Annotated in this window: 48 protein-coding genes and 1 tRNA gene (1 of these 49 running past the window's edge); 19 read left to right on the forward strand and 30 right to left on the reverse strand. The window is 47.4% G+C overall.

The features are described 5' to 3' along the window. Positions 1-463 precede the first annotated feature (463 nt). From NDI33_RS10030 to NDI33_RS10040, 3 genes are all read right to left on the reverse strand, one after another. Complete coding sequence (locus NDI33_RS10030) at positions 464-622, reverse strand: hypothetical protein (RefSeq protein ID WP_190431998.1); 159 nt, start codon at positions 620-622, stop codon at positions 464-466. Further along, complete coding sequence (locus NDI33_RS10035; RefSeq protein WP_190431996.1) at positions 567-1,409, reverse strand: SDR family oxidoreductase; 843 nt, start codon at positions 1,407-1,409, stop codon at positions 567-569. The genes NDI33_RS10030 and NDI33_RS10035 overlap by 56 nt, the downstream gene beginning before the upstream one ends. Before the next feature lie 203 nt (positions 1,410-1,612). Next, on the reverse strand, positions 1,613-5,062 hold the full coding sequence (locus NDI33_RS10040) for a lipoxygenase family protein (RefSeq protein ID WP_242032985.1): 3,450 nt from the start codon (positions 5,060-5,062) through the stop codon (positions 1,613-1,615). Between the two features lie 793 nt (positions 5,063-5,855). Here NDI33_RS10040 and NDI33_RS10045 point away from each other — a divergent pair. Beyond that, entirely contained in the window at positions 5,856-7,271 is a 1,416-nt protein-coding gene (locus NDI33_RS10045) for an NB-ARC domain-containing protein (protein WP_190526728.1), read from the forward strand. Positions 7,272-7,280: 9 nt separating this feature from the next. Here the strand turns inward: NDI33_RS10045 and NDI33_RS10050 are convergent, their stop codons facing one another. From NDI33_RS10050 to pstC, 6 genes are all read right to left on the reverse strand, one after another. Continuing rightward, positions 7,281-8,813, reverse strand: coding sequence for a family 10 glycosylhydrolase (locus tag NDI33_RS10050; protein ID WP_190672116.1), 1,533 nt, complete (start codon positions 8,811-8,813; stop codon positions 7,281-7,283). A gap of 270 nt (positions 8,814-9,083) precedes the next feature. Beyond that, positions 9,084-9,218, reverse strand: coding sequence for a hypothetical protein (locus NDI33_RS10055; RefSeq protein ID WP_348233068.1), 135 nt, complete (start codon positions 9,216-9,218; stop codon positions 9,084-9,086). Between the two features lie 135 nt (positions 9,219-9,353). Next, entirely contained in the window at positions 9,354-9,755 is a 402-nt protein-coding gene (gene psb27 / locus NDI33_RS10060) for a photosystem II protein Psb27 (protein WP_190414987.1), read from the reverse strand. A gap of 384 nt (positions 9,756-10,139) precedes the next feature. Further along, positions 10,140-10,946: a phosphate ABC transporter ATP-binding protein PstB gene (pstB, locus tag NDI33_RS10065; RefSeq protein WP_190414986.1), complete on the reverse strand. Its 807-nt coding sequence runs from the start codon at positions 10,944-10,946 to the stop codon at positions 10,140-10,142. 230 nt (positions 10,947-11,176) lie between these two features. Further along, complete coding sequence (pstA, locus tag NDI33_RS10070; RefSeq protein ID WP_190432156.1) at positions 11,177-12,079, reverse strand: phosphate ABC transporter permease PstA; 903 nt, start codon at positions 12,077-12,079, stop codon at positions 11,177-11,179. Positions 12,080-12,207: 128 nt separating this feature from the next. Continuing rightward, positions 12,208-13,125: a phosphate ABC transporter permease subunit PstC gene (pstC, locus tag NDI33_RS10075; RefSeq protein ID WP_190415044.1), complete on the reverse strand. Its 918-nt coding sequence runs from the start codon at positions 13,123-13,125 to the stop codon at positions 12,208-12,210. Between the two features lie 299 nt (positions 13,126-13,424). On the opposite strand from pstC, the gene bioB reads away from it, so the two are divergent. From bioB to NDI33_RS10095, 4 genes are all read left to right on the forward strand, one after another. Next, complete coding sequence (gene bioB, locus NDI33_RS10080) at positions 13,425-14,510, forward strand: biotin synthase BioB (RefSeq protein WP_190672120.1); 1,086 nt, start codon at positions 13,425-13,427, stop codon at positions 14,508-14,510. Positions 14,511-14,766: 256 nt separating this feature from the next. Next, positions 14,767-15,351 (forward strand): biotin transporter BioY, encoded by a 585-nt coding sequence (locus NDI33_RS10085; RefSeq protein ID WP_190414984.1) that lies wholly within the window; start codon positions 14,767-14,769, stop codon positions 15,349-15,351. A gap of 133 nt (positions 15,352-15,484) precedes the next feature. Continuing rightward, positions 15,485-15,988, forward strand: a complete 504-nt coding sequence (lspA, locus tag NDI33_RS10090) for a signal peptidase II (protein ID WP_190672124.1) — start codon at positions 15,485-15,487, stop codon at positions 15,986-15,988. 216 nt (positions 15,989-16,204) lie between these two features. Continuing rightward, positions 16,205-18,454: a transglycosylase domain-containing protein gene (locus NDI33_RS10095; RefSeq protein ID WP_190672127.1), complete on the forward strand. Its 2,250-nt coding sequence runs from the start codon at positions 16,205-16,207 to the stop codon at positions 18,452-18,454. 184 nt (positions 18,455-18,638) lie between these two features. On the opposite strand, the gene NDI33_RS10100 is transcribed toward NDI33_RS10095, so the two are convergent. Further along, complete coding sequence (locus tag NDI33_RS10100; protein ID WP_190672130.1) at positions 18,639-21,242, reverse strand: dynamin family protein; 2,604 nt, start codon at positions 21,240-21,242, stop codon at positions 18,639-18,641. Positions 21,243-21,379: 137 nt separating this feature from the next. Here NDI33_RS10100 and NDI33_RS10105 point away from each other — a divergent pair, with 137 nt between their 5' ends. Both NDI33_RS10105 and NDI33_RS10110 read left to right on the forward strand, forming a co-directional pair. Then, positions 21,380-22,666, forward strand: coding sequence for a hypothetical protein (locus tag NDI33_RS10105; protein ID WP_190672134.1), 1,287 nt, complete (start codon positions 21,380-21,382; stop codon positions 22,664-22,666). A 218-nt stretch (positions 22,667-22,884) separates the two neighbouring features. Continuing rightward, positions 22,885-23,358 (forward strand): ATP-binding protein, encoded by a 474-nt coding sequence (locus NDI33_RS10110; RefSeq protein WP_190672137.1) that lies wholly within the window; start codon positions 22,885-22,887, stop codon positions 23,356-23,358. 122 nt (positions 23,359-23,480) lie between these two features. Here the strand turns inward: NDI33_RS10110 and NDI33_RS10115 are convergent, their stop codons facing one another. The 3 genes from NDI33_RS10115 to dapF form a co-directional block, all read right to left on the reverse strand. Beyond that, complete coding sequence (locus NDI33_RS10115; RefSeq protein ID WP_190672140.1) at positions 23,481-24,599, reverse strand: hypothetical protein; 1,119 nt, start codon at positions 24,597-24,599, stop codon at positions 23,481-23,483. A 194-nt stretch (positions 24,600-24,793) separates the two neighbouring features. Beyond that, on the reverse strand, positions 24,794-25,564 hold the full coding sequence (locus NDI33_RS10120) for a glutathione S-transferase family protein (protein WP_190672143.1): 771 nt from the start codon (positions 25,562-25,564) through the stop codon (positions 24,794-24,796). Positions 25,565-25,708: 144 nt separating this feature from the next. Further along, positions 25,709-26,548, reverse strand: a complete 840-nt coding sequence (gene dapF, locus NDI33_RS10125) for a diaminopimelate epimerase (protein WP_190672146.1) — start codon at positions 26,546-26,548, stop codon at positions 25,709-25,711. A 116-nt stretch (positions 26,549-26,664) separates the two neighbouring features. On the opposite strand from dapF, the gene NDI33_RS10130 reads away from it, so the two are divergent. Beyond that, on the forward strand, positions 26,665-26,877 hold the full coding sequence (locus NDI33_RS10130) for an RNA chaperone Hfq (RefSeq protein ID WP_190414975.1): 213 nt from the start codon (positions 26,665-26,667) through the stop codon (positions 26,875-26,877). Between the two features lie 47 nt (positions 26,878-26,924). On the opposite strand, the gene NDI33_RS10135 is transcribed toward NDI33_RS10130, so the two are convergent. Next, the gene (locus NDI33_RS10135; RefSeq protein WP_190672149.1) at positions 26,925-29,267 is read right to left on the reverse strand and encodes a cation:proton antiporter; all 2,343 of its coding nucleotides are present in this window, start codon (positions 29,265-29,267) and stop codon (positions 26,925-26,927) included. 227 nt (positions 29,268-29,494) lie between these two features. On the opposite strand from NDI33_RS10135, the gene NDI33_RS10140 reads away from it, so the two are divergent. Next, positions 29,495-30,433, forward strand: a complete 939-nt coding sequence (locus tag NDI33_RS10140; protein ID WP_190672151.1) for a M23 family metallopeptidase — start codon at positions 29,495-29,497, stop codon at positions 30,431-30,433. Positions 30,434-30,930: 497 nt separating this feature from the next. Further along, the gene (locus NDI33_RS10145; protein ID WP_190414972.1) at positions 30,931-31,488 is read left to right on the forward strand and encodes a late competence development ComFB family protein; all 558 of its coding nucleotides are present in this window, start codon (positions 30,931-30,933) and stop codon (positions 31,486-31,488) included. 74 nt (positions 31,489-31,562) lie between these two features. Here NDI33_RS10145 and NDI33_RS10150 read toward each other — a convergent pair whose 3' ends face one another. After that, positions 31,563-32,117 (reverse strand): L,D-transpeptidase, encoded by a 555-nt coding sequence (locus tag NDI33_RS10150; protein ID WP_347275834.1) that lies wholly within the window; start codon positions 32,115-32,117, stop codon positions 31,563-31,565. A 219-nt stretch (positions 32,118-32,336) separates the two neighbouring features. After that, positions 32,337-34,310 (reverse strand): DUF1565 domain-containing protein, encoded by a 1,974-nt coding sequence (locus NDI33_RS10155; RefSeq protein ID WP_190672154.1) that lies wholly within the window; start codon positions 34,308-34,310, stop codon positions 32,337-32,339. A gap of 566 nt (positions 34,311-34,876) precedes the next feature. Here NDI33_RS10155 and NDI33_RS10160 point away from each other — a divergent pair. The 3 genes from NDI33_RS10160 (at position 34,877) to NDI33_RS10170 (ending at position 37,544) form a co-directional block, all read left to right on the forward strand. Beyond that, a complete protein-coding gene (locus tag NDI33_RS10160) occupies positions 34,877-35,986 on the forward strand; it encodes a thiamine phosphate synthase (RefSeq protein WP_190415043.1) in 1,110 nt (369 codons plus the stop codon). Continuing rightward, a complete protein-coding gene (gene thiS, locus NDI33_RS10165; protein ID WP_190426058.1) occupies positions 35,979-36,200 on the forward strand; it encodes a sulfur carrier protein ThiS in 222 nt (73 codons plus the stop codon). The genes NDI33_RS10160 and thiS overlap by 8 nt, the downstream gene beginning before the upstream one ends. A 339-nt stretch (positions 36,201-36,539) precedes the next feature. Next, positions 36,540-37,544 (forward strand): DUF1517 domain-containing protein, encoded by a 1,005-nt coding sequence (locus tag NDI33_RS10170; protein ID WP_190414968.1) that lies wholly within the window; start codon positions 36,540-36,542, stop codon positions 37,542-37,544. Positions 37,545-37,879: 335 nt separating this feature from the next. Here NDI33_RS10170 and NDI33_RS10175 read toward each other — a convergent pair whose 3' ends face one another. From NDI33_RS10175 to NDI33_RS10195, 5 genes are all read right to left on the reverse strand, one after another. Beyond that, positions 37,880-38,731, reverse strand: coding sequence for an ABC transporter permease (locus tag NDI33_RS10175; RefSeq protein ID WP_190414967.1), 852 nt, complete (start codon positions 38,729-38,731; stop codon positions 37,880-37,882). A gap of 301 nt (positions 38,732-39,032) precedes the next feature. Then, positions 39,033-39,650, reverse strand: coding sequence for a formylglycine-generating enzyme family protein (locus tag NDI33_RS10180; RefSeq protein ID WP_242032986.1), 618 nt, complete (start codon positions 39,648-39,650; stop codon positions 39,033-39,035). Next, positions 39,571-40,800, reverse strand: coding sequence for a serine/threonine-protein kinase (locus tag NDI33_RS10185; protein ID WP_242032987.1), 1,230 nt, complete (start codon positions 40,798-40,800; stop codon positions 39,571-39,573). The genes NDI33_RS10180 and NDI33_RS10185 overlap by 80 nt, the downstream gene beginning before the upstream one ends. Positions 40,801-41,117: 317 nt before the next feature. After that, entirely contained in the window at positions 41,118-41,978 is an 861-nt protein-coding gene (locus NDI33_RS10190) for an ABC transporter permease (RefSeq protein ID WP_190426071.1), read from the reverse strand. Positions 41,979-42,167: 189 nt separating this feature from the next. Then, a complete protein-coding gene (locus NDI33_RS10195; RefSeq protein ID WP_190426070.1) occupies positions 42,168-43,205 on the reverse strand; it encodes a spermidine/putrescine ABC transporter substrate-binding protein in 1,038 nt (345 codons plus the stop codon). A gap of 335 nt (positions 43,206-43,540) precedes the next feature. Between NDI33_RS10195 and NDI33_RS10200 the strand changes: the two genes are divergently transcribed. Continuing rightward, the gene (locus tag NDI33_RS10200) at positions 43,541-43,741 is read left to right on the forward strand and encodes a hypothetical protein (RefSeq protein WP_190672157.1); all 201 of its coding nucleotides are present in this window, start codon (positions 43,541-43,543) and stop codon (positions 43,739-43,741) included. 92 nt (positions 43,742-43,833) lie between these two features. Here the strand turns inward: NDI33_RS10200 and NDI33_RS10205 are convergent, their stop codons facing one another. Then, positions 43,834-44,961 (reverse strand): ABC transporter ATP-binding protein, encoded by a 1,128-nt coding sequence (locus NDI33_RS10205; protein ID WP_190528887.1) that lies wholly within the window; start codon positions 44,959-44,961, stop codon positions 43,834-43,836. Positions 44,962-45,355: 394 nt separating this feature from the next. Between NDI33_RS10205 and mrdA the strand changes: the two genes are divergently transcribed. Beyond that, a complete protein-coding gene (mrdA, locus tag NDI33_RS10210; RefSeq protein ID WP_190414963.1) occupies positions 45,356-47,152 on the forward strand; it encodes a penicillin-binding protein 2 in 1,797 nt (598 codons plus the stop codon). Positions 47,153-47,234: 82 nt separating this feature from the next. Here mrdA and NDI33_RS10215 read toward each other — a convergent pair whose 3' ends face one another. Next, a complete protein-coding gene (locus NDI33_RS10215; RefSeq protein WP_190672160.1) occupies positions 47,235-48,632 on the reverse strand; it encodes a DUF4335 domain-containing protein in 1,398 nt (465 codons plus the stop codon). 204 nt (positions 48,633-48,836) lie between these two features. Next, positions 48,837-49,463 (reverse strand): DUF3038 domain-containing protein, encoded by a 627-nt coding sequence (locus tag NDI33_RS10220; RefSeq protein ID WP_190414961.1) that lies wholly within the window; start codon positions 49,461-49,463, stop codon positions 48,837-48,839. A 399-nt stretch (positions 49,464-49,862) separates the two neighbouring features. On the opposite strand from NDI33_RS10220, the gene NDI33_RS10225 reads away from it, so the two are divergent. The 4 genes from NDI33_RS10225 to NDI33_RS10240 all read left to right on the forward strand — a co-directional run bounded on the left by NDI33_RS10225 (position 49,863) and on the right by NDI33_RS10240 (position 52,472). Beyond that, positions 49,863-50,375 (forward strand): adenine phosphoribosyltransferase, encoded by a 513-nt coding sequence (locus tag NDI33_RS10225; RefSeq protein WP_190426067.1) that lies wholly within the window; start codon positions 49,863-49,865, stop codon positions 50,373-50,375. A 108-nt stretch (positions 50,376-50,483) separates the two neighbouring features. Continuing rightward, a complete protein-coding gene (locus tag NDI33_RS10230; protein ID WP_190537037.1) occupies positions 50,484-51,545 on the forward strand; it encodes an ABC transporter permease in 1,062 nt (353 codons plus the stop codon). Positions 51,546-51,614: 69 nt separating this feature from the next. Continuing rightward, on the forward strand, positions 51,615-51,908 hold the full coding sequence (locus tag NDI33_RS10235; protein WP_190426066.1) for a hypothetical protein: 294 nt from the start codon (positions 51,615-51,617) through the stop codon (positions 51,906-51,908). Between the two features lie 180 nt (positions 51,909-52,088). Next, entirely contained in the window at positions 52,089-52,472 is a 384-nt protein-coding gene (locus NDI33_RS10240; protein ID WP_190672163.1) for a low temperature-induced protein, read from the forward strand. A 188-nt stretch (positions 52,473-52,660) separates the two neighbouring features. Here NDI33_RS10240 and NDI33_RS10245 read toward each other — a convergent pair whose 3' ends face one another. The 6 genes from NDI33_RS10245 to modB all read right to left on the reverse strand — a co-directional run. Further along, positions 52,661-53,398: a methyltransferase domain-containing protein gene (locus NDI33_RS10245; protein WP_190672165.1), complete on the reverse strand. Its 738-nt coding sequence runs from the start codon at positions 53,396-53,398 to the stop codon at positions 52,661-52,663. 125 nt (positions 53,399-53,523) lie between these two features. After that, the gene (locus NDI33_RS10250; protein WP_190672168.1) at positions 53,524-54,450 is read right to left on the reverse strand and encodes a hypothetical protein; all 927 of its coding nucleotides are present in this window, start codon (positions 54,448-54,450) and stop codon (positions 53,524-53,526) included. Positions 54,451-54,452: 2 nt separating this feature from the next. Next, positions 54,453-55,229: an EcsC family protein gene (locus NDI33_RS10255; RefSeq protein WP_190672171.1), complete on the reverse strand. Its 777-nt coding sequence runs from the start codon at positions 55,227-55,229 to the stop codon at positions 54,453-54,455. 539 nt (positions 55,230-55,768) lie between these two features. Then, positions 55,769-55,839, reverse strand: a tRNA-Gly gene (locus NDI33_RS10260). Between the two features lie 80 nt (positions 55,840-55,919). Further along, entirely contained in the window at positions 55,920-57,107 is a 1,188-nt protein-coding gene (locus NDI33_RS10265) for a hypothetical protein (protein ID WP_190672175.1), read from the reverse strand. Positions 57,108-57,150: 43 nt separating this feature from the next. Further along, positions 57,151-57,671, reverse strand: partial view of a molybdate ABC transporter permease subunit gene (modB, locus tag NDI33_RS10270; RefSeq protein ID WP_190672179.1) — the 3' portion only. Its footprint extends 160 nt past the window's final position; 521 of the gene's 681 nt are visible here — the last part of the coding sequence; its start codon lies beyond the right edge, outside the window; its stop codon occupies positions 57,151-57,153.

A 57,671-nucleotide genomic window follows, 5' to 3' on the forward strand; every position in this document is an offset into this window, starting at 1 on the left:
TAGCTCCGTATACGGCATACCAACTCCCCAGTGTCTTGATGCTGATCTACTCCCTTATTGTGCAATCTCGATTATGAACTGGCACACTACTTGACCATTCATGCAGGAGGTCTCTTATTTAAGGATTTTTTTTAAAAGTCAAGTGAAAAAAATAATATCCCACGGCTTTAGATTGCATATGTATTCGGTTATAATTGGTGTTTTTAGAGCCATTAAATTATCAATTTTCAACGTTTTAACTGAGGCCTAAAAAATATTTTAAATTAAGTTTATCTCGGCTTATACCTTGTCTCTTGTTGCTAAAAAGCATTTCCTCTTGAGCGGTAACTAAACATCACTTCTGGATGTTGGTAATCGAGAATAGGTAATGGGTCATTAAGGAAACCAATTACCTATTACTAGCCACTAAAAGAAGGATTGATTTTAACCACATTGCAGACCTGCTCTGGCTATGCCAGTCAGATTAAAGTTCGTTGAAGTTATCGTGTGACGGTGGCGCGATCGCAATTTCTACCAATAAAGGGACGAGGGGAGAATTGCGTCGCAGGTGGTGTTTGAAATCCTCGTCAAGGCAGGCGATCGCCTGAAAACTCGACCACCGAATCGCCCGTGGGATCGACATATTTGCTTGAGACAAGACCACGGATGAGGTCGGACGTCTGGTATCTGAAGTGTGGCACATCGGCGGTGGCAGCTTCGGCAATGACTTTTGCAATATCGTCACCTGTCTGCCCTATTGTGGAAAACACTTGCTCCGTTGCGGCGAGGTATGCATCGAGCATCTTACTATATGCTTCGGGAACGGGCCGCTGCAAATTTGCTCTAGTCTCTAGGACGGATGCGACGAACTCTGTGTTGATCGCGCCCGGTTCGATGAGGGACACAGAGATACCGAGGCGTTTAACAACGGGAGCAAGACTCTCCATAAAACCCTCGACCGCAAATTTAGCGGCGCAATACGCATCGTTGAATGGGTGCCCGATGAGACCGCCGACGCTGGTAACTGTAATGATTCGCCCCGAACCGGCAGAGCGCATCAGCGGTAGGACAGCTTGGGTGACACGCCAGACGCCGAAAAAATTGACATCCATTGTTTGATTTAGATCGTCAATCGATGTTTGCTCAAGGGTTCCTAGGTAGCCAGCGCCTGCGTTATTGACAAGCACATCGATCCGACCGTAATCGCGGACAACAGAGTTTACGCACTCGTCAATGGAGGCTGCGTCCTGAACATCTAGTCTACGCACTTCGAGCGTAACATTTTCCGTCTTTGCTCGCGTTTCAAGAGGATTACGCTTTTCTAGGTTACGCATGGTCGCAACGACGGTGAAGCCTGACTGCGCTAGTAACACCGCCGTACTCAATCCGACGCCCGATGATGTGCCTGTGACGAGTGCGATTCGATTCATTATTTTCCTCCGTAAATCCGTAAGACTGCTGCCCGTTTCGTTTGCCGCCTAACTATTTAATTAAACTGACTAAGTCAAAACTGACTAAGTCAGTCTAACTTCCCCAATGGGGTTCGCCGTAGCTTTATAGCAGAATTTAGTAGTAGGTACAGAAGTATCTACTACTAAGTTGTTGTGGCAGTGTTGTACCAGTTCCCTAAGTCCTAAATATCAGTGCTGTAGGCAATCTGCTTGGGTGACAGGTAGGGATAGGGAATTTTACCTTCCTGTTCCAGCTTTTTGTTCCGTTCCTCAATCTCCACTGCTATCAGATTTAGCTTCGCCATAAAAATAGCGTGGATTGAGGAGAACCGATCGTTTGCTAACGGTAATTGGAACAGTAGATGCAAAGACGGGGTGGTGAGCAGGTAGGAGAAAGAAACTTCAAAGTGAGAAATTGTAATGCTCTGCAAAGCTTCCATCACGTATTCCATTGTGATATCGCCTTCAGTTTCAGGTACTGGCTTATCCAGAACGTTGGGTCGGTTGGGGATATACGCTAGGTATTCCTTTTGGGGGAAGTTGACTGCGGAATGTTGGGCACTGGCTAGAAAAATAATGTTGGTTAGAGTTTTCACCAACAGCTCCCGCGTTTCAATAGCAGCCGGAAAACCAGAAACAGCTCCACGCTCCGGATCGGCAGTTTCCTGCGCCCAAGCTTGGATAACTTTATCTGCTGCCACTGCGGCATCATCCTTATACACAGCCGCTACAATATTGCCGACATAGTCAGTAATTGCATTCCAAATCTTGAACCCATCGTCGCGGAAGTAGTAGTCTTCAACGCCGTCCGAACCCTTCTCATCAAATCCGCGTGATAATAGCTCTTGCGGGAAGCTCATACCAGAAAAATCCCACTTCTTCAATGCCTTCAGCAATAGCTGCATCGCTCCCGCAGTGCCCGTGGCGAAGGTTTGATTAGTAAAGGGAGCAATGTAAGAAACCAAAGTCTGACGAGCAAAGTAGTTGATGCCGATGGTGTCTTCAAAGTGCGGCTTCAGCAGTTGACCAATTGGGTGATCTTTGGGAAAGGCGTTGTGATGGCTGATGGCAAAAGGTTCTATAACCAAGTGCGTGAAGCCCAAGTGGTAGATAAACTGGTGGTACTGGTTGTCAGCACAGACTGCATGAATCTTCGCCAGTAAATACTTGTTTGGATAGGGTGAGTTAGGAGTGTAAACCTCGTTTTTACGGTCTTTATGGCGCGTTAGTTGGATGCCGAGAATGTTAAGTTGGGACTTACCATCTTCCAATAGTTCCCGGTATACCAACACGAATGCGGGATAGAAAACTTTACCGCCAAGTTGAGGGATATCTTCTAGATATCCGTAATCCAGCAAGAACAAGCGTTTTTGGGCGATCAGCTCAGGGATAGTTTTCCCTTGCGCCGTCAGGTGTGCCATGTCTTTGGGGATAACACTTTCGTCTGTGCAGAGTGTAATGCACATCGGGTTAACCCCTTGGATTAGCTGGCGGCAGAATTCCACATCATCCTTCCAAATTTTCGGAAGGTTATATGGCTGGTCGATCCAGCCAGAGAAGAAGGCTGTCCACGGATCGCCGCCCTCCTTCTGGATCTTCTCTAGCCTTTGTAAAAATCCCACCTGTGAGTAGAGGTACTCAGAGGCACGCTGCGAAATTAATCCCAGTTTCTGTGGTGGTAGCACTTCTCCTGGCGGTAGACCTTTCACCATGCGTGGCAAGTCCTCCATTGCCACGTCAGGTGCATCTTTCCGACGAGGATACTTTTGATATTCATACTTTTGGTCTTCACCACCGGCATACTGCTGCACGATTTGCAAAACTTGCTGCTTAACCTCATCCAAAATCCCAGTCAGGAATGCGATCGCGTGTTGCTGCTGCATCTGTTTGGTGTTGGGCAGTTTTTCCCCTGAATCCAGCAACAGCCGCAAGGAAACGACAATCTCTCCACGCTCGGTACGCTTTAGCGGTAGCGTTTTACGTGTTACTTGACCAGATTTCAACTCGTGCAAATCAACTTCGGCAGTACCCATAAACTCATCTTTGCCGAGGTTGGCGTCCCAAACGCTGAAACGCAGCTTGCCCTCAATGCTCACCAACTCAAAGGTGAACTTTTCATTCCACAAGGGGTTGCAAGTTTGCAAACAAGCCTTCGATTCTTGTGGCTTCGCCTCGTCAAGATCGATTACGACAAAAGGATCGGGATTAAACAAGCCAGTTTTGAGCAAATCTTTGCCACTAATCACTTCAATTTCCAGCTTGCCAATACTGGGATTAAAGTGCTTATCCAGAGATTTGATCGCTTCAGTGTAAGTTTTTTCCTGACCGCTAGTAATTTGTCCGGCAAATACGGGGCTGACTTCAGTTTCAGAAAACCAATGAATCACCGTTTCTGTCGGACTCTTGGCTGACATCTCGACAGTTGTGATAGCACTCGTGATGGGAAGACTAGGTTTGACTTCGACAAAGGAATATTTCAAGGTGTGCTTCTGGTCGTCGCGCATCTCCAGACGCTCTTTATATTCGCGCCCTGAGAGAGTCTTGAAGGAGCGTATCGCCCCAACTTCGTCTTTGCCTGGGGCATCCAATTTAACCCACTCATAAATAGGCCACCATTTCATAATCTCCTGACCAAAGGGTCTGAAGACCGCCCACACTTTGTCAATGGGGGCGCGAACGATACCTGTGACATTTGCGCGGCTAGTTTTTTGCTGGGTGTCTTTGCGAGTGTCAAATTGCGATTTGACCCACTCAAATCGCTGGTTGAACATCTTTTCAATGCTGGCTTTGAGTTGCTGGGCATCTTGCCCCTCTTCAGGGATGAAGATGTTCTCATAGTTCACTTTGGTGACTTCGGCATTCACCTCAGAAAGCTTGACTGTAGCCCTGTAGAGATTGATCGGCATCGAAGCACTTTTGGTCATTTCATAGGCTAAGGTTCGCTCTTCGTTCGAGCAAGACACGAGGCTCTCCTCGACAACTCCACCGTTCGGGAAGAGGATCTGCCGCTTATTGTCAGGCTCTATTTTCACCCCAGTGGCGTATTGCACCCACGAGACATCCTGCCAATTGCCAACGACAGCCCACAACTTATCTACGGGACAGTGGACATCAAACTCGAACGAACACTTGATTCCGTCTCTTCGGAGGATGAAATTAGTGACTTCAGGGATGCGCGTTGGCAGGAAGTTTTCCATAATCTTGAGTGCTTTTGCCCGATCTTCTCGGTTCTCGCTCCGCATCACGACTTCCATCGTCAGCGACACTTCTGGACCAGTCTCCGTGTCGTATACCCGCGCGGTAGCTTCGTAGAACGTGAACAGCACATTCGGCTCTGGTATGTCGATCTTCCAGACGTGGGTTTGATCGTCCTTGACGACCAGCCGTTCGCGAGTGATCCCACCCCCGAACTCGAATCGGATGATGGCTCCCACGCCATTTTCCGGTTTTCCATCCCCAGTTTCCAGTTCAGTATTTTCGTGTGCGCCGAGAACTTTCTGCAACGAGAGATAGTCATCGAACCCAGACCAAAACTGGTTTACCGAAATGGGTATCTTTTGGACGTTCGTTCGCGAGACGTGTTTGCCAAACTCCAGATCGTCTGTCGAATTTAAAGTACTTAGTGAGGTCATTGCGAATGTCTCCATAAATGAACGCGATGGACTGTTGATGAAAATAGAATTGCTAAATTAAGCTTTGTTGAGGTAGGTACACGACTTTTACTTAGCTGTGATTTGGTAAATTTTGCAAGTCTTACATACTGATTCCAGCGCTCCTCCCAGGGAGATTTAAGTATTTTTTACGGCTGGTTTTATTGTGGGGTTTAAAAGAGTAGATTTATCCGGTTCTTTTCTAACTCATGATTCTGGCGATTTGCCTAATGTCAACATAATCGTTTGCGAAAAAAGTATCCTACCCATGATTCATCGCGGATACTGGTACGCAAAAGAACTTGAGAGCTTGCCTCGGAAGAAAACCACAATCCCCAGCCAATCAATTCCTGAATATCTTATCCAACAAAGTGTTCCTGCCTGAACGAGCAAAATTCATTGATGTTTTCATAAGTCAAGTTTGCCGCGTCCATCAAATATCAGCCACCGAAGTTTAGGATCTAAACAAAGAACTTAAATATTTCTGCCGATCAAGTTTTTGAAGCCAGACATCGTAAGCTTTTCATCCGGGAAAAAATTAAGAGGCTAACTTTGCGAAGTTACTTAAAATCGGAAAATTTATTAATCTTCGGATCGAACAGCCTATAGCTTTGCCATAATCGGGGTGATTAAATTCCCTGAGGTTCAGGAAATCTATATCCGAAGTTTGTAGCAGTCTATTTAGTGGAGTGGAACCTATTACCCACAGACCATATACACCGGGTTTTGCCTGCCCCACAGGTTACTGTGTTTGTTAAACTCAGATATTTCTCTGATGAATTTACAACAACAAAAACGTAGGCGTGGTGTGATTCTCACGCCCCAAGGATTAAAGAAACTCCAGGCTGCAAAATCTGAAGCGGAAAGTTGCGAAAAATCTAACAATCGGTACACTCTGGAAGCGTTAAGCGATCGCACTGGCTTAGATCCAGATACCCTGATGAAGGTATTTGCTTGTGACGCTGGGGTTGATAAGCGCACCCTGAGTCGTTGCTTCAGAGCTTTTAACCTCTTATTGGAACAAAGTGATTACGATTTACCCGCTTCTAAAATTGAGCCGGTTGCGGAGCCAGGAAGTGCCACGACGAAAGCAGGACAGCAAGATTGGGGTGAGGCTCCTGAGTGTGCGATTTTCTCCGGTCGCACAGAAGAACTGGCAACCTTGACGCACTGGATTTTATCGGAACGCTGCCGACTGGTAACGCTGTTAGGAATCGGCGGAATTGGAAAAACCTGTCTGGCGGTGAAACTAGCCCATCAAATTCAAGATCGATTCGAGTTTACGATCTGGCGAAGTCTACGCAATGCTCCGCCCCTCAAGGAGATGCTAGCAGAGCTAATCCAATTTCTATCAAATGAGCGGGAAACTAATTTACCAGCAACGGTAGAGGGGAGAATTTCGCTATTAATTCGTTATTTAAAGCTTTCTCGCTGTCTGTTAGTGTTCGATAATGCGGAGGCGATTCTGCACGGGGGCGATTTGTCCAAGCCTTCCTTGCACTTTAGCACTGGACACTATCGCCAAGGCTATGAGGATTATGGTGAACTTTTGGAAAGGATAGGAGAAACACCCCATCAAAGTTGCATGGTGCTAACAAGCCGGGAGAAGCCAAAAGGAATTGGATTACTGGAAGGAGAAACTTTACCCGTTCGAGTCCTGAAACTAAAAGGTTTGCAGGTAGCGCCAGTACAGGAAATATTGAGGGCTAAAAGTTCTTTATGGGGTTCGCCGAGCGATTGGAGCCAGCTAATTGAATATTATGCAGGAAATCCATTCGCATTAAAAATCGTCTCGACGACGATTCAAAAGTTATTCCACGGGAATATTTCTGATTTTTTAAGCCAAAAAATTACAGTGTTTGGTGAAATTCGCAATCTTTTAGAGCAACAATTTAAGCGGTTGTCCGAGACGGAAAAGATAATTATTAACTGCCTCGCCCTGAGTAACCAAATCCTTTCATTTTCACAATTGCGGGAGAAGCTACCGCCCTCGATCTCACCGCAAAAACTGCTAGAAGCCTTGGAATCATTGGAAGAGCGATCGCTAATCGAAAAAAAGGCTGCATTTTTCTTTTTGCAGCCTGTGGTTATGGAATTTGTAAGCGACCAATTAATCGAAGAAAAAATTACCCAAGTGCCGCTGCGAATCGTGTCTAGTGACGAGTATCCCAGATTTGCGGCTAGGAGCTAAAAGCGATCGCTAGTCGGCACCACAGAACTTGCGATCGCGGTCTACTTCCGGTTCTTGCCAGGAAAAGGCAAAATGGCTGATTGAATTGACTTGCGGTGCCCCAGCGCGGATCGCTTGCATCTGCTGTTCTAAGGACGGACGAGAATTGAACGACTTGCCCCAAGCCCCCGCTAGTACGGGTGAAACCTGAGTGCCGGGTGGCGCAAGACTCAAAACCCGCTCAACTTGCGGGACAATGCAGCTGGTGTTGCCGCAGGTTGCATAGGACATCGGATGCCATTCCATATAACTGGGAAACCGATCCCACGGTTGCACTCTCGAATCATACCCCCCTTGACCCACGGTTTGATTCCCCTCCGGGAAAAACACTGCCCCCGTGCGGATTCTTTGTCGCTGGGCGGGGAGGCTGGCTAACGCCACAAAGTCCACAACGCCTTGAGCCGCATGGGCAACACTCAGTTGCCACAACTCCCATTGCAGCCGGGCTTGGCGCTGTGAGGCGGTTGCTTTCATTTCATCGGCAACGGGGTTGCGTCCCTGCCAGAGGGGCGATCCCTCATCTGGGTAAAGTTTATCCACCCCTGCAACATCGCCAGCGCTAATGAATCCCTTGGTAATATATCGCTCGATCAGTTCTCGTCCCTTATTGTTGAGGGCGCGGTCATACAAAGCCTGTCGAGAACCATCTCCGTAAATCCATAAATCTTGGACTTTCGTTACCACAGAAGCGCTTCCTGACTGGCGGGGATACCGAATGTAGTCAAACAGCACTCCATCGGGGCGGCGACGAACCACCTCTTGAACCAGCTGGTAATAGTCTCGTTTTGCTTGGGCGTTGTAAGGATCTATGAAGGCTTGAGAACCGTCCTCCGTGACCGACAAACTGGTTTTTCCCATACCATCGCGGGCTAGCGCTTGCTGCCGATCGGGTCGCTGGGAGTAGGAGTAGCCGAAGTTCATGGCGAACATCCACGCATATACTTGCATCCCCCGTTCGCGCCCTTTGTTAATCGCTTGTGCGAGCAAGTCCACTTTCTCAGCGCCTGGAGTTCTGATGACAGAAGGCCAGGGTGTGGAATTTTCTGCCTTAGGCAGTAGCACCTGACCGTCAGAAAAAACTTCGACATAGACCTGGTTATAGCCCCGGTTAACCAAGCGATCCATTAATTCATCTAGTGCCCCAGGACGGATGTCACAGGGATACAGGCGCAGCCAGATTGCCTGTACGCGGGGCCAAGTTTGCTGACGACACTGCTGCAAACTCTCTGCGTGTTTTTTCAAGAGCGTTCTGTAGCGACCTTGGGAATCCGAGTTTCCCTTCACGGCTGAAACACGCAAACTTTCTTTTTGGGCGATCGCATCTGCTGAAAGCTGGCAATATGCCCTTGTTTGAGCTAGAGCAGATTGCGAACCCAAGTAAGGGTTGATAAGACTACTACTGGTCAGAACTGCTGCAACTAAACCGCGATAGACACGCTGCCAAGTTTGCGGCAATCTTAACGATGCCTGACCCACGAACTTCCTCCTAAACACCAATCTCATGGAACTGTTAGATATGTCTACCCCTCAGACGAAAGGATGGAACATAAGGTGTCATCCGAACCGATTTCACTGGTTGAGCATCATATCAGCACTTGTCTGAGTACTTGTCAATTGACTCTATACACAGATTTACCCGCGTTTCCGGCAAATCTCTGCTTTTTAATAGAAATAGGCACCCATAAGATCGACGATACCAACTGCCACGTCTGTTGCCATTTGGGCTTTTCAAACCAAAGCCCAAACAGGATTTCAAGATTTTATCTTCTGAAATTAAAACAAAATGGCGTAATCTGTCATTGCTTTGTCTGCGGCGCTTTGTCTGTAGCGCTTTGTCTGCGGCGCTTTATCTGCGGCGATCGCATCCGCCGTCTGTGCTGCGTGTTGCAGCGGATGCGATCGCTCCACTGGTCACGGTAAATTCACTCCATCTGCCATCATCCCCAACCGGGTCTCAGAGCAGTGGACGCGATCTCCATAAAAGCGATTAGCGATTAGCCAGTGAATGAACAGCTAACAGCTAACAACTCGCCAGCTAGTTCTTCAAGCTTCTCGTCTCAAAGCTGCTTCCACCTGCTGGAACTCTTGCTCTAAGCGAGTCTTCAGTTTTTCCGGCAGCGGACGATTCGGATAAGAGCTGTAATGCCCTGCTATTGAATTCAATGCAGTTCGCATCGTCGTGTAAGAACTCAGCTTAGCGACAGAGCTATCCCGCCGATAGCGAGAGGCAAAATCGTTAATAATCTGACGCGCTTGTGACTGAGCTGCTGCCTTGTCTGCCGAACCCTCTGGCAATTCAATTGCTGTTCTCAAACCTTGCAACAAAGCCAAGGTATCTTGGCGGTAATCTCCACTCAGTCCTAGCGAGCTGCTGGAGGAACAGCCCATCAATCCCATCGTAACTACCAAAACCAGGGCTAGGAGACGTGACCAATAACGCTTCATAAGTATTTTTTTTACCAAACGAGATGGAAATGCAAAATCAGAGTTTATCCTATCTCGAATTGGAACCCTTAGAATTTTAGATTTTTAATTTTAGAGATAAGACGTTTGGTGTAAATAAACGTAGACTCTCGATGGTTCATAGTTTAGGAATTATGGTTTGTAGGAACAATCCATAAACTTTTACCCCTCGTTACATTTATTTGTGCCCCTATATTCCACTATTTTCATCCTTTTAACAGATGCGAAAAAAAATGGAAGTTCCTATTTTTTTGGCTTTGCTAAATCAAATAATCTGATAGGAATACTTCTGACAGGTATCCCACAACGAGTAAGGGCAGAAACCCTGCCCCTACCTTCTTTCAATCAATCGTTTTTCTGGAAAAATTAACCGAAGCGACCGCTTACATATTCCTGTGTTGCTTGCTGCTGAGGGCTTTGGAAGATAACCTCGGTGCGGTCGTACTCGACTAAATAACCAATACGACCTCCTTTTTCGGTTGGTTCGACATTGAAAAAGGCTGTCATATCAGATACTCGCGATGCCTGCTGCATATTGTGCGTCACGATCACGATGGTGTATTGCTCTTTGAGTTGATGGAGCAAATCTTCAACTCGCAGCGTGGAAATGGGGTCGAGAGCGGAGCAGGGTTCATCCATCAGGATCACGTCTGGCTGAACAGCGATTGCTCTGGCAATACACAACCGCTGCTGCTGTCCCCCAGACAAAGATAAACCACTCGCTCGAAGTTTATCTTTCACTTCATCCCACAGAGCCGCTTGCCGCAAACTCCGCTCTACCAATTCATCCAAATCGCCCCGATATCCATTAATCCGGGCACCAAAGGTGATGTTGTCATAAATCGATTTAGGAAATGGGTTTGGTCTTTGGAAGACCATCCCAATCCGTCGCCGCACCTCTACGGGATCGATTTCTGGAGCGTAAAGATCTTGACCGTGGTAAGTGACTTTGCCTTCTGCCCGAAAACTTTTAATTAAATCATTGAGGCGGTTATAGCAGCGCAACAAGGTACTTTTTCCACAACCCGAAGGTCCAATAAAAGCCGTAACCCGGTTTTTGGGAATATCTATCGAAATGTCTCGAAGTGCTAAAAAATTTCCGTAGTATACCTTTAGATTTTCTGTCTGTAAAACAGTCTCAGTTTGATTCTTGGTTTGAGAATTCGACAACATAAATAATCAGATCGGTTTTTGGGTTTAACAGGCTAACAAAAACCCTGTAGGTTTTTGGGCAGATGATTGGGCGAAGGATTGTGTTGCTTGGGAAGTCAAGGGGATTACGGCTTCGTCCTTAAGGTTAAAAACAGCGCCTAGCATACTATTAAACCTCGGTATGTATTCATTGTTGCATTACTTTGTTTAAGTTTCCGTATCATAGCAACACATATTTGAACAATTGTTCATCAATAAACTCGACGAGCCGTTGCTAAACGAGAAATCATGCTGGTTATCAGAACCAGTAAAACTAGGATGAAAGAAGCCGCCCAAGCGAATTCTTGCTGATTTTTAAATGGAGACGTAGCGAAGTTGTAAACTAAAACCGCTAGGGAAGCCGTTGGTTCTTTTAATTGATTGTTCCAATTAGGCCAATATTGGGTGAAAAGGGAAGTAAATAATAGGGGTGCTGTTTCACCAGCAGCACGAGCAACTGCCAGCGTCGTTCCCGTCACAATTGCTGGGAGTGCTGCTGGCAAAATCACGCGAGACACCGTTTGAAAGTTAGTTGCTCCCAGTCCGACCGATGCTTGTCGGATTTCTTGCGGAACCAATCTTAAAGCTTCTTCGGTTGCCCGAATTACAATTGGCAACATCAAGATTGATAAAGCAAATCCTCCCGCCCATGCGGAATAAGTTCCCATTGTGAGAACGACGGCGGCATAAGCGAAGACGCCCACAATGATAGAGGGAACTCCACTCAGGACGTTGGTGGCAAAGCGAATCCAGTAAGAAAACTTACCCGTATTACTAAACTCAGACAAATAAATGGCTGCCATGATGCCAAAGGGAATGCTAATCAGGGCAGCAATTCCGACCATGATGAGGGTTCCCAGAATGGCGTTGCCAAACCCGCCTCCGGGTACTAAGGGAGGGGGCGGCAGTTCCGTGAACGCACTCGCGTTCAGCTGGCTTATACCCTGGATAATTACGTAGGAAAGCACCGCCACCAAAGGCAGGATAGCCAGGACAGCACAAAGAAACGTTAGCGCCGTCATCACGATCCCAAACAGTGTCCGGGGGGAAGTAGGCGATCGCTTCAAACTACGACTGGGAAATCCGGAAACTGGTTGAGCCTGGGGTTTAGACATCATATTTGTGGTCGGTGGTCAGTGGTCGATTATGGAGGGGCGGCTTTCACCAGATATCTGCCAGTAGCTTTCCTATACTGATAAACCCGCCTGTGCAAGTCTGCTGTCATCTCAGAACAAGGAACGGATTAAATTCGCTGGACGCGCTCAATGAGTATCTGAGCCAAGATATTCACTAACAGCGTGAGGACAAATAGAATTAACGCAGCATACATTAGGGCTGCCACTTGCAGACCGCTTGCTTCTGCAAATTGGTTGGCGAGTAGGGAAGCAATCGTGTTGGACGGAGCCAAGATAGAAGGACTGATGTTGTTAGAATTCCCAATCAACATCGTTACAGCCATTGTTTCTCCCAAAGCTCGACCCAGTGCCAGCATCACTGCGCCCACAATTCCAGAGAAAGCGGACGGGAGTAGCACTTTGAGAATGGTCTCCCAACGAGTCGCTCCCAACCCAACTGACGCCTGCCGCAAGTCTGGAGGTAACGAGATGAGGGCGTCACGAGAAAGGGCTGCGATAGTCGGCAATACCATAATGGCGAGGACGAGCGCTGCCGGGAGCAAGCCTGGGCCACGCAGCGGCGTGCTAAAAATGGGCAGCCAACCCAAAGATGCGTTAAGCCAGTTACCTACGACCTTCAAAAGGGGAATCAGAACAAAAATTCCCCACAAACCATAGACCACACTGGGAATCGCTGCTAGCAGTTCTACGAGGAAAACAATTACCACCTGAATTCGTGGCGGCAAATAATCTTCACTCAGAAAAAGGGCGACGCCAATCCCCACTGGTACGGCAATCAACAGGGCGATCGCTGAGCTAGCGATCGTGCCGTATAGTTGAGGCAGCGCTCCGTACTGATTGCGAACTGGGTCCCAATTGGTGGAGGTAATAAAGCCAAACCCAAATTCTGTAATCGCAGGCCAAGCTTTAATTGCAACTTGTACCGTTATCCAAATCAGGATTACAGCAACTGCAAACGCAAAAATTCGAGTTAGCCAAATAAAGCCCCGATCCATCGTCCGATCCCAATCGGAGCGGGGTTTCATAATTTTCTGCGAACCGGAGGTCACGGAACTCACGGGATTATTTTCCTCAGACACTGGTTAGTAAAAGCAATAAACGCTTGTATTCGTTGATGCAAGCTAGACCCGTACCATTTTTTTTACTCAGAATGCAATTTTTTCAATTGCCAGACATTCCAGCTTAGCAGGGGCAGTTTTGCTATTAGCCTACCGTCTAATCGTAAAGGATAGAGTAAAGGTCAGGTTAAGGTATGGCTTTAGTTGTCTGCAAACCAAGTGATAAAATGCCATCGTTTCAATAAATACGATCAAAAGGGCCGAACGTGGTTCAAGCATCGGTGTCAAACGTGGATGTTAACAGCAAGTCTCAGGAGTCACTGCGGCAATGGCTGCAAAACCTGACCTCTCGGATTATTGCTGGCGAGCGGATTGGGAGAGCTGAAGCGATCGCTCTATCCCAAATTGAAGGTGAAGAAAATATTTTGCTGCTATGCGAAGCAGCCGACAAAGTCCGTCAAGCTTGTTGCGGAAACGTAGTCGATTTATGCAGCATTGTCAATGTGAAATCTGGCAATTGCTCGGAAAATTGCGGCTTCTGTTCCCAGTCTGCTCACCACCCCGGTCAAGACTCGCCAATCTATGGCTTGAAATCCACCGAGGAGATTCTTGGCCAAGCCAAAGCAGCTGAAGCAGCCGGGGCAAAGCGGTTTTGTTTAGTTTCTCAAGGACGCGGCATTAAGTACAACAGCCCCAAATCGACGGAATTTGAACAAATTCTGGAAACGGTGAGCCGAATTATTGCCGAAACCCAGATTAAACCTTGCTGTGCGTTGGGAGAAGTGACGCCAGAACAAGCTCAGGCGCTAGCTGAGGCGGGGGTAACGCGGTACAACCATAATTTAGAGGCATCGGAGAACTTCTTCGAGCAAATCGTGACGACTCATACTTGGCGCGATCGCGTCCAAACCATCCAAAATCTCAAAGCTGCGGGAATTCAAGCCTGCACGGGTGGAATTATGGGATTGGGCGAAAGCTGGGAAGACCGAGTGGATCTGGCGTTGGCGCTACGGGAATTGGAAGTCGAATCCGTCCCCCTGAATTTATTAAATCCCAGAGAAGGGACACCCCTAAGCGATCGCCCAAAAATCGATCCTTATGAAGCCCTCAAAGCGATCGCCATTTTCCGCCTCATCCTGCCCGAACAAATTCTGCGCTACGCTGGCGGACGGGAAGCCGTGATGGGAGAACTCCAAGCAATGGGCTTTCAAGCGGGAATGAATGCCATGCTGATTGGACACTACCTCACCACTATCGGGCAACCGCCAGAGCAAGACCATGCTATGCTCGAATCCCTAGGGCTTACGGGTGGCGAAGCACCCATTCCCGGCGAATACACTGCTAAGGTATGAGTGCTATAGGGGCGGGACTCCCCGCTCCTGGTGAGGGCTGAGGGCTGAGGACTGAGGACTGAGGACTGAGGACTGAGGGCTGAGGACTGAGGACTGAGGACTGAGGACTGAGGACTGAGGACTGAGGACTGAGGACTGAGGACTGAGGACTATTTCTCCCTTGCTCTTTGACGCCCCTACTCTTTGACGCTTCTGCTCTTTGACGCTTCTGCTTCTTTACTTCCCTGCTCTTTTACTCCCCTGCTCCTTTACCCTTGTGTTTGCTCCCACTGAACTACTGTGGGCCTTGATTGGCTTACTCCTAACGATTGGTGGTACGTTTCTGGAAGCGTATGTCCCCAGCCTTCCTTGGAATTGGTCTCAGCAAGGGATTCAAACTCACTCGCTGGGCGTGACCTATCAAATCGGTGCCGTGCTGCTAGTTGGCTGTATGGGCGGTAAAAATGCCGGGGCACTCTCTCAAATTGCTTACCTGGCGTTGGGTCTCACTCCCTGGTTTCCAGTCTTTTCTCAAGGCGGAGGTCTCGACTATCTCACAGAACCCAGCTTTGGCTACTTACTAGGCTTTATTCCGGGTGCGTGGATCTGTGGCTTAGTGGCTTTTAAGGCACCGCAGCGATTGGAGTCTTTGTCCTTCAGCTGTATTTGTGGGTTGCTGGTCATCCATATCACTGGTTTGACTTATCTAATCGTGACCCATTTGTTAACATTGGGAGCGGTATTACTGCCGTTATGGGAAGCAGTTTTGAAATACTCCGTCTATCCTTTACCAGCCCAAATGGCAATTGTTTGTGCAGTGACAGTCTTGGCTTATTTCTTACGCCAGCTAATGCTTTATTAAGTCGTTGGTTTGGTCATTAGTCAAGCGCTCGTTGGTCATGGGGTAGTGGGTTGATAGTCTACCGATACTGATTACTAAAGAACGATTGACTAATCACTCATCACGAATAACTAATGACTAATGACTAATTACAATGAATTTTAAAAATCACTATTTTTGGCTTGCCGCTTTCGTTAGTCTGATTCTGGATCGGGTCACTAAATATTGGGTGGTGCAGAATTTTGTCTATAAAGAAACGTGGGCGCTGTGGCCTAATGTATTTCACTTTACCTATGAATTGAACCCTGGGGCAGCTTTTAGCTGGTTTCAAGGCGAAGTTTGGTTGCCCTGGCTTTCTTTGGGAGTGAGTCTATTCTTGATCGGATTCGCTTTAGTAAACCCCCATTTGGATCGTTGGGAACAATTAGGCTGTGGCTTTATCTTAGGTGGAGCGGTGGGCAATGGAATTGACCGATTTTTCAACAGTTGCGTTATCAATGACAAATTTTTCAACGGTTGCGTCGTTGATTTCTTGGATTTTCGGCTGATTCACTTTGCAGTATTTAATCTGGCAGATATGTTTATTAATGTAGGTATGGTGTGTTTGTTGATTGCCTGGTTTTGCAATCAACCTTCCTCATCTGGCAGACCACGCTGAAGAGATGAGGGCAGAGGAAGCGGAGGGAAGTGGGAGAAAGCGGATTTTTCCGTTGATAATTAATTCCCTTCTTTAGTTTTAAAAAGACGATTTGTTAAAACCTATCTTTGTAAGCTCTTTCTCTTTTTCACAACGCCTCCCTAGGCAAGCGATTAGAATATTTAGAATATTCAGTACAAACCTCTTGCTTGTCGCATTGAGCCTTTTGCCTCTGACATGACCTCACCCCAACAACCGCCTAAAACCATCCTGGGTCAACTAACTCAGGCAGTACAGACCATTCAAGCTAAGGTAAATTTTAATGCGCTGGCGCTGAAGCCCAATGCCAAAGTACCGGAATTGTGGGTGCAGGATGCCGGTGCGGCGAAGGCAGAGGTTTATCCACTGTTGGGCGATCGCTATTTACTGGGACGCAGTTCTAAATCTTGCGATATCGTGGTGCGGAACCCAGTTATCAGTCAGATTCATCTTTCATTAAACCGAGAAGGACGTCGCGGGCAGTCCTTTGTCATCAAGGATGAAAACTCTACCAATGGCATCTACCGAGGGAGACGGCGGCTCAATAGCCTCATACTACGCCACGGCGATATCCTCACCCTAGGACCACCGGAATTGGCGGATGCGGTTCGGCTTCAGTACCACAATCCGCCCCCCTGGTACGTCCTGGCGACTCGTTACGCCCTCTATGGGGTGGGTGGGCTGACCAGTTTATTGGCATTGTGGATTCTTTTTGAGTGGCGCAATATTCCGATTCGACCTTTGCCGGCTGGCGTACAAGGGCCAGTAGTAATTAATTCTGATGACGGAACGCCGTTACAGCGTCCCCGAACGATAGCGCACCGGGAATTGGGGCGATTATCAGATTTTTCCAAGTATCTGCCTCAAGCGGTGATTGCATCGGAAGACAGCCGCTATTACTGGCACTTTGGGGTCGATCCTGTTGGCACGCTGCGGGCGGTGGTGACGAATGTCAAGGGAGGCGGAATTCGTCAAGGCGGTAGCACGATTACGCAACAGTTGGCGCGGAGTTTGTTTCGGGAGTATGTGGGGACAGAAGATAGCGCGGGGCGAAAAATCAAGGAAGCGATCGTCGCTCTGAAGCTGGAGACGTTCTACAGTAAGAACGAGATCATGCGGAATTATCTGAACCGCATCTACTTGGGAGTTGGCGCGAACGGGTTTGAGGACGCGGCTCAGTTTTATTTCGACAAATCTGCCAGAGACTTAAATATTTCTGAAGCGGCGACGCTGGTGGCGATTTTGCCAGCACCGAATAGTTTTAATCCGATTCGGGATTATAAAACGGCGATTGGACTGCGCGATCGCATTATTAACCGCATGGCAAATCTGGGGTTTATCAGTGCGGAAGAAGCTCAACGAGCAAGGCGATCGCGTATTGACGTTAGCCCTAAAGCCAGAGAAGCTTTGGCTAGTATCAAGGCACCCTATTTTTACAGCTACGTTTTCACCGAACTCCAATTCTTGTTGGGAGATCAACTGGCAAAAGAAGGCAATTTTTTTGTCGAAACCAATCTGGATCTGGAGACTCAGCAAAAGGCGGAAACTGCCCTCCGCAACGGAGTTAATACCATTGGGGGAAGTTACAGGTTCTCTGAGGGAGCAATTGTCACCCTCGACTCCAGCAACGGGTCAATTCGCGCCTTGGTCGGTGGCACAGATTATCAAAAAAGTCAGTTTAATCGCGCGACTCAAGCCAAGCGGCAACCAGGTTCCACCTTCAAAATTTTTGCCTACGCCTCAGCGCTTGAACAAGGTAACTCGCCGGGAAAGTTTTATTCTTGCGCCCCTTTAGTGTGGCAGAATCAACGCTTTCGGGGGTGCGAAAGAGTAGGGGGTAGCGGGACGGATATGTACACCGCGCTTGCCCAGTCTGAGAATGCGATCGCGCTGCGGGTGGCGCAGGATGTCGGTTTAGATCGGGTGGTGGAGATGGCGAGGCGACTGGGCATCACAACGCCGCTTAATCCGGTTCCCGGTTTGGTGTTGGGGCAAAGCGAAACCACTGTCTTGGAGATGACGGGGGCTTTCGGTGCCTTGGAAAATGGCGGCGTCTGGAATCGCGCCCATGCTATTCAGCGGATTCGGGACAGCAGCGATTGCAAAGATTTCAACAATCCGCAAACCTGCCGGGTGATTTACTCCTTCGAGGAGGAAGCAGGGGCAACGAAGCGGGTGCTGTCTCAGGGAATCGCAGATACCATGACGAATATGCTTCGGGGCGCAGTGCGAGGGGGTACGGCACGGGCGGCGTCGATTGGATTCGGAGAGGTGGGGAAGACGGGCACCACGAATAGCGGCGTTGACTTGTGGTTTATTGGCTACGTTCCCAGTCAGGATCTCGTCACCGGCATTTGGCTGGGAAATGACGACAACACTCCAACGCGAGGAAGTAGCGGACAAGCTGCCCAAGTTTGGGCAAACTATATGCGGCAAGTGGTGCGTTAAGCTATGTTGCTAGATATTTTCACGGGTGCGATCGCTCTTTGAGATTGAGGAGAATGCGATCGCTCTAATTTCTCGCATTTCTGTTTCCCATATTTCTTACTACAGTAGCCCCACTAGCAGTTGCTCAATGCTTTGAGCAGATGTTTTAACAAAGCACTGCTTTTATCTCCACTTTCTTAATTTGTCAGAAAGGAAGGATTGCTTCAATGTCCTTTTGCACCTGCTCAAGTTCCTGACGCTTCTTACAGATAAAAGCTTTTTCAGCTTGACGTTGTTCCAGTGTTTCTTTGTGAACTTTTTCCTGCTGCTCTAGCAAGTTTTCTGAGATAGAGATGGCTTGTGCAATAACTTTGCTGGCTGCTTCAGAGCGCTCGTTAAAAACTAAGCTAATTCTTTCTCCAATATTACCCAATATTTCTTCTACTGACTGGCTAAATTTCTCTAAACCTAAATCACATACTTTCTGTTTTATCTGACCATGTATTCCATCAACATCTAGCAGGCCGAAACCAAATGAGCCACCAGCCGCAGCAGCTAAACCGCCCAGAATTATTGGAACAATACCAAGTCCTGTAAATATCAGCAACGCACCAGCAACTAATCCACCTGCTCCCAACCCACCAAAGAAACCTCCAGCACCACCAATATCTGGGTTAATGGATGAAGCAATACCTAGCCCGCCCGTCCCTATTCCAGGAAGAGTTTCCGCAGCTGCAAAATTGAGTTGATTAACCAAGCTAGTATTGAGTCGCCGATCGAAAACTTGAAAATTTTTCCTAATAGATTCTATCTCTTGCTCAATTTCCTTATCTAAAATTTCAAGATTCTGTTTCAAAATCGTATCTCTAATCTTTTTATTACCCCAGTCATCTAGTTCTTTTGAAAAGTCTCGAACAAACTGATTTGCATAATCTCTAATTAACTCTTTTTGGCTCCAAATATGTAAATGTTCGGAAGACCAGCGTTTACTTTTGTCTGCTATACGATCGCCTATTTCTTCAGCCCACTCATTCCAAAACTCCTCAGCTTGATCGCATGATTGTTCTATCAGTTGATCTGCTATTAATTGGATTCTGACATCGCGGCCACTGGCTTCACCCATTTGTTCAAATATTTTATGTTTATCTTCTTCAGAAACTTTCACCTTACCATCTAAAATTTGCTCGAATTGGTTTAGTTCATTACAAGAAACCTCAATTAACTGCTTAAGTCCTTCGCTAGATTGGTAAAGTTCTATTAATCCTCGCTCAGTAGCGAGGAACTTCTCAATAGACTGTGTAAATTGCTGGAAGGTTTTCAAGTAACTATCCTGATTCCCAGTCAAAATTGCATCCAGTGCCGCTTGAGCCGAAATGAAATGAAGGCGGTTTTCACCTGCAATGATAGGATTTTGACCCTGAACAAACCTTTCAATCCGTTGACGAACCTGGTGCCGACCATTTTCACTACGCAACAGATCCATAAAATTCACAACTACAAACAAATTGTTGGCAGCCTCATCTGTCTTCCCACCGTTCAGTTGAGCCTTCAAGTCTTGGATCAAGTCGCGTTCTCCTTGAGTTAGAGGACGTGAGGCATTGATTAGGAAAATCGCGGCATCAGTATCTTTGAGTAGTTGTTGAGTAATCGCAGTTCGGTCAGGATGTTCATTCAATCCTGGAGAATCCACTATTTCAACACCACTTCGGCATAGCTCTAGATCGGGATGTTCAAAAATAATCTCTTCAATATCAGAACGAGCTAATTCATCACTGACACAATCCAATGCGGCTTCTTCTGAAATTGCTGCCTTTATTTTGTACTGTTCAAATGGAATTTCTTCCTCTCGTTTATCTTTATAACGGCAAATTACCCGTTTTTGCTCTCCATATCTGAGAACTGTTACCGTGCCGCTACAGGGAATCTCTCGCACTGGTTGAATTTCTTCACCTAGTAGAGCATTCAGTAATGTTGATTTTCCTTGGCTAAACTCGCCTACAACTGCCACTCGGAAGCGCTGAGAACTCAACTTTCGAGACGCTTGCTCTACTTGTTCTGCTAGATTGTTAGGCAGTACACCCTGATTCGTGCCGTCTTGGATAATCTCGGCAAGTTGCTTAGAAGCGGTTTTTAACTGTTGCCGATACCCTTGGAACCGCTGTAGCTCCTCATAGGACAAGTTTAGGCGCTGTTGTTGCTTGGCTTGCTGTTTAGGTTTAGCAGGTAGAACCGCCAACAGATCGCTAGCAGCCATGATAAATACGGCATCAAGCGCATGAAAGCGAGCAGGATCGAGTAAAGACTGCACCTCCTCCAAAGCTGTTGGTTCCACAGTGCCTTGATGACTGAATCCCGCTTCTAAAACTGCCAAGTGTTGTGGATTAATCTCTAATCGATCGCCAATTATTTCTAAATACCGCTTTTCACGAGTATCCATTACTCCATCAGCGGCTGATATTTCATAGCCAAAACTAATCAACAAAAGTTTTTGTGATTTTGATAACGGAGCTGCCAACCTAGACAGCTGACTTGGTTTTGTATTATCCAAATTCTCCTTTACTCCCTTGATCATCAAATGCGCTAATCGACGCACACCGCCCTCTGTGGGAATAAATCGATTAAGGGTTGTCAGTAGCCGTTGCTTTTCATCATCCGTAACTGTGCCATCAGCATAAATCACACCCAGTAGCAGCGTTACCAAATTTGCTAAAAATATCACGGGAGGCGTCAAATCCTCTTGGCTGAGCTTTTGCCCAGTAATCCGCGACAACAAATCAACAGCTTCAGAGCTAACCAGTGAAATATCCATAAAGTCTGTGAGCCTATAGCGTATTTGTACTCTAGTATTCCCAGATTCAGCAGAAACTAACTCCGTGGAAATACTGTTATCTTCGCCGAGTAAGACAAGCTAGGCTCGAAAACATTAGCTAATAACAAAGTAGAAATATGTATTTTCAATTTGCTCCTGCAATTCAGGCTGCTATCGAGGCTGGTAAATATGTGCAAGTTTTTACATCAGCAGGAGTCCCAATAGGCATGGCTAGAGACGCATCTACTGGGCAGTTTGTCGCCCATGCCATCGGTGCTGTAGCCCAAAATAGCCCTCTATCGCCGTTGGTAAGCCCTTTACACTTGGTTACAAGTGGAGTGCAGATGTATCAAACGCACATGGGATTTCAAGCTGTTCAAGCTGGACTGCAAACTATCCAGACAAGCTTAGGTGTGCTGCAAGCAACTACAGCCTTTATTGGGGTTGGAACTGTAGCTGTAGGGGCATTGGCAGCAGTGAACCTGCACCAAACAATGAAACTGAGAAAAGAAGTAGGGCAGCTAAGGCTGGAAGTCAAAGAAGGTTTTATTGATTTAAAACAGGCGTTAAAAGACCAAGGTGCAGAAATTAAAGAATTGATTGAGCAGGTTGCTCAGGATGTTGAATTTAGGAACCATCGGACAATTTTAATTCGAGCTTACGGGCTATTTACTCAGGCGCTTCACCGTCTTCGCTCTGCAATGCAAATACAAGATGCGAACCGTAGAAATGCTGAAATTGATGGTGCTAGAGGGATGTTATTTCAGGCTTTAGCTGATTATGGTAGCAGTGAGCTGTTAGAAGCAACCTGTTCGGCTGGCCAGCTTCGCAGGTTGGAATGTGCTTGGGCAATTGAGCAGGCAATTATTACAACTTATCAGGTGCAGAATGAGCCTTCTGCTGTAAGCGATCGCCTGTCGCACCTCCAAGACAAAATCCGTCAAGATTCCCTAAATGTTATTAATAGCTGTGAAACCGAGGATGAGCTTGATTTTCTCTTTCCTGAAATCACCCGCATTCACGATCACGATTTAACTGTACTCGAATCTTGGCAAAATCATGTTGATTGGATGCGAAGTCTCCCACCTTCAGAGCTAAAATTGCTCCAAAGTGCCGATTTTAGCAATTCAGAAGTACCTGTCAGCACAGATACAGAGGCCTTGGCAGTGCCTCCAGAACATTTACTCTATGAAAATTTAAAGCAAAAATCTCATCCTCAATCTTTACGCGATCAGCTTCAATTTATGATGCAGCCTGAATTACGTCGAGAGTCAGAATCTTATATTAGTCAACAAGCTGCGATCGCAGGTTATAAAACTTTAGTTACCTCAAATTTACACAAAGCCTCAAATTTAGCTGTTGCTAACCTGTACTGGTATTTTAAAGTCAGAGATGAAGCTGAAGACGAGGCAGTAACGGCGTAAAAGTTAAATATAGGAAGATGCGATCGCTCAAATTTGACTGAGTGCGATCGCCTTCTCCATTCAAATAACAGTTGATGGTATTCGCTAATTTTTCTATTCGCAATTTTTTTAAGAGTAAATTGCTAAGTGTTAATTTAAAATTGCAATTACCATTACTTGAAAATTTCCTTTATTTTAAACTCTATGCTTAAATAAGGGCTATTGATAGGCTATTGTCTATGCAGTTAGTCATCTTTATCGGCTTGCAGGCTTCTGGGAAAAGTACCTTCTATCACACTCATTTTGCTGAAACGCATAAGCTGGTTAGCAAGGATTTGTTGCGGAACAACAAAAACCGCTCTAGAAGGCAGACGCAGCTTATTAAAGAAACACTTGAAATGGGACAATCGGTTGTTGTGGATAATACTAACCCAACCGTAGAAGAACGTGCGTTTCTCATTGAATTGGGTTGTATGTATGGTGCCGAAATTATCGGTTATTACTTTAAATCGTCAGTGAGTCAATGCCGGGAACGTAACCAGCAGCGCTTAGGTAAAAAACGGGTGCCAGATGTAGCAATTTACGCGACAATCAAGAAGCTACAACGCCCTTCTTATAATGAAGGCTTCCACCAACTGTTCTACGTGCGGATGGCTGGTGACTTCGCTTTTGAGGTCCGTGCGTGGACTAAAGATGAGGTTGCTGATGGATAGCGATAAGTTTGAGAAGCAAATGCGATCGCTGGCGATATCAATAGGCTGATCTAGCAGATGATTACTACCAGCAATCGGTTAAAAGCTACTAACTCATATTACGTGACAGCCTGTATTCATCATTATGATGCTTTAATTTCCTGAATCGCCCAGTCAATCACTTCTAAAAATTGCTTCGCCATCAACTCATCCTTCAGTGCAAACAAGGGAATATACCAGTTATAGGCATTAACAGAAATCGAGTTACCTAGGACTAATTTTAAGCGGTTGAGAAGTTCAGTCTTTTTGTCTTCCAAGTTAAATGGAGGTTCGTAGGCATAAATCTCAATTTTGCCACCACTCCAAATTGTGAAAAACTTTCTGGTTTCTCCTTTGTAACTGATTATTCTGGGGATCAGAGACCCTTCAATTTTTCCTTTCCCCCAACTCACCTGCATTTTTTCACAATTTATCCAGTTGAAAACGCTTCTGGCAGCTTGAGCTACATCACTCCCTTTTTTAGCCTCTAATTCTTGAAAGAACAAGGACTCATTCCATTGCTTACTCTCATAATTTAGTAGAGATTGCGTTGATTTTCCTGCTACTGTTTGACCAATAATTCTAGGAACAAGAGTTTTTAAACCTTGACCAACGTATTGGTTAATTTCAATTGCCAATACTTCCGCTGGATTCATTTGTTTATTTAAAAACTCCACGATACGTTGAAGTTCAGGAGGAATCTTGTCAGCAACAAAGACTAGACGGACTTTGCCAGCTTGCAGATTTGTCTTGACCTTTTCCCAAAACTCAGAGGGGTTAGCATCAGCGCCTAGAAAATTGCTGAGTATCTGTTCAGAATCTTGACTTTTTACCTGACAATTAGCGTTAAATTGGGCAATAATTTTCTCGACAGGCCAATAAACCACTGCATTAGCAGCATAGTCGAGCATCTGTCCAGCTACTTCTCGGCGAATTTGAGTGTTGCAGCTGCGCTTGACTTCCACCAGAGTTGGAATTCCATCTTGGTCGAGAAATAAATGGTCGAGTGCCCATCGGTCGAAACCATTTTCTTCAGATGGCACAGGCATCTCCTGTGAAACTAACAACCAACGTCTCGGTGCCGCACTGTTGATTTGGTCACCAGCTAACAAACTGGGATAGTCGGCTAGCAGTTTTTGCAGCAAAGCTTCCGAGTCATAGGGCTGTTCGATCATTTCAACCAGCTGACCCTTGTCTTGAATTAGGTAAATAGCGCCTGTCATCACAATTCCTTTGGGTTGACCTAATTTAAGGTTCCCGTTTTCAAGGTTCGATGTTACATCGCGATTAGATTTTGCCTGCGAACAGGCTAGTCTGTTTATGAGCAAACGATTTCCAAACATCTGCCAGGTCGTTCAACCGTGAGGATGCGATCGCTTCCCACTTTCACTTTCCCACTCTCTGTTGCAACAAACCCTTATCCGTGGCGTTCTTCACGGAACAGGCGCAAGATATAAGCTCCAGCCGGGGTTTCCCGTAACTCTTTAATTGCTCCTGCTATTTCATCCGGTAACTCATCTAAGTGGGGCAGACTCGCCCCATACTCGGCAGGCAGTACAGCCGGAGCCGCGAGACAGGCAAATGTGAGGTCTGCTGCCGAAAAGCGATCGCCAACTAAGTAGGAACGTTCATCTGCCAACCGCGCGTTGACGTTCTCGAAGATGCGCTTAACCTTGTCATGGGCACTGGCTGACGATTCTGCCGTGATATTGTAGCCTCGCCGTGCCGCCTCGCGAATCAACGGAAAGACAAATGGAAATGACGCCCGCTCCACAGGGGGTACACCATCGCACCACAGCCTCCGCATCAATTGGCGGTCATCTAGCAGATAAAAGTACGCCCAAAGACGGATACTGGGGCCGAGCTGCTTGTTGAACAAATCTTCGAGTTTTTTCACTTCGCGGCGCAGTTTGGGATCGGCTGGGTAAAATTTTTTACTTTCAGCCGTTATGCCATCTAGATACTGCAAGATGTCCGAAGAATCGCTCAAAGTACCCGCTTCCGTTACTAGAACCGGAGTTGTTTGTCCGCCGCCATTTTTGCGGGTGGCTAGCCGATGAAAAAGCGGCATATGGCGTTCTTCAATGTAGGGAACCTCAAGCCGTTCTAATGCCCATCGTGCTTTTTCGCAGTAATGGCTGACGGAGATGGTAATGAGCCGGGGAGCCTTTTCTGGCTGCTTTTGCATTTTTGCTAGATCGCGCGATGTGCAACTTTACAGTGTAATTCCCGACAATTGAGCGAGGGACTAGGGGAATCGAACCAACAGAGCTGTTCGGGTTTTGCTCCCCCAATCCCCATTTATCGGAAGGCTAAGAAAAAGCACATCGGATTATATCTGACCTGCGAATACACGCTCCGCTGGTCCTGTCATGTAAACTCGCTGGTCTATTTCCGACCATTCGATTTCCAAACAGCCGCCGGGTAATTCAACGGTGGCGATGCGATCGCTCTTTCCGGTCAATACTCCAGCAACCACAGTCGCACAAGCACCCGTCCCGCACGCTAAAGTTGTCCCCGCACCGCGTTCCCAGACCCGCATTTTCAGGTAATCCGGGCGCACGACTTGAATAAACTCGGTGTTAGTCCGCTTGGGAAAAACAGGATGATGCTCGAACTGGGGACCAATATTTTCTAAAGGAATCGCGGCAACATCCTCCACAAACGTGATGCAGTGAGGATTCCCCATGCTGACACAAGTTACCAACCAAGTAGCATCCGCGACTTCTAAAGGTTGCGCGATTACTTTCTCGTCAGCAGCACCCAGCGTCGTGGGAATTTCCGCTGCCAGTAGTCCCGGCATTCCCATATCGACGGTGACTTTCCCATCCGGCTTTATGTGCGGTGTCATGACACCCGCCAGGGTATGAATCCGATATTGAATTTCTTGAGTAGATTTTCCTTCTAAATCAGCGATAAATTGGGCTAAACAGCGAATGCCATTGCCGCACATTTCCGGTTCGGAACCATCGGAGTTGAAAATCCGCATGGTGTAGTCGGTGCCATCTTGTCCCGGCATGGCAAAAATCACGCCGTCGGCACCGATACCGAAGTGGCGATCGCAAAACTTGACCGCTTGTTCTGGCGTTACCTTGGGTTCTGATGAGGAACGATTGTCAATCAGAATGAAATCGTTTCCCAGTCCGTGATACTTAGTAAACTCGATTCCCATTTAGCAATCCTTCGATTCGCAATTTTCGATTAGCATAAACTATGGAATGGGTAATGGTTAATGGCAGTCCTTCAATCCTGAAATCTGGCAATTCGCATTAGGAAAAATCTTGCATTATGACAACTGAACTGGAAACAGGCTTACCAAGCACTCGCCTCGTCCAAACATTTGTGAAAGAGGGACAAAGGGTTGAACTGAAACTCCTCACGAACGATGTACTCGTTGGTAAACTGCGTTGGCAAGATCAGAACTGTATTTGTCTACAAGATGAATCGAATCAGCAAACGCTGGTTTGGCGACACGCGATCGCTTATGTGCAGCCCAAGTAATTAGGAATCGGGAATCGGGAATCGGGAATCTCTTCCCCAATGACCGATTACCTTGATTCGCCTGTTCGCTGATTATCAGAGGGAAGATGCTCTTGTATCGCTTCGCTTACTGGCAAGTTGAGCGTAGGGACTGGGAAAACCGGAGGCTCAGATTCGGGTGCCAACAACTGTTGCACTTGATTGAGGGGAAAACTGCCGCCGCATAAGAGCAGCTGATCGCCCGCTTGCAGCTCGGTATCGCCCCCCGGAAAGCGGATGAACTTGCCATCTCGCCGAATTGCTTGCACTTGCACCCCGTACTGGCGGCGAATATGCAGCTCAGAGAGAGGCTTACCGGCAACAGGGCTGGACTCTGGAACCTGCAACCACTGACAGGGAGCGGTTTGGCTTGGGATTGCCACTTCACCGTTTGCCAGTTGATTAAAGGCAGCTTGTTCGTTGGATTCTCCCACCACCAAGAGGCGATCGCCCACTTCCAGAGAAGTTTGCTTGTCTGGATAGTCCACTTCTTCCCCACCAGTTCGCCGAATTGCCATCAAAGTGACACCCGTCAATCGGCGCATATCCGTCTCCTGTAGCGTCATCCCAATCAGGGGAGAGTTGGGCGGGAGGGAATACCACTTGCTATTCATTTCGGCAGTGGCAATTTGTAAGTCATGAGCAATCTCCGAAGGCGATCGCTCTGGACGCAATGCCAGGTAATGGCTATTGCGAATTTGCTGCATTTCCTTCTGGATCTGCCATGTCGGCAAGCCACTACCGGCTAATAGATGCGCCGCCAGTTCCAAACTGGCTTCAAACTCCGGTTGCACCACCTCTCGCGCCCCCAACTGATAAAGCAGTTCGATATCGTTGTTGTGGTTAGCGCGAACGACAATATCCAGATCCGGAGCCAATTCTAAAGCGCGTTTGAGGCAAAGGCGGGTACTCATCGGATCGGGAAGCGCGATCGCCATCCCCTTCGCCTTATCTACCCCCGCAGCTTCCAGTACGTGCAAACTCACCGCATTGCCATAAACATAAGAAACTTCTGCTTCTCTTAACTGCTGAATCCGGCTTTCCGACTGGTCAATCACTACCACTGGATAGTTATGCTCCTGCACCAGTTTGATCAGATTCCGTCCCACCCGTCCATAACCGCAGACCACCACATGATTTTGCAAAGGCGCATCTACCGCCACTTCCATCGGGTCATCCACCGGATCTAGATATGGCTTCAGCCAAGGCAACTCCAACAATTTTGGCACCAGCCGCATCACAAAAGGCGTCAGTACCAGCGTCACCGCAGTCGTGCCCAAAATCAGCAAGTAAACCCGCCGAGAAACCAGCCCCAAAGCTTGTCCTTCACTGGCTAGAACAAACGAAAATTCTCCAATTTGAGCTAACCCCAAACCAGCAATTACCGCAGTTTTCAGCGGATAGCCAAACGCTCTAACAATCGGCGTCACAATCAAAAACTTGCCGACAAAAACCAGTAAAACCAGCCCCAGAATTAACTCTAGGTTGTTCCACAGGAAAATCGGGTCGATGAGCATCCCAATCGCCGCAAAAAACAGTGCCGCAAACACATCCCGCAACGGCTCCACATAAGTCAGGGTTTGGTCGGCGTATTCCACCTCCGAAATCATTAACCCGGCGACAAATGCCCCCATTTCAATCGAAAGACCCAAAGCCTCCGTGAGCAACGCAATCCCCAAACACAGCGCCACCACGCCCAACAGAAACAACTCCCGGCTTTCCGTTCGAGCCAAGAGGCGCAGCAAGGGAGGAATCAGCCAGATGCCTGCTGCCACAGCCACAGCCGCAAATAACCCAATCTGTAACAGCGCTAAAGCCACAGCCTTGCCAATCGCTTCTGGCGGTTGATCCAGCGCTGGCAAGACAGCCAGCATCAACCCCAATGCCAAATCCTGTACCACCAAAATCCCCAGCATCACCTGAGCGTGAGGCGTCCCCGTCTCATTTCGCTCCATCAGACACTTAAAGACAATTGCGGTTGAAGACAAAGACAGAATTGCCCCCAGGAAGACACCCTTCGCTGGTAAGGTACCCCACGCTCCAGTGAGTCCACAGACTGCAACCGTGACTGCAATTGTCAGGGCAATCTGTAGTCCGCCTCCACCCAAGGCGATGCCTTTAACTTTTTTTAATTCCGCAAACGAAAACTCAACGCCCAAGGCGAACAACAAAAAGGCGACACCAAATTGAGCCAGGGTTTCTATCTGAACCAATTCTTTAATCAGTCCCAACCCCGCAGGCCCAACGACGATTCCGCCGACGATATAACCCAGTAAGGCAGGTTGCCGCAGCAGCGCTGATACCACTCCACCAACGGCTGCTGCTGCCAAAACAGATACTAAGTCAACAATCAGTCTAAAGTCTTCTTGCACAAGTTTGTTTTATGAGAACAAGTATAAAGGTATATAAACTTAGAATACAGAGTTTTATGGACTGTGCTAACGCCATTGCCTCAGGTTTCTATTGGGCAACTGGGATCAATTGAGGAAAGGCGGTGGAAACAGTCCAGGCAAGGTGATAGTCTATCCGCTAGTAATAAAGGTCATAGACAAGGTCATAGACGCTTTGTCAATTACTGGCTCGGAGAAAATTGCCTGTGATGTCGCTTAAGACTCTGCTTCAATCTCGCCATGACCGGCGGCTGGTTTCTACACTCTTGTCCAGTCAAAAGTCCAAAGCGAACTGTAAAAACAAAGAATTCTTTCTGTTGCCTTTTGCTTTTTTAGTTTCTACTGCTTTGCCAGTCAAAGCTTTGCAGGTACAGGTGGCACCCAACAATCCCCAGCTTGGGGATACGCTCTCGGTCATGATTCAGACGGACTCCTCTGGTTCGCAGAGTCCCACGGTTTCTTTCAAACAAAAGACTTACCGGGCGTTTTCCCTCGGTCAAAATCGCTTTCGAGTCTTGCTCCCGACAACGCCTTTAGACAAGCCGGGAACGCTACAAATTCGGGTTGCTGGTGATGGGGAAGTCAAAAACCTGTCGTTGCCATTGCGATCGCGCAATTTCCCGGTGCAACGGATTACCCTACCCCCCGGAAAAGCCGGACAATCAGCAACCCAATTTGAACTCAACCGCGTGGCAGCTTTTAAAAATTTGGTGACGCCGCAAAAGTTCTGGAATGGTCCTTTTCTCAAGCCGAACCGAGGTAGCATCACCAGTATTTACGGGGTTCGCCGTTACTACAATGGCAAGTTTGCCAATGACTACTACCATCGCGGGGTTGACTACGCGGGTGGGTATGGTTCGCCGGTAACAGCACCAGCATCGGGAAGAGTGGCGCTGGTGGGACGGGTTGCTCAGGGTTTCCGCGTTCACGGAAATGTAATTGGGGTAGATCACGGTCAAGGCGTCACCAGTATTTTTATGCACTTGAGCCGGATTGATGTCAAGGAAGGGGATTTTGTAAAAGCGGGACAGGTGATTGGGGCAATTGGTTCAACGGGAGCTTCAACGGGTCCTCACTTACATTGGGGATTGTATGTCAATAGTCTTGCCGTAGACCCAGTACCTTGGAGAACTCAAGGAGTTGAATGAGGTTTTTTGAAGTTTTGATGAATTTTTTTAGGTTTTAATGTATTTGGTGTTGTATTGAGGAAAGATTGTGGCAGGGTTGCCTCTCCGAAACGAGATTGCGAAGCATTTTTCAATGTCTTCGACTATCCCACCGGGAGCTAGTGTAGGCTTTTCCGAAGCGAAAGCTTTGCGGACGGGGATTGTAGATAGTCATCTGAGAAGCGTAAATGTTGAATAGCCTTTGGGAAAAATCCCGAAAATTCCCACTGTCAAAGCAATATTGTTAGTTCGCTAACCGACTGATGTTAAGCCTGCGTAGTTTTGCGTATTTTGAGGCGCTGGTTATGCCAGGATAGATGAGTGGGCATGGGCGAAAAGACATCAACGCAGGTTTCGGCTTCGTTGAGGGCGTATCAACACTCGAAAACGGGCACGCACTTTTAGGGAAGCGGTAATCCCTGCCTCGCTTTCCTAGCCAACCAAAACAGTTTGGATGGGGTATCCAGCAGGATTTTTAGATGAGTATTGAAAAAATTGTTGAACAAGCCCTGCAGGATGGTTATCTGACGCCAGCGATGGAAGCAGAGGTGGGGCGCATCTGTGACACGGCTTCTGAGCTTTCGATTGAAGAATACATGGCTCTAGACCGTCTGATGGGCGCACTGTTAACTGGGGAAGTGGTTGCAGTTCCTCGAAAACAGTTCATCAATGTCATGGAAGAGTTGGTGCTGACGGAAGCGATCGCCAGAGTCGCAGAAATTGAGGCAACCAGCGATCGCGTTCTAGATGTCGGCGATATTGCCGCCTACGCGCTCAATCGCTTGCCTCCGCTGTATGCCACGACGGAGGAAGGTGCTAGCTATCAGCGAATGCGGGCAAAGGATGAACTTCAAGAGCTGATTACCCAGCAAGTGAGCGAAGCGATCGCCCGGAATCTGGATCGTCCCGAATTTTTCCCAGAACGGCAAGCGCTCAGCAAAGCGAACGACAGCGACGTGTTCAAGCAGGTGAGTTCCTTACTCCAAACCTACGCACCTAGCTTTGAACCTCAATCCAGTAACCATAGCAACGAATAATGGAAGAGTTATGAATGATGAATTTTGAGTTTTGAGTGATTAATTCAGAACTCAAAACTCAAAACTTTTCCCTCCTACCTGCGAACCAGCACGAGTGTCCCTTTCGCGACCTGCTGATAAAGCATCCGAATATCTTGATTTCGCATTCGCAAGCAGCCGTGGGAGACTGCTTGCCCGATCAGGTGTTCTTCGTTGGTGCCGTGAAACCCAATTTGATGACGCCCATCCGACCAAAAGCCAATCCAGCGATCGCCTAAGGGATTATCATTCGCCCCAGATGGGATAACTTCACCCGTAATCGGTTGACGCCACGCCGGATTTTGGTTCATTTGCAAAACTTGAAACGAACCCGTGGGCGTTTCCCAACCCAACTGCCCTACCGCCACGGGGTAACTGGCTTGCAGCCGATCGTCACGGTAAACATAAACCAGGCGATCGCTCAAATCGACAACGAGATGCGATTGCCAAGCGGATGCTGCCTGAGCGGTTTCTAGCACTGAATATTCCCGATCGGTTGAGCGGCTATTTGAAGATCGATTTTTACTCCACAAGTCTCCAAGCTGCCAACTTGCCAACTTGCCGACCTGGCGCTGACTCCGAATCGGGGAATCCAAGCTGACGGTCGTCACCCTTGAAAAACTTGTCCGCCTAGAAACTGAGAACAACACCACCGCTGTTCCAAAACAAATTAGCATCAAGCTTCGAGAGAGCGACTCATCTCTTGGCATAACGGTCTGAGCTAAGAATGATTACAGGTCAAAATAACCAACTGTAGAACATTGGGTCGTGGGTAATCATCCGGGGTCAATGACAACGGACAATTAACCATCAACCCCTGACAAACAATATTAATTCCTTGACTCAATCGTGGCTGCTAAACCTTTCGTGTTGAGCATTTGCTGCATTTCCAAAGCGCGATCGCGGGTGCTAAAAGCTCCCGCCTGCATCACCGTCCGACCGTTGGAGCGCGTGCGGAAGGCATCGGGTGCAAGCGATCGCACTAAAGCCTCTTGGCGCGAATTTTGAGCCTCCACCACAACCCGATAACGCAAACCTAGAGCCTGTTGACTACCGCCCGCTCGGCGGGGCACTCTCCCGCTAGCAGCCCGACTGTTGCCGATATTCCCCAAAGGAACATCAGGACTCGGCACTGGCAGCACATCGGAGGCAGCTGAAGCTTGGAGAGGCTCCTGTGGTGCTACCCCGAAGTCCAGAGTCCGGGGGGCAGGCGACGGTTGAGACGGGGTGGATGACGGTAGCGCCGGTAATGTAGAAGCTGACGACGGTAGCGCTGGTAATGTCGTCGCTCTGGGCGACCGGGAAGTCGGCAACGGCGACCGAGCAACCGGAGGCGGCGCGGGAATTTCTAGGGGTGCAGTCTGGGGCACAGGCGATATCGGCAAGGGAGATGCTGTCGCTCTAGGCTGCTGGGGAGGCACTACTGGCGGTACCACTGGAGGCACCATCGGAGGCTGCAACGTTGGTAGTCCGTAAGCTGACGTTCTTGCTGGCTGAGAGGTTGGGGCAGGCGGTTGAACGGAAATTTTAATCCCGGTGCGGTCGATGGGTACCGATTGTACTGGAGTTAAAATCTCTGAGTTCGGGCGGTTAGAGAGGAGTGGCAAAGATTGAGAACTTCCACCATTCCTCGCCAGTGGCTGAATTGGTGCCAGGGCTTCCTGTGGCGGCAGGGAAGCGGTGGGAAGCGGCTTCAGCAGCCCGCTGGCAATGGGAGCCTCTACAAGCGGGGTGGGTGGGATAGCCATGCCCGTCAGGTCAATGCGTCCTGCCGTTTTGGCAGTAATCTCATTTCCATAGGCAGGAATCTCCTGGCTTGAAGCCTTGGTGTTAATGTCCAATAGACCATTGGCACGAAAAATATTGCCTCCCGGTTCGCCAGCAGTTCCTAAATCAGGACGGGCTTGGGAAACTGCCACTAACCCGTAACGAGCGTTGTTTTCAATAATATTATTCCGGAGAACGGGTGTTGCCTTGGTTTCTACGACGACCCCATCTTTGTTGCCACTGATGCGATTGGCAATTAGCTGCGGGGCAGCATTATGACCGATACTAATGCCAAATCCCGTATTTTCAAACACGTTCTCCCGCACTTCCGGTCGGGAAGTCCCGTAAATCGTAATCCCATTGCCCCCGTTTTCATAGAAGTAGTTGTTGCGAATGGTGGGGGCACTATTGCCAGTGACGGCAACTCCATCGTGCTTACTTCCCGTAAAAGTGTTATCCGCCACCATCAGACTGGTGGATTCAATCCAAAGACCGTAACCTCGTGGATTCGGATTCGTCACAGTGACGCCCATCAGCCCTGCTTGATTTGCCCCAGCGATCGCTATATTTTGACCGCCAAAGAAACGACTGAGGAACTGACCGCCGCCGAGGATGACAATATTCTCCCCTTTGGTGCCGCGATCGCCCTGAATCGTTACACCGGCTTTGAGTCTTAAGGGAAAGGTTTCACCCGTTTCGGTGCTGTAGGTGCCGGGTGCCAGTACGATGGCGGTGTTCGGCTGAGCGGCCTGCAAGGCATGAGTAATCGTTTGGAACGGTTCCTGCTCGTCTCCAGTGCCATTACTGTCATTTCCCGCAGCGGGGTTGACATACAACCGATTCGTTTGTGACATCTGCGTCTGCCCATCCGAGGGAACCTGAGCCACCGTCGGCTGTGCCTGGATTGCGGTAACGTCCAGCCAGGGGATTGCGATCGCAGTCACTAATCCTAGGAAAATGCTACTGGTACGAATAGACGGGCGGCATTTTCTGACTAGGGCATTCAATTGACGATTGTGGGGGCATTTCAAACTCACGGCTCTACTCCTCTCAAGTTGGCACTGCAATATCGGTAAAGGCTGATGGAAGAAAGCACCTAGTTTTAGTCTATGCACCCCTATTTTGGGATAGAGGCTACCCGTTTGTTTACATTTCTTACATTTCTAAAAAGACCCCAACAGCTAACAGCTCATCAACCTGAGCATCCTCTTCAAAGCGAGGAATTCGATGGGCATTCCAAAAGAAAATTCTGTGGGGGCATTCTTTGAATGATAATACTGCTGTTAAACGTTCTTAAATAGGTAGGTACAAAAAACTAGAAACCCGTAGGCTAAAGGCTTGGGATAAGGACGCTACTTGCTCCTAACCCATAGACGAAATGTTACTGACTTAGTTCACATGACTTAGTTCACAATCCGCACGATATCAGCATTGTTCATTTTGCTCAACCTTGTTAATCCCCGCATTCTATTTTTTATTCAGTTGGATAAAATATATGGGGCAATTGAGAAAATTTGGTTGGTACGTGCTACCCTGTCACTTCACAGATTTCAAGAAATTAGGAAACTAGACTGCTACGATGAAAAATAATGGAGTGGTTGCGATGGGCGAGAAACACAGCGTTCGAGAGCCAGTTGGGGACTTGCTCATACAAGCACAGCCAGCGGTTTGCCGCATTCTAGACGCCAATTTAGACCGAGCCAGAGAAGGCTTGCGGATCATCGAAGAATGGTGTCGCTTTGGCGTGAATAGCTCCCAATTAGTCAATGAATGCAAGCAAATGCGGCAGGAGCTAGCCAAATGGCATGGCATGGAGCTTCGGGCTGCACGGGATACCCCAGGTGATGCGGGCACGGAGTTGACCCATCCTCAAGAACAACAGCGCTCTAGCATTCAGCAGCTGTTGCAAGCCAATTTTGCTCGTGTGGAAGAAGCCCTGCGGGTGCTGGAAGAATATAGCAAGCTTTACGACCCCGATCTAGGCTCGGCGGCGAAGCAATTGCGCTATCGGGTGTATACGCTGGAGAGCAATTTGCTGGCTTACCGACGACATCAGGTGCTGTTGCGATCGCATCTATACCTCGTTACTTCTGCCTCAGAACAGCTATTTTCCATCGTTGAAGCCGCCCTGCAAGGGGGACTGACTCTGGTACAGTATCGCGAAAAAATTGCCGACGATTCTGTGCGAGTCGCCCACGCTTCCAAACTCCGCCAGCTATGCCATCAATACGGTGCCCTGTTTATCATGAACGACCGGGTGGATCTGGCTTTGGCAGTGAATGCCGATGGCGTGCATCTGGGACAACAAGATATCTCCATCGCCCTCGCCCGACAGTTGCTAGGGCCACAACGCCTGGTTGGTCGCTCCACCACGAACCCGGAAGAAATGCAGCGAGCTATCCAGGAGGGTGCTGACTATATCGGAGTTGGCCCCGTTTATGAAACTCCAACCAAAGTAGATAAAGCTGCTGCTGGGCTAGACTATGTCCGCTATGCGGCTGAAAATGCCTCGATTCCCTGGTTTGCCATTGGGGGCATTGATGCGAATAACTTAAATGATGTGCTGGAGGCGGGAGCCGAACGAGTGGCAGCGGTTCGCGCCATCATGCAGGCAGATCAGCCGATGTTAATGACTCAGTATTTCCTCTCCCAGCTGAGTCGTCTGCAAACTCTCCGCTCTGTTGATGTTCGCGTTCCCCAATCTTATGTTTAGTCCGTCTGGTCAAATCGCGCTGCAAGTGAATGGGGAACCCCGCACCTGCCCGCCCGACACTAAATTGCCCCAGTTGTTAGAGCATCTGGGGTTAAATCCTCGCCTAGTGGCGGTTGAGTACAACGGTGAGATTCTCCATCGACAGTTTTGGTCGCAAACGGAGATCAAAGAGGGGGACGCGATTGAAATCGTCACCATCGTCGGCGGCGGCTAATTGGAACCTCAGAGATGAAGATTGAACAAGGAATGGCTGAAGATAAATTCCCGGCTGTTTCTCGGAAAACAGCCACAAGATTTACTCCCCATACTGTACTTTTCATCTGTGGTTTCTAGTCCAGTTCCTGGGTAACGCACAGCGATTCGCGTTATCCCTCATCCGTCATCCTTTCGAGTACGGATTCCCCGTGAGGAAATCCGCCCCGCATTGATCCCGCGCCAGTCGGGTGGAGGCGATACATTAAAGATGTAGCTCGGATCGCTCGATAGTTAGGAAGATGCTAGGAGTTGCTGCCAGCCGCTACAGTTTTAATCAGATTGAATAGGCACAGTATGTATGCGTAATAAACTGCTTTCAGCAATTAAACCCCTTTTGAAATCTTTGTTCGTCTTTGGTCTGATCCTTACCCTGACGCTAGGTCATGCTGACGGAGCCTTAGCAGCTCGCTCAGGCGGTCGGATTGGAGGGGGTTCTTTTAGAGCGCCCAGCCGCAGCTATTCGCCTCCTAGCCGCACCTACGCGCCACCGTCCGGCGGATACTATCCGGCTCCTTATCCTGGGGGTGGATTTGGGGGTGGATTTGGGTTCCCGTTGCTATTTCCCTTCTTTGGCATCGGGGGCGGATTTGGCGGTCTGTTTACGATTTTGATTTTCCTGGGGATCGCTAACTTCTTGGTTTCCAGCTTCCGTCGCGTGGGTGTTGGTGACGCAGGGGAAGCCGATTCGCTGGGCTACGGCAATCCCAAAGTTTCTGTGGCAGAGGTGCAAGTGGGTCTTTTGGCAGAAGCTCGCAGCTTGCAAGGAGAATTAGACGAGTTGGCGCGTACATCTGATATGAGTTCCGCCATCGGTCGTGCCCAAGTGCTTCAGGAAAGTACCCTAGCTTTGCTACGTCACCCGGAATACTGGGTGTATGGGGCAGCAGAATCTCAGCAAACAGCGTTACAAGCCGCAGAAGCCAAGTTTAATCAGCTAGCTCTGGGTGAACGCAGCAAAGTCACCGAAGAGACTCTCTCGAACGTCAATAATCAGCTCAAGGCAGCAACGCCCAAAGCATCTTTACCGGCGGGATCTGAGGAAGCTGGCAAGCTGGCAAATCAGATGATGGCAGAAGGCCCTAGTGAATACATTATTGTGACGATTTTGGTGGGTGCCGAAGGCAATCTGCAACTGCCGAAAATCAACAGCACTGACGATTTGCGTCAAGCCTTGCGTCAGATTGGTGGCATCGGGAGCGATCGCCTACTTGCAGTAGAAATTCTCTGGGCACCTCAGGCAGAAGGCGACACGCTTACCTCTGATGATTTGCTGGCTGAGTATCCCAATCTCAAACTTGTTTAACCCGCAATGGGTAAGGGCACTCTTGCTATGCGCCCCTATCTATTTCTCCTGAAAAGGAGGCTGGTAATCAGCCTCCTTTTTCAATTTTGACGACAGCTCAATAGGAGCCATTTATAATTTACTGTATTCCCTTGAGCTGGTATTATTAGTATTAATTAAATAATGAAAATCTGTGCATTTTTTTAAAGCAAATTAACTTCCTATATAGGAAGAATTAAATTTAAGTTCATTGAATAATTTTACCAACAAATAGCTTAACTTATGACAATTTTTTGTTCATTGTTAAATTTTAAAATCCCGAAATAAGATGCAGCGACATCTCTACAAATTCAAAGCTATTTAAAGCGTTTTTGTTCGCTGCGGTAGCGGAGCAATTCAGCAACAAAAGCGACAAAACCTGACACAATCATCAGCATCACGCTGAGAGCGTTGATATCCGGTTTGACGCCAGTGCGGATGCGGCTAAAGATTTCTAGCGGTAATGTTGTGGCACCCGTACCGGCAGTGAAGCTAGCAATGAGAAAGTCGTCCATGCTGAGGACAAAAGCTAACAGGCAACCGGAAATAATTGCTGGCATTAATTCTGGAAGCAACACCTGGATAAAAGCTTGTACTGGCGTCGCCCCTAAATCGAGGGCAGCTTCTTCTAAGTGGGGGTTTAAACCGCTAATTCGAGAAGAAACCACCAAGGCGACGTAGGCAAGACAAAAGACGACATGAGCTGCCACAATTGTCCACAAGCTCAACGGCATACCAATAACGGCTAAAAATACCAGCGTGGCAACAGCGATCGCAATATCGGGAATAATCAGCGGCAGGTAAGAAACGCCGCGATACAAGGTTTTCCCCGGAAAGGTATAACGGGCTAAACCAACTGCCATTATGGTGCCTAAGACGGCAGCGATCGCTACTGCACACAAAGCCACGGTTAAGCTATTTTGCAGCGCCGTCAGGACGCGGGTGTCCTGAAACAGCTTCAGATACCATTTGAAGGTGAATCCCTCCCAACCGGCGCTATAGGTAGACTCGTTAAAACTATAAAACGTCAGTACCAGAATGGGCAGGTACATATAAAAGAACATCAGCAGTGTGAAAATAACCTGCCAAGAAATACGAGGTTTATCCTGGGGCTTCAACATAATCTCTAAAGGGATTTCCTCCTGCTGATGGCTGACGGTGCCTGTCATTCAATTTCACCATTTGTCGGATTTGCGATGCTGAACAGAGCAGCCACTTCGCTACACGCTCTATGCCAACTTTCTTCACTTTACTGGATGCGATTGAATCTTTGGAAGAGTGCGATCGTGTCTCAAGTCTTATTGTCTCCGTAAAATTTTGATTTTTTAGTATTATTTTATACTGCGTTCTCGTGGGTTAGGGTTATACTTATAGAATGGGAATCTGTGCGTTCAGGTAAATTTATTGCTACGAACCGCGAAGACGCAAAGAGCGCTAAGCAAGAGGGGAAGAGAGTAAAGGCTAAAGAATCTACGCCGACGAACAGACAACCCGAAATCCGAAGAAGTTGAATCTGTCGCCCGTATGATTGTCGTAGCGGCTAGCACAACGGCAGTAATCAGGATTAAACATCCACGAACCTCCGCGTAGCAGCCGGAAAGAATTATTTCCGCCAGATTCCCACGCACTCCCATCAGCAGGCGCACCATGATAATTTTCATGCCAAACATCAGCACACCATTCCAAAACGTTGCCGTGCATATCGTATAGTCCAAAGGCGTTCGGTGGATAACTCCCTACTTCCGTTGTCTGGTGACGATGATGTCCTTTTGGTGCGTAGGCGTAAGTAGAATTTCCGTTGTAGTTCGCTAAATCAGTAGTAATTGTGTCGCCAAAGTGGAATGGTGTATTTGTTCCTGCACGACAAGCATATTCCCATTGGGTTTCACTGGGTAAACGATAGCTCTTGCCAGTCTTTTTCGACAGCCGCGCACAAAATTCTACAGCATCCTCCCAAGATAAGTTTTCTACGGGTCGATTTGTACCTACATATTGAAAGTCAGAGGGATTAGGTTGCATCACTCGCTTGATTGTTGGCAGATTTGCTACTGCTTCCCACTGCGCTTGAGTAATAGTGAATTTCTCCATAAAAAACGGTGCTACATGTTACTTGATGTTGCGGGCTTTCCCTGCTACTTCGCCCCTTCTCCGTGTCTGGAGAACCCATCAGGAAGGTACCGCTGGGAATTTCTACCATTTCCAATGTTACCCCACCACCTAAGTCTTCAGAGAAATATTTTGCTTGCATTCTGCGGCGGTTAGTTTCTATTCCCTGTCCGTTTACTGTTACCACATCAAAATGGAACGTTTTAAGCGGTAAAGGTTGGGGAAGATTCAGAATTGTTGGCGCTACAGATAACTTTTGCAGAGTTAATGCATTTATTACATCTTCGGCTGATTGATATCGCCGTTTCGCACCTCTTTGGATCATCTTATCTAAGATGCTACGCAACTCATCACTTACAGAATTTTGCAAGTAATTCTGCCAAACCCAAGCATCTTCATCAGTATCGAATAACTCTAAAGGCTCAACATTAGTCAGCAAATGAATGCAGGTGACGCCCAAACTATATAAATCGCTGGCAAAAACTCCTTTCCCGACTGCTTGTTCTGGTGCAATATATCGAAAGTCACCAATCACTGTTCCAGTTCTGGCTAATGCGGTTCCTGTCGCAAATTTAGCTGCACCAAAATCTACTAACACCAGTTGATTATCAACCTGACGACGAATGATATTCTCTGGCTTAATATCTCGGTGAATTACCTGCTTACTATGCACAAATTCTAAGACGCGCAGCAAGTCTGCCAACAAGCTGCGAATTTCGGTTTCGCTAAAAGCGCCTTGTTGTTCTAATATATGGGCTAAATTTTGTCCGTTAATAAACTGTTGCACCAAATATTGACGGTTCTCTTCCTCAAAATGGGCTAACAATTCCGGAATCTGCGGATGATTGCCTAATTCTTCTAGCCGTACAGCTTCTTGATGGAATAACTCTGCTGCTTTATTAGCTGTATCCGTACCCTGTTGTATCGGGAAAAATTGCTTAATTACACAAGCTGGTTTGGACGGTTTCGCTTCATCAATTGCCCGAAAAGTCCTACCAAACCCGCCTTGTCCAAGTGGTGCCAAAGCCCGGTAACGCCCTAAAAGTACCAGCTTCGTCCCGCAGTTTTTACAAAATTTGTCATTGTGGGAGTTTTGGCACTTCTGACAGGCGGGATTTAAGCAATAACTCATAAATAATTGGAAACTTGATTTAGCGTAGATTGGGTTAAGGTAAGGAAATTCAACCCCTCTAAAGAATTTGATGAGGTTCGTTCCTCAACCCAACTTACAGTTATTCCATACAGTGAATTAGTCAGCGCTTACTGACCAATCAATCATTATTAAATTCAAAAAATACTTTATATGGGCGCACAGATTGCCATTATATAAAACTAGCACTTGCGCCAATACTTGTCTAGTACCTATGGCAAATATTTAACAGAAATTTTAGAGATTTTCTGAAAATAATGGTGCGTTACGCTATTGCCAACGCACCTTCTATATAAGCCTTATTTTTGCGGTGTGCTATCGCCGTATTTAATTAAAAGCGCGATCGCTATACTGACGGCAAAAATTAATACCATACTCAAAGACGAGCCAAATCCCCAATTCTGAGTTGCGCCTAAAAACTGGTTATAAATCAAGCGAGATATCGTCATACTGGAGGCACCGCCCAGCAATTCCGGATCGACAAAATCCCCTAATGTGCTAATAAATACGAGCAAAGAACCCGCAGCAATTCCTGGTAGCGTTTGCGGGACAGTCACTTTCCAAAAAGTGTCAATCGGATTTGCCCCCAAATCCGCAGATGCCTCTAGCAACCGCCGATCCAGTTTTTCTACAGAAGCGTAAAGAATTAACACCATGTAAGGCAAATAGCTGTACCCCATCCCAATAAATACGGCTGAACTCTGGTTCAGCAACTCCAAAGCCGGAAGTCCTAAAGTCGTTAACATCGTGTTCAGGACACCCGTAGGACGCAAGATTGTAATCCAGGCGTAAGAACGCAGCAGCGATGATGTCCATAAAGGCAAGACAAAGCCTAGTAGCAGCAGATTTCGCCACTGTTTTGGTGCCATTTGACCAATCCAGTAAGCAACTGGGAATCCGAGTAAAAGACAAACAATTGTAGTGCCAATTGCAAAAAATAGCGATCGCCCGATCACCTGCAAATAGACGGGCTGAAATACCAGCGCATAGTTATCGAACCCGCTGGGATTCACCACATCCCCAGGTCGGATTCCTGGTACTAGACTCAGCTGAAAAATCACCAGCGTTGGCAGCACTAGCAACAAACCCAACCAGATACCAGCCGGACCCAGCAGCGCCATTGGTTCCAACCACTTCAAGCCGGGGCGTCTGCTGCCCATTAGCACTGGCGATTCGATTCCATCAGAGGGAGTGGGATTGGGGATAGAGGGAGGAGACGTTGGGGTAGACACGACAGAAAAAAGTTTTGAGTTTTGAGTTTTGAGTTTTGAGTTATTAATGAAAGATGATTGATATGAAGTATCAATTGTTGCTTCGATTCATCATTCAAAACTCAAGATTATTTAATGTTAGCTGCTCGTCAATCGAGTCCAATAGGATTCATAAACTTCGGCAACTTTTCCAAGCGGCGCAACGCCTTCGCATTGGGCAAGTACCGCCTCTGGGGGAAATAAAATTTGATTGTTACGGATTTCATCAGGTAGCTGATTGTAGCCAGCTTGATTGGGTGTCGCGAAACTTAAACGTTCGCAAATCTGAGCGGCGACATCAGGTTGCAACATAAAGTTAATCCAGGCATAAGCTCCTTCTGGATTGGGAGCTGTTATCGGAACGACCAGTGTGTCAGTCCACACCGAAGAACCACTCCGAGGAATTAGATATTGTAAGTTTTTATTTTCTGGAATAATTTCATTGGCATCGGATGAAAATCCCATTGCCAGCAGCAAATCCCCAGTTAAAATTTGAGTTCTCCAGGCATCAGAGGTGAAAGAAGCGAGGGCCGGTTTGAGCGCCATTAACTTTTCATACGCCTGTTTAATCTGCTGCGGGTCTTTTGAGTTGTAAGAGTACCCCAGCATTTTCAACACCGCACCCATTACTTCCCGAACATCATTCAGCAAGGTCATCCTTCGAGAAAGTGCCTGCTGATTGTCCCAGAGATAATTCCAATCTGCTGGTGGTTGCTTCAGCTTCTGGGTGTTGTAAATGAGACCCGTTGTTCCCCAACTCAGAGGTATGCTGTAGCGGTTTTCTGGGTCATAGACGGGATTCTGGAAGCGGGGAAACAACCGATCCAAACCTACCACACGGGAGCGATCGATTTCACTGAGCAAGCCCAGTTCCACCATCTTCCTCACCGTATAGTCAGATGGGTAAATAATGCTGTAGTCCCCGCCTCCCAATGCTTGAATCCTGGCTAGCATCGCTTCGTTGGAATCATAGACATCAGCAATGACCTTGATTCCAGTCTCTTTGGTAAAGCGTTTTAACAAATCCTCATCGGTATAGCCAGCCCAAGTGTAGAGATACAATAACTTGTTGTTGGATGCATCAGAGTTGGCGGGTGCCGAGCGCACTTGGGCAAGCGTCCAGCCGCAACCAGACATTGCCAGTCCGAGGGTAGCAGCAGCTGACGTTTGTAAAAACCTACGTCGTGTTGAGTGTTGTGGGTTCGTCCGTTGAGCAGTTGGAGGCACGGGATTCAGCAAAGTTGCACGTCAATCGTCAAAATTTAGAAGAGGAAATTAAAAACTATCAAGGTGATTTTTTAGTTTTAATTTTTAATTTTTAATTTCTCTTTAACAGTATCTTACAGATTGCTCTATAGGGAGCGGTTCACCTAGTTCGGGCGTCAGTATTTTGACAGGCAAACATTAGATTTGTAGGGGTTTCTCAAATTTCCAGTCGTCATCCTGACTTTGAGGAGATAGCCCCGGAGTGATTGAATCGGTCGCTGAGTCAATTTGTCAAGTTCTGGGAGAAAGGAGCGCAAAATCAGTGCAGCAAAGGGCTGGCAGTCATCGATGGGAATGAATACTTTTTAATGTTTGGTGGTAGCCGGAAGCGATCGCTTCCGGCGTCTCAATCCAACGACCAATGGGTTGACCGGGTTCCCCGAAAGCAAGCGATCGCACTGGTCTGACAATGAGATTCTAACCCTTATAGAAACTGGATTCAGCCCGGTCGCTTCTGGGAATGTCGGGAGACGCACGGATAGCGATCGCTGCATTGTCTCTAGGCATTCATTGCCAGACAATCGGTAGCTGCCCAGTGAGCATAGATAGGAGTATGCAAGGCAGGCTCAATTCCCACAGTATTCATCTGCCGAACCGTTAAGCGATCGCCTGAAAGTAACTCCACCACATAATGAACATGAGTTCCCATGTACATCACGTGCTTCAGACGACCTTCAAAGCAGTTGATTGGCATCGCTGGCGGATAGAGACTCAGTTGAATCTTCTCTGGACGCACGCATACCACAACCTCCTGGACACCAATCTCATCCCAAGGCTCCAACGGCTGCACCACAACTGGCAAACCGCTTTTGGTTACAACTTTGAGCGTTGAGTAGTCAGAAGCTTCAATCCGCCCCTCAAACAGATTGGTATCCCCAATGAAATCCGCCACAAATGGCGTTTTGGGATGCTCGTAGATTTCAGTAGGCGAACCAATTTGCTCAATCTTGCCCCCGCGCATGACTGCAATCCGGTCGGAGAGACTTAGCGCTTCCTCCTGGTCGTGCGTCACCATCACAAACGTCAAACCGAGGTCTTGATGTAAATTGGATAATTCCACCTGCATCTGTTTACGCAGCTTCAAATCCAATGCCCCCAAAGGTTCATCCAGCAAAACCACCGCTGGACGATTCACTAGCGCCCGTGCTAAAGCCACTCGTTGCTGTTGTCCCCCAGAAAGCTGGGAAGGAAAGCGGTTAGCATAGGTTTCCATTTTGACCAGCTTCAGCGCTTCTTGCACTCGTTCGGAAATTTCGGTCCTGGGTCGCTTTTTAATTCGCAATCCGAAAGCAATATTTTCCCAAACGCTCAGATGGCTAAACAAAGCATAGCTCTGAAAAACGGTATTCACCGGACGCCGGTGGGGCGGCACATGGTTCATCGTCTGCCCCTGAATCAGCACCTCTCCTGCCGAGGGAGTTTCAAACCCAGCCATTAAGCGCAAAGTTGTGGTCTTGCCACAGCCAGAGGGGCCTAAAATACTGAAAAATTCTCCTCGGTGGATCTCCAGATCAACCCCCCGGACTGCTGTTTCTCCATTGAATACCTTAAAAACCTTGCGGAGTTCCACATCCAGTTCATTTGTAGTCTCCGGAGAGCGTTGTTCTGCTAAAGAAGTTTGAGACATAGTTGATGATTCCCAGTGGCGATGCCCCACAGAGGTTTGAATTGCTCAACACACGCCGTCGCGTCTGTTTTGTGAAGGCTGAGCCGGTGATGCTTGGTTGAGCGTTGATTGCTAACTTTGGTTTATTTTAGCTGTCGGACTCAGTCCGATTGCGATTCGCTTAAAAATTTGCCATTCTTTGATTCGTTGAACCTGAAAAAGTACATGACAAAGTACAAGTGATTCCCGCTCTGTGCTGGATGCTATTTCCACGGCACCCATTTTCAGGACACCTCCAGTTCATCTTATTGAAGTGTGACGGTACACTATGTAGGAGCAATCCCTCTGTGAATTGCCGCCCACTCAAAATACCTTTTGTTTCCCTGTTTAGAGCCAATTTATTCAGCCTCCTGCTATGACCTTAATCGCTCGGTCTTCCTCAATTGGGCGTCAATCCACCCCCCGAACTGTGGGTCGACGTCTCCAATCTGTAATTATCATGTTGCTCGTTACCTTACTCTTGGCGGGTGGGATTGGCGCTCGTTTAGTTTTTTTACAAGTGGTTCAGGGGGAACGTAACCGACAGCTGGCAGAAAACAATCGGATTCGTTTGATTCCCAAACAGCCGGCCCGAGGCACCATTTTCGACCGCAAGGGAAGAGTTTTGGCGAGCAGTCGGCTGTCTCACTCGGTTTTTTTGTGGCCCATCGCCCGCAAGCAGAAGGATTGGCCTGCTACCCTCAGCCGCCTTTCGGAACTGTTAAATGTTCCTGAGAAAGAAATTCAAAAGCAACTAGAAAAAGCCGGTTATACCTCGACCTCGCTGTTACGAATTGCTCGTGACATCAATCCTGCCCAAATTACGGCACTTGAAGAGTACAGGAGCCAACTAGAGGGCGTAGAGGTGGATATTGAAGGGGTACGAAACTACCCCAACGCTGAGGTGGGCGCTCACGTCTTAGGGTATACGGGGGAAATGAACGATGAAGAGCTAGCCAAGATGAAAGATCAAGGCTACCGCTTGGGTGATGTGATTGGTCAGATGGGTGTGGAGGCAGCTTTTGAAAAACCGCTACGGGGAGAATGGGGCGGTCAACAAGTTGAGGTAGATGGTGCGGGTCAAGTGCTGCGGATTCTTGGTCAGAAAAAGGCGAAGGCTGGGAAGGATGTGCAGTTAACGCTGGATCTGGATTTGCAGAAGGCTGCGGAGCGGGCATTGGGCGATCGCAAGGGCGCAATCGTGGCAATGGACCCCAACAATGGGGCAATTTTGGCAATGGTCAGCCGCCCAGGCTTCGATCCCAACGTTTTCTCTAAGCGGATCACCCCAGAAACTTGGAAGAAAGTACAAAGTAAGGGCAACCCCTTCGTCAACCGCGCTTTAAGAGTCTTTCCACCAGCGAGTACCTTCAAGATTGTCACCGCGAGCGCTGCGATTGAATCGGGTAAATATTCTCCGAATACGGTATTAGCAACCTATCCTTACTTAACCGTCGGTGGGATTCGGTTTGGGGAATGGAACCATGCTGGATTTGGCCCCTTGGGATTTGTTGGGGCGCTAGCGATGAGTAGCGATACTTTCTTTTATCAGATTGGTAAAGGAATAGGTGGTCCCACCTTGATTGACTGGACTCGGAAGTATGGCTTTGGTCAAAAAACGGGGATTGAGTTAGCTTCAGAAGAATTGCCGGGGTTGGTTGCGGATGCAGCCTGGAAGGAGAAGCGATTGAAGCAGGAATGGACTATCGGAGACACGGTGAATATGTCCATTGGTCAGGGCTTCTTACAAACGACGCCGCTACAAGTTGCCGTGATGTTTGCGGTTCCGGCAAATGGTGGCTATCGAGTTAAACCCCACCTGCTCAAAGATAATGAGGCGTCCAAAAACTGGCGAGAGTCCTTGAATATGAAACCAGAAACGCTAAGGGTGGTGCGCCAAGGACTCCGGAGCGTTGTGACTAGCGGCACTGGAAAAGCGGTGAATGCGCCAACGCTACCCCCGGTTGCCGGGAAGAGTGGTACGGCAGAGGCTCCACCAGGACTGTCTCACGCCTGGTTTGGTGCCTATGCGCCTGCGGACAAGCCAAAGATTGTGGTTGTGGCGTTTGCGGAACATTCTGGAGGCGGCGGCGGTAAGGTAGCAGCCCCAATGGTGTTAAAAGTTTTGGAGGCTTATTTTCAGGTCAAGAAACCTGTTAAACCCGTTAAGTAAATTGTGAGGGGTTAGTTGTTAGTGTTTAGAGGAAAGGCTAACAACTGACTCCTCACAACTGGCTCCTGACTATTGACTGCTCTCAATTTCTCTGCAACGACCTAACTTCGATGGTGCCGTTGGGTGCGAACACCACTCTGAATTGGGCGAGGGGTTCCTGGGGGACAGCGTTTGGGGAGTTGCTCGGCTGGAATAATTTAGGCAGGGGCGTTTCATCCTCGTAATCAAAGGCTGGTTGATTCTGTGGCTCGTAATCGGCGACGACACCGTCTTTGTTTACGGCGACACGGTATTGTAAGCTCCGTGGAAAACTGGGAGTGGCTTGCCAATTTTGCTTGAGTTGTTCGGAAAGCCGAGCTTCTAAACCCTCTATCTGAGCTGAGTCGGTAATTTCTGGACCGAGGCTGGGCTTTTCTTTATACCCATACCAGGGACTCACTTGGGGGACGCCTCGTCTAGTAAATACCACCCGGAACTGAGCCAGGGGTTCTTTGCTGATGTCGCTACCAGTGGCAGGGATATAGAGCAATTCTGGGAGCGGAGTTTCTTCTAAGCGATCGCGTGCGGCTGAGTTAACTGGCTTGTAACCCACCACAGCTCCGTCTTTCCCTACGCCCACCCGATAAACTAAGTCTTGCCGAAACTGGCGGCGGGTCGTCCACTTCTGATAAATGTTGTTTTGCAGTTTCCGTTGTAAGAAGTACAACTGGGTGGGATCGGTCAGCTCTGGTGCTGCTGTCACCAGGGTTTCCAAGTCGGTAGCTTCAGCGCTAGATGACGTGGGGCTTGCTGTCGGCTGCTCGGACGAGACAGGGCTAGCAGGCGTCGTTAAGCTGTTGGGCTGGGGCAAGGGATCTTTGAGGTTCTTGACTTCGGGAGGGGGAACCCTAGAAAACGCGATCGCTGCCAACGCCAAACTCGTGACCCCAACTGCTGCTGGTGCGGCGCGTTGTGCCACCGGCACTTCAGCCTTCGCATAGCGTTTCGGAACCGGCGCGATTGACAGCATGATGTCTGGCAGGGTGCGACCATCAGCCAGGAACTGATCCACCGCCTCCACCAAATCAAACAGCTGTACCGTCGTGATATCAACTTGCCTCGCTTGGAGGGTTGTGGCTGTCCCACTGGATGCCCCACTATGAGTCGAGTCGCTACTATTTCCAGGCGACTGAACAATTAACCGATGCAGATGGGCATCTATTTTCTGAAACTGCACTAAGCTTGGCTTGTCTTTCAGACTATGGGAGTGAGGCACCCCACTCAAGAATTCTTGAGCATAGTTGCTGGCTGCTGTCACCAGGCTTTCAAAAAAGTCACGTCCTCCCGTTAATGGCTTCTCCTTACCCGCAAAATGGCACTCAGCATTAACCAGGATAGACATTAAGGGTCGGGTGTCCACCTGACCAGCAGCTGTAGCATCGCTTAACCCTTCTAGGATCAGCGTGCAGTTAGGCAGACTGTACGGACGGCGAATAGTCATTTTCAGTTGGTGATTGGTAATTGGTAACTGGTAATTCGGGGAAAAACTAATAGGTAATTGGGAATTGGTAACTGGTAATTCGGGAAAAGTTTTAAGTTTTGAGGATTGAGTTTTTAAGTTAAGAACTTTCTTCTCGTCTCAAAACGCAACATCAATGCTCATCACTCTTATTCTTGATTACCGATTACTCCTTTTCTATGAAAGTTACACTTCTCCATCAAAAAGGCTGCTCCAAAATCTTTGCATTCCAGACGTTCCCGTACAAAATAGCAGCTCGCTTAACAGCTCAATAGCCAGATTGTTTAACTTCTCATCAGAGTTATAGGCGGCGACACCAGCGCGTCGTGGATTCATTCGGCTCCGGAAGTGAGCGCGGAACCTTTCTAAATACTCAGACAAGCGAAAATGATGTTCTAATGGCACCTGCTTGTCACGCAGTTGTTGATAAGCCAGTAGCAGCTGCCGGATCAACACGGTTAACCGCCGTGCTAGATGGCAGACTAGGATTACCATCGCTTTGGCTTCATCCAGGGTTAGCAAACGGCGTGTATAAGATCGTCGTAGCGGGTTGCTGCTTCGGATTCGCCAAAGGTGTACTCGATTTTTGATAATTCCCTGGAGTTCCAAATCCTTCGCCACTGTCAGCATTGCTTCAGACCCTCCCAATTCCAGGGCTTCTATTGCTAGTAGCATCAGGTCAATTTGTAGCCGAGTTCGACGCGGACACCCACTTGACGACGAAATCGGTGGGTCAGGGAGATTGTCTAAAATCAGCGGCATTGACTCTCGTGGAGGACTGTTTAATGGCATTACGCTCACAGAAAGATTCATTCCAAATAGCAGGACAGTTGAACTGGTTGATGGCTCGCACGGGCTACAACGAATTGCATATGGAAATCAATGACTTTTGACGGTTACATTTGTGTCCATCTGCTATCCGATTATTTATATGCCCAGCTGGATTTTACTAAAATCAGGGTGTCGCGATCGGGATTGAAGCTTCGGGCAAGTGGATGATTTTGGAGGTGGTTGTACTTGAATCATATAGATACGACTACTCACACGCTTCAATAGCTGCCCGCTGGCTCTTGAGTGTTAGGAATGCTCCAAAACCGTGCAGCCTTCTAGTGTACGATTTTCCAGGTATATCCTTGCACATCCGGGGGAGATCCTGCCTCTGTGATGCAACGGATACCGAGTTTACCTACAACCCTCTTTTTACGAGCTGCTATGGATCTCAAGTCTCTGATACGCGACATTGCAGACTTTCCTAAACCAGGAATTCTGTTTCGGGATATAACGACGCTACTGCGAGATCCGGAAGGACTGCGCTACACCATTGAAACCTTAACCGAAAAGTGCGCCCAGTTGTCTCCAGAGTACGTCGTTGGGATGGAGTCGCGGGGTTTTATTATTGGGGCACCTCTGGCATACAAACTGGGAGTTGGGTTTATCCCCGTCCGGAAGCCTGGAAAGTTACCAGGTGCCGTTCACACGGTTGAGTATGAATTAGAGTACGGGATGGATCGCCTAGAGATGCATCAAGATGCTCTACATCCCGGAAGCCGTGTTTTGATTGTGGACGATCTGATCGCGACGGGTGGAACGGCAACGGCAACGGCTGAGCTGGTACAGAAAATTGGCTGCACCTTAGTAGGATTTGGATTTATCATCGAGCTAAGAGATTTAGGTGGGCGTCAACGACTTCCTGATGTGCCAATTGTGACGCTGGTTGAGTATTAGGGAGCAACTGCTAATGGCTAATGGCTAATAGCGAATGGAAAACCAGCTATTAAACAATTAGCCATAAGCAACTTACAAAAAATTTGGCGATATAGGATTTTATATTTCATGACTTCTACTAGAAATTCTTCAGGTCACAATGGGTTAACGGCTAGTCTGAATTGGCTCAAAAGGCTGGTCACGAGTGAAACTTTTCTCTACGTGGCGAAACGGCTATTACAAGCAATTTTAACTTTGTTTCTAGCCTCGACGCTGAGTTTTGCAATTAGTCAGATGGCTCCGGGAGATTATTTAGATACTTTGAGGCAGAATCCCAAAATTTCCCCGGAACGAATTGAGGAACTCAGGCAACAGTTTGGTTTGGATAAACCAGCAATTGAACAGTACCGACGATGGCTGTGGCAGATTTTGCGCTATGGCAATTTTGGTACGAGTTTTGTCTATCAGCGTTCGGTGTCGTCGCTGTTGTGGGAGCGTATCCAAGCGACATTGGAACTCGCGATCGCATCGGTGATTCTGACGTGGGCGATCGCGATTCCACTGGGGATCGTCGGTGCGGTTAACCAAAATCGCGCTAGCGATCGCCTCCTGCAAGTGCTGAGCTACGCCGGACAAGGGTTTCCCAGCTTCATCACGGCGCTGGTGTTGCTAATTTTCGCCCAGTACACTTCACCCCTATTTCCAGTTGGTGGCAGAACCAGCATCAATCACGCTGATTTATCCTGGTTCGGTAAAATTTTGGATATCGGTTGGCACATGATTTTACCCACCCTAGCGCTGAGTGTCACCAGTTTTGCAGGTTTGCAGCGAATTACCCGGGGAGAATTACTCGATGTTCTCCGCCAAGACTATATCCAGACAGCTCGTGCCAAGGGACTCCCCGAAGACCGGGTGATTTATGTTCATGCCCTCCGCAATGCGATTAATCCCCTAATAACGCTCTTAGGATTTGAGTTTGCCAGTTTGTTAAGTGGGGCATTTATTGCCGAATTTTTCTTCAATTGGCCGGGATTAGGACGGTTGATTTTACAGGCAGTTACTATCCAAGACATTTACTTAGTCATGGCAAGTTTAATTATGGGAGCGGTGATGCTGATTGTCGGCAATCTTATCGCTGATTTGTTGCTAAAAGTAGCCGATCCGAGAATTAAGTTGGAAAATCTTAAATGAGGAAATGGCTAATGGTTTCTTCCCGTCCAATTCTCAATTACGGATTAGCCTATTATCTTTGCATTTTCTATGTTTTCCCAAGTCTATTACCTAATTCGTTCGAGAGCTGATGGTCAATATCTTTTAGCTCAACCCGATACAAGTTCTTCAACCAGTAGCTCTGGCTATTTGTTGATGTTTGGCGAACATTTTGATGCGCTAAGCTATCTCAACGCCCATGCCCCAGATGTCAGCGATCGCTTCGCTGTTGAGTCAATCTCTGGAAGCCAGGTAAAAGGGTTGCTGCAACGGTGGGGATTTAAGGGAATTGGTGTGGTTGAAGACCCACTATTACCCAAAATTCAGTTTTTATCGCCAAGTTAAGCCAAATTATTGACTTCTATTGCCTTTTCTAAAGATTTATTGCAAGTATACCTAGGTACAGATGTCAGAAGCTCCAAAATTTGAGCAAATAAGAGAGGTCGTTCAGGCAGTTGTTTCGTCTGAATCCGATCAACAAATCTTAATAGTGCTAATTTCGACAAATTAGGAGAGAGGGACTCTATGAAATCGATCCGTTTCAACCTGTCTGCTTGGGTACGTCCAGTGCGTATGGCGATCGCTGCTTGTTTTTGCGCTTTACTATTGTTCAGCTATGCAACTCCAGCCTACAGCAGCACAAAAACCCCCGCAGGATATAGCGGCACCAACAGTCGCCCCGGAGACGGAGAAGCCAATCTGACGAAGATTGAAGAGAAATCACAAAAGGCGGTTCTGAAAGACCCCTATTCGCTTAAGGAGACTCAGAAGGAAGCCCAGCAGGGTCTGAATGAAATTCAAGGATCTGCTGATGCTGAGAAGATGAGTACCAACGAAAATTCGCAAGGCGTCCAATCAGTTGAACAAAAAGTTCAGAAAGCTCTGGAAGGCATTACCGGCAAAGACTAAGGAAATAGTATTTGCTCAAGACTGAGCGCCCTAATATCTGCTGAGTGCGGATGCAGGGTCTCATCATCAGGGCAACTCCGCAGGGGTTGTTCTTGATGTTATATAGGGCAGGCAGGAGTCTGCCTTGTTTTTTTAGGCTGGCGATGCTGAAACCCTGGCTCGTTAGACCGTGTGACGGCAATAATGCCCTAGAATTGGAGTTCTCTTGTGGCTTGAGGTCTAAGTTCAGTCTTCAAGGCACGGATATGGGTAAATTTCCATACATCCTGAACGCTGACAACAATGAATCCTAAAGCCTCTAGGTCAGTTTGGAACTGAGCGCGATCGCTAAATCTTGAAGTTGCTTCGATAATATGAAGCTGACCATCCAGTTTCAGAGTGCGGTTCGCCTCCCGCAGGTAATCGGTGAAGTTCGCTCCCATCAGTGACAGGCAGAAAATCGCTACATCAAGCCTTTGATCGTCAAGGGGAACATGAGCCATGTCGCAGGCAATAACTTCCTGATTCACAGCAACATGGTCAAAGCTGTAAACTGTATGGCGATCTGAAACCGCTTCAGCCAGCTTCGCCTGACCACAACCGAAATCACCGATAGTGTAGCCGCTACGTTGTTGGCACCAGCGAATCATCTCTTCATAAGGGATGACCGCCCAATTTTTCCTTGACTCAGTGTATAAAGTATGATGTTTCGACCACTCCTCTGGATTCTCCTGTAGGCGATGGTGAGTAGTTTCGCTTCGGGTTTGGTTCCAGTGGCGGTTCATGGCGGAAAAGTCGCCGTAACGCTGCAACCGCCGCTGCACGTCTGCTGGGTCGTTATCGGGAATCGGAATTACAATCTTCGGACGGGCGATGACTTGGACGCCTGTTTCTAGCTTCTCTAGCCAAGCGATTACATCTTGATAGGCTTGGGCAGGCGATCGCAAGTATCCCTCTGGAACTACACCATCAACGGCAGCATCAGCGATGGATTTTTAAAACTCAAAGTCTAACTTTGGCGAATCATAAAATTTACCAATCTAAAAACATTGTTGATGACGAACACCAGAAATCAAAAATGTTTTCTATAAGGACTTACAGAATCTATAAATTCACAGTCTCCTAAAATATTAGCTGTAATTAAACGAGCAACCCTACTTCTATTCCAATAAGACGTATGAGAACTTGTTAATCCTTTAGCCATAGATAATCCGGCTAAACCAAAAAATGGTTGTGAAACTTTTTTAATAAGATTGTGAGATGCAATAAACTTATCTCTAAAAAAGAGATTACAGGATGAATCAATATTTAAACTTGCAGAAAGAGGATATGCAAAAACGTCAGAAGCGTGAATTAAATTAATCCATCTTAAAGGTAGTTTTAAATATCTACTAGCAAACTTTTTTAGATTTTCAGGTGGGATACCTAACATGAAATTAAAAAGTAATATAGGCGAACCCATTGTAGTAATACTTCTAAGATAAACTTTTGGTGTACCGTTAGAAACACTTAAACCTTTTATCATATTTCTTATATAAAATGCTGGATCGTCAGCTCCATATTTATCAGAAAACAAAATATCATATAAAATTACTCCTCCTAAAGAATGAGCGATTAAATGAAGTTCTGTTTCTTGAGGATGCTTTTTTAAAAACTCAAATAATTGTAATGCAATAATTTTTCTAATCTCCATACCATTCTCTGTATTTAGGTAAGTGAACAGATACCCAAAAAACTGATCGATAAAGAATTCACGATATTGACTATACTGAAACACATCTCCTAAATCGATCTTAGAATTATTGCAAAAATTATTTAAATCTTGCTGAACCCATTTCCAAAGTGGGGGTGTATTTTCTAAAACTCCTCCCCATTGACTACAAAAAAAATAAGGTTTAGTTTGTTTTCTTTTATCAAAATCATCTCTGATTTTCTCTATTAATTCAAAAGCATACTTATCATGTCTTGTAGCAACCCCATGAATGAAAAATGCAAGCATCTTTAACCCCTATTTTCTTCTACACATAAGCTTAAAACTTCATCTATCCATTCAGGAGTTGAGTTTTCATAATACTCAATTGCTAACTTTCCTACAGCTTGTGTAGAAACCCAATCTAAACTACCTCCAACTATTGCACCAATCACCGGAACTGCTTTGCCAAGTGTTTTCTGAACAGACTTTTCTACTGCTTTCTTTCCTCCTACTTTCCATAAAGCTTTAACCAAATGTTTTGACATTCCTTTCATAGTGTATTTAACTATTTTTTTTCCACCATGTTTAGTAATAACTTTAGCAGCATACTTTGTGCTTGCCTTTGCAGTTACTTCAATAATTGATCGTTTTACATTTCCTAAAGCTTTTAAGGCGTGTTTGGGCGCTGAATTTAATGCTTCTGCGATTACTAATTTCTTTAACTCTTCTATAGAACCATTAGACAAAACCAGAAAAATGTCTGTTTTTAAATCATTAGCCTGAGAGCTATACCCATAAACTTCAGCAATACAGCGAATTGTAAAAGCTTGAATTCTCCAAGATTTAACTATATCTATAGGAATAGTTGCGGGTAAAGTAACTAAACCTCCGAATCCAGTAACAGCACCTAATAAACCACTATTAATAGATTGTTCATGAATTATTTTTTCGGCAATCCCCCTTTTACTTAAAGTAGGATTTTCCGAACGAATTTTATTTAAGTATTTATTCATTTCTTCTGGATCAGAACTAATAATTGTATTAATTAGTGATTCGAGTGCTTCTTGCAAAACTGAAATATTCATTTTTTATATAATTACTTTAAGCTGTTGCTAAACCATAACTTTTGCAGCTTAAAAATAACTCAGTTAAAACACTAGGAATCTTCTACTTTTAAATTATCCTTTGAGTAGTTTTACTGTTTTCATGGTTTTCAAAAGCATAATTATTGATATTGAGTAAAATTACTTAGCACCTATAATCCCTTTAAAGTGCCATGAAATTTACTTTAGGTCATCTAGTACCTAAAATATTTTGAATGTGGTTTTATGGCTTTTTCTTGGGATAGCCTGAAATCCCTTATCATATGAGCCTTTCAGCCGTTTAATGGTTCAATAAAATAAATACAATTCTCGGTCTCTGTCTAGAAAGGTGACTAACTGAATTGAAGCGCCTTACAAAGTCATATAAAAGGGCATTGAAAACTTCGCTTAATTTTAGTAGTAAAGATTGTCTTACAACTAATACCTAGATTCCTACCTAAACCTAATCTTTATACCCAAAATTTCTTCTACTTAAGGGTTATTGGATTGTTACATCCTTTGACTTATCTAGGTTTCGGAAAAGCGGGTGGCGAGAATCGAACTCGCATCATCAGCTTGGAAGGCTGAGGTTTTACCACTAAACTACACCCGCAAATTGAGGTATGGTCAAACCATAACTAGATTAGTATACCACAATTTTTTAGAGCTTGAGTAGGGGAGGCGTGCATTTTTTCACTGGGAGAGAGGAGAAATTCGGATAGAGACTTCCAGCAAGCTGTCAACGGCTCCACCTCCCATGTAAGCAGGTTGAAACCTCCAGCCTTGAATTAGCTCATTGACAAACTGCGAATCGTTTAAATTTCCGCTTCCTTGCAGCACTCGCTGAACTGACGGTTTACCCGTGTTATCAATCAACAATAAAACTTGCAAGACGATAGGTTGTTCGGGAGCTTGCCCAGTTAGCAGCGGATAATCAAGGTCGGGAATTTGTTTCTGCTGTTGCTGCGGTACGGCTAATTGGTTCGGCTCATCAGCGCCAGCATTACCAGAGCGGACATTGAACAAAGTTGCCACAACGCCTTTCCCTTGGGCTGCGGGCGCGGGTGCCGGTGCGCTTTGTGCCTCCTCAGCAGGCGGTGCGGGTGGAATGGGAGCTGGGGCTGGGCTTGCCTGTACGGGAGGTGCTGGGGGAGGGGTGAGTGCTGGGGCTGGTTCGACGGGTTGGGACGATGATGGCTGCGGTTGAGATGGCGGTGCAGGTACGGGGATTCCCGCATCTTGGGAGGATGACCCCAAGGGACGACCCGTTTCAGGCGCTTGCTGCGGCACAAATGGCGGGCGCGGAGCGGGTGTAGGGATGCTCGGTCTGGTCGCAACCACATCAGAGTTCGGCTGCTGTCTTTGCGGGGTAGAAGGCGAGTTAGCGGCAGGGTTTTGAGCTTGAGGGAAAGGATTTAAACGGATTCTGAAAGAGCGTTGAATTCTCGGTTGAGAATTTACTGGAGGATTTTCTTGGGGAATCGGCTGCTGTACTGGGTTTCCGTCTGAAACGTTAAAGTTGCGATCGCTCTGTTGCCTCTGTTGGGGAGTGGTCGCTTGTGGCTCCAACCTATCTTCAGAATTGGGAACGGTGGTAGTCAGCTCAACGGGAATGGGTTGCGTAGCCACATCGACGCTGGCAGCTCCCATGATGACCCGCTGCAACATCCACATTCCTAATACATGGACAATTACAGAAATTAGGGTGTAAATACTCCACAGCGTGGACGATGTAGACCGATTCCGGGCATCGACTCGCTGCTGGGAGGCGATCGCATCTGACTTCTCTAAAGGAGGTGGAGTTGATGCGCTAACAAGATGTAAGTGCCGAGTGGTGGGACTCTGAGCCGGATCGTTGGGACGCTGGTTTGGTAGTGCCATTCTCAAAACTTGAAGGACTCTTATTGTTAGAAACAGTAGACGTTCACCTAAATCCGCTACGTTCCAGAAAATTTGTCAGAAAAAGAATGAACAGAGACAGCGAACTGAGAATCCCCACCAAAATCAAGGCGATGTTGTCGCGTCCCGACTGAACGGCTTCGTAGATTGCCATTGGCATCGTTTGCGTAACACCGGGAATATTCCCCGCAATCATTAAAGTTGCCCCAAATTCCCCTAAAGCGCGGGCAAAACTCAGAACAATTCCCGCAAGGATACCTTTCCAGGCTAAAGGCAACCAAACGCGCCAGAGGGTTTGCAGATTCGATTGACCCAATGTAGCAGCGGCTTGTAAGTAAACAGGGTCAACACTTTCTAAAGCTGCCTTTGTCGTTTTTACCATCAGCGGTAATGCCATAATGCTTGCCGCTAAGACTGCGCCTTGCCAGGTAAAAATGGGCGTCCAACCAGTCGCCTCGTAGAGAGGGCGTCCGATTAACCCCTGGCGTCCAAAGAGAACCAGCAGATAGAATCCCACCACAGTTGGCGGCAAAATTAGGGGCAGCG

The organism is Trichocoleus sp. DQ-A1, assembly GCF_039961955.1.
In the GTDB taxonomy this organism is placed as follows: Bacteria; Cyanobacteriota; Cyanobacteriia; order Cyanobacteriales; family FACHB-T130; genus FACHB-T130.

Bases quoted from the DNA above. Each gene is read 5' to 3' on its own strand.
- NDI33_RS10230 (WP_190537037.1), top strand. From the start codon at position 50,484: ATGACTTCTACTAGAAATTCTTCAGGTCACAATGGGTTAACGGCTAGT.
- NDI33_RS10040 (WP_242032985.1), bottom strand. From the start codon at position 5,062: ATGACCTCACTAAGTACTTTAAATTCGACAGACGATCTGGAGTTTGGC.
- NDI33_RS10145 (WP_190414972.1), top strand. From the start codon at position 30,931: ATGAGTATTGAAAAAATTGTTGAACAAGCCCTGCAGGATGGTTATCTG.
- NDI33_RS10225 (WP_190426067.1), top strand. From the start codon at position 49,863: ATGGATCTCAAGTCTCTGATACGCGACATTGCAGACTTTCCTAAACCA.
- NDI33_RS10195 (WP_190426070.1), bottom strand. From the start codon at position 43,205: ATGTCTGGTTGCGGCTGGACGCTTGCCCAAGTGCGCTCGGCACCCGCC.
- NDI33_RS10140 (WP_190672151.1), top strand. From the start codon at position 29,495: ATGTCGCTTAAGACTCTGCTTCAATCTCGCCATGACCGGCGGCTGGTT.
- dapF (WP_190672146.1), bottom strand. From the start codon at position 26,548: ATGGGAATCGAGTTTACTAAGTATCACGGACTGGGAAACGATTTCATT.
- NDI33_RS10105 (WP_190672134.1), top strand. From the start codon at position 21,380: ATGTATTTTCAATTTGCTCCTGCAATTCAGGCTGCTATCGAGGCTGGT.
- NDI33_RS10235 (WP_190426066.1), top strand. From the start codon at position 51,615: ATGTTTTCCCAAGTCTATTACCTAATTCGTTCGAGAGCTGATGGTCAA.
- pstB (WP_190414986.1), bottom strand. From the start codon at position 10,946: ATGTTGTCGAATTCTCAAACCAAGAATCAAACTGAGACTGTTTTACAG.
- NDI33_RS10120 (WP_190672143.1), bottom strand. From the start codon at position 25,564: ATGCAAAAGCAGCCAGAAAAGGCTCCCCGGCTCATTACCATCTCCGTC.
- NDI33_RS10045 (WP_190526728.1), top strand. From the start codon at position 5,856: ATGAATTTACAACAACAAAAACGTAGGCGTGGTGTGATTCTCACGCCC.
- NDI33_RS10220 (WP_190414961.1), bottom strand. From the start codon at position 49,463: ATGAATCTTTCTGTGAGCGTAATGCCATTAAACAGTCCTCCACGAGAG.
- NDI33_RS10240 (WP_190672163.1), top strand. From the start codon at position 52,089: ATGAAATCGATCCGTTTCAACCTGTCTGCTTGGGTACGTCCAGTGCGT.
- NDI33_RS10180 (WP_242032986.1), bottom strand. From the start codon at position 39,650: ATGGAGAAATTCACTATTACTCAAGCGCAGTGGGAAGCAGTAGCAAAT.
- NDI33_RS10265 (WP_190672175.1), bottom strand. From the start codon at position 57,107: ATGGCACTACCAAACCAGCGTCCCAACGATCCGGCTCAGAGTCCCACC.
- NDI33_RS10110 (WP_190672137.1), top strand. From the start codon at position 22,885: ATGCAGTTAGTCATCTTTATCGGCTTGCAGGCTTCTGGGAAAAGTACC.
- pstC (WP_190415044.1), bottom strand. From the start codon at position 13,125: ATGAAACCCCGCTCCGATTGGGATCGGACGATGGATCGGGGCTTTATT.
- NDI33_RS10130 (WP_190414975.1), top strand. From the start codon at position 26,665: ATGACAACTGAACTGGAAACAGGCTTACCAAGCACTCGCCTCGTCCAA.
- NDI33_RS10170 (WP_190414968.1), top strand. From the start codon at position 36,540: ATGCGTAATAAACTGCTTTCAGCAATTAAACCCCTTTTGAAATCTTTG.
- NDI33_RS10215 (WP_190672160.1), bottom strand. From the start codon at position 48,632: ATGACTATTCGCCGTCCGTACAGTCTGCCTAACTGCACGCTGATCCTA.
- thiS (WP_190426058.1), top strand. From the start codon at position 35,979: ATGTTTAGTCCGTCTGGTCAAATCGCGCTGCAAGTGAATGGGGAACCC.
- NDI33_RS10115 (WP_190672140.1), bottom strand. From the start codon at position 24,599: ATGACAGGCGCTATTTACCTAATTCAAGACAAGGGTCAGCTGGTTGAA.
- NDI33_RS10185 (WP_242032987.1), bottom strand. From the start codon at position 40,800: ATGAGTTATTGCTTAAATCCCGCCTGTCAGAAGTGCCAAAACTCCCAC.
- pstA (WP_190432156.1), bottom strand. From the start codon at position 12,079: ATGTCTAAACCCCAGGCTCAACCAGTTTCCGGATTTCCCAGTCGTAGT.
- mrdA (WP_190414963.1), top strand. From the start codon at position 45,356: ATGACCTTAATCGCTCGGTCTTCCTCAATTGGGCGTCAATCCACCCCC.
- NDI33_RS10250 (WP_190672168.1), bottom strand. From the start codon at position 54,450: ATGCTTGCATTTTTCATTCATGGGGTTGCTACAAGACATGATAAGTAT.
- NDI33_RS10030 (WP_190431998.1), bottom strand. From the start codon at position 622: ATGTCGATCCCACGGGCGATTCGGTGGTCGAGTTTTCAGGCGATCGCC.
- NDI33_RS10255 (WP_190672171.1), bottom strand. From the start codon at position 55,229: ATGAATATTTCAGTTTTGCAAGAAGCACTCGAATCACTAATTAATACA.
- NDI33_RS10050 (WP_190672116.1), bottom strand. From the start codon at position 8,813: ATGAGATTGGTGTTTAGGAGGAAGTTCGTGGGTCAGGCATCGTTAAGA.
- NDI33_RS10095 (WP_190672127.1), top strand. From the start codon at position 16,205: ATGACCTCACCCCAACAACCGCCTAAAACCATCCTGGGTCAACTAACT.
- NDI33_RS10035 (WP_190431996.1), bottom strand. From the start codon at position 1,409: ATGAATCGAATCGCACTCGTCACAGGCACATCATCGGGCGTCGGATTG.
- NDI33_RS10160 (WP_190415043.1), top strand. From the start codon at position 34,877: ATGGGCGAGAAACACAGCGTTCGAGAGCCAGTTGGGGACTTGCTCATA.
- NDI33_RS10190 (WP_190426071.1), bottom strand. From the start codon at position 41,978: ATGGGCAGCAGACGCCCCGGCTTGAAGTGGTTGGAACCAATGGCGCTG.
- NDI33_RS10175 (WP_190414967.1), bottom strand. From the start codon at position 38,731: ATGACAGGCACCGTCAGCCATCAGCAGGAGGAAATCCCTTTAGAGATT.
- NDI33_RS10100 (WP_190672130.1), bottom strand. From the start codon at position 21,242: ATGGATATTTCACTGGTTAGCTCTGAAGCTGTTGATTTGTTGTCGCGG.
- lspA (WP_190672124.1), top strand. From the start codon at position 15,485: ATGAATTTTAAAAATCACTATTTTTGGCTTGCCGCTTTCGTTAGTCTG.
- psb27 (WP_190414987.1), bottom strand. From the start codon at position 9,755: ATGAAGCGTTATTGGTCACGTCTCCTAGCCCTGGTTTTGGTAGTTACG.
- NDI33_RS10205 (WP_190528887.1), bottom strand. From the start codon at position 44,961: ATGTCTCAAACTTCTTTAGCAGAACAACGCTCTCCGGAGACTACAAAT.